Below are 56,097 nucleotides of genomic sequence, written 5' to 3'. Positions count from 1 at the left end.
AGTACTCGGGCGACCACACGTCGAGCATCCGGCGCGAGGCCGTCGGCGTCGTCGCCACCATCACGCCGTGGAACTACCCGCTGCAGATGGCGGTGTGGAAGGTCATCCCGGCGCTGGCGGCCGGTTGTTCGGTGGTGATCAAGCCGGCCGAGATCACGCCGCTGACCACCCTGACGCTGGCCCGGCTGGCCACCGAGGCGGGGCTGCCCGACGGCGTCTTCAACGTCGTGACCGGGGCCGGCTCCGACGTCGGAACCGCACTGGCCGGACACCGCGACGTCGACGTGGTGACGTTCACCGGGTCGACGGCCGTCGGCCGCAAGGTCATGGCCGCCGCGGCCGTGCACGGGCACCGTACCCAGCTTGAGCTGGGCGGCAAGGCGCCGTTCGTGGTGTTCGACGACGCCGATCTCGATGCCGCGATCCAGGGCGCGGTCGCCGGGGCGCTGATCAACACCGGACAGGACTGCACCGCCGCCACCCGCGCCATTGTCGCCCGCGACCTCTACGACGACTTCGTCGCGGGCGTCGCCGAGGTGATGAGCAAGGTCGTGGTCGGCGATCCGCACGATCCCGACACCGACCTGGGGCCGTTGATCACCGCCGCGCATCGCGACAAGGTCGCGGGCATGGTGGCGCGCGCGCCCGAGCAGGGCGGGCGCATCGTCACCGGCGGTGCGGCGCCGGATCTGCCCGGGTCGTTCTATCGGCCGACGCTGATCGCCGACGTGTCCGAATCCTCGGAGGTCTACCGCGACGAGATCTTCGGTCCGGTGCTGACGGTGCGGCCGTTCACCGATGACGACGACGCGATTCGCCAGGCCAACGACACCGTGTACGGTCTCGCGGCCTCGGCATGGACCCGCGACGTGTACCGCGCGCAGCGGGCGTCGCGGGAGATCAACGCGGGTTGTGTGTGGATCAACGACCACATCCCGATCATCAGCGAGATGCCGCACGGCGGCGTCGGCGCGTCCGGCTTCGGAAAAGACATGAGTGACTACTCGTTCGAGGAGTACCTCACCATCAAGCACGTCATGAGCGATATCACCGGCGTGGCCGAAAAGGACTGGCACCGTACGGTATTCACGCGTCGGTCCTGACCGCTCTTGCAGCCCGGAGTTGAGCCGTATATAACTGCCGGGAGGGTTTTGTGGCATTAAACACAGCTACCAAGGACAGGGTATGAGTTTGTACGCAGTAATCGATCCGGCGACCGGCGACGTGGTGCGCGAGTACCCGACGGCCACTGACGAGCAGATCGAGCAGGCGCTGGCCGCGGCCGCCAAGGCCCACCGGGAATGGTCGAAGAACTCGACGGTGGCCGAGCGCGCCGCACTGATCAAGCAGGTCGCCAAACTGCACGTCGAGCGCCGGGACGAGCTCGCCGCGATCATTCAGCGCGAGATGGGCAAACCGCTGGAGCAGGCGCTCGGCGAGGTCGATTTCAGTGCCGCGATCTATGAGTACTACGCCGACAACGCCGAGAAGTTCCTCGCCGATGAGCCGATCGAGTTGCTCGACGGTGAGGGCAGTGCGCTGATCCGGCGCAGCTCGGTCGGCGTGCTGCTGGGCATCATGCCGTGGAACTACCCGTACTACCAGGTGGCACGGTTCGCCGGGCCCAACCTGACGCTCGGCAACACCATCGTGCTCAAGCACGCCCCGCAGTGCCCTGAATCGGCCGCCGCGATCCAGCAGATCTTCGACGACGCCGGGTTCCCCGAGGGCGCCTACGTGAACGTGTACGCCACCAATGAGCAGATCGCCGAGGCGATCGCCGACCCACGCGTGCAAGGCGTTTCGCTCACCGGATCGGAGCGTGCGGGTGCGGCGGTGGCCGAGATCGCCGGACGCAACCTCAAGAAGGTGGTGCTGGAGCTGGGCGGGTCGGACCCGTTCATCGTGCTCTCGACCGACGACCTCGACGCCACCGTCGAGGCAGCCGTCGCAGGCCGGTTCGAGAACACGGGCCAGGCCTGCAACGCCGCCAAGCGGTTCATCGTCGCGTCCGACATCTACGACGAGTTCCTGACCAAGTTCACCGACAAGGTGCTCGCACAGGCCGAGGGACTGGCGCCGCTGTCGTCGGTGGCCGCCGCCGAGCGGCTGGCCGAACAGGTCGACCGCGCCGTGGCGGACGGCGCGAAGCTCGTGAAGGCAGGTGAGCGCAAGGGCGCCTACTTCCCGCCGGGCGTGCTGACCGAGGTCTCCACCGACTCGCCGTCCTACCGCGAGGAACTGTTCGGCCCCGTCGCCACGGTCTACAAGGTGGACTCCGAAGAGCAGGCCGTCGAACTGGCCAACGACACCCCGTTCGGTCTCGGCTCCTACGTGTTCACGACCGACGAGGAGCAGGCCGCGCGGGTCGCCGACCGCATCGACGCCGGCATGGTGTTCGTCAACGTCGTCGGCGCCGACGGTGTCGAGCTGCCGTTCGGTGGGGTCAAGCGCTCCGGCTTCGGCCGCGAACTCGGCCGCTTCGGCATCGACGAATTCGTCAACAAGAAGCTCATCCGCCGGGGGTAGACGGACCTACCTAGACTTGCGCCATGACCGCGAGCGCTCGGGTCGGTGAGTTCGAAGACCTACGGCCACATCTGCTGGCCGTGGCCTATCGGCTCACCGGCACATTCGCCGACGCCGAGGACATCGTGCAAGACGCCTGGATCCGGTGGCAGGCCAACCGCGGGGAGATCAACGACCTTCGCGCTTGGCTGACCACCGTGGTGAGCAGGCTCGGTTTGGACCGGCTCCGGTCAGCCGCGCACCGGCGGGAAACCTACGTCGGGGAGTGGCTGCCCGAGCCGGTCGTCACCGGATTCGACGGCAACGACCCCTTGGCGGCAGTGGTTGCCGGCGAGGACGCGCGTTTTGCCGCCATGGTGGTGCTGGAACGCCTGACCCCCGACCAGCGCGTGGCGTTCGTCCTGCACGACGGATTCGGTGTGCCGTTCTCCGAGATCGCCGACGTGCTCGGTGTCAGCGCGGCATCCGCGCGCCAGCTGGCGTCGCGGGCCCGCCGCGCGGCGTCCGACACCCCGCCGCCGGTGACCGACGACACGCACAACGAGGTCGCCGGAGCGCTCATGGCGGCGTTGGCGGCCGGCGACATGGAAGGCGTTGTGCGCCTTCTGCATCCGGACGTCACGTTCACCGGCGACTCCAACCGCCGGGCGCCGACGGCACCGCGCGTCATCAACGGGCCGGAAAAGGTCGCCCGGTTCCTGTTCTCGCTCGCCCGCCGCTACGGGCCCAACTGGCTGGCCGGCACCCAGATGGTTCGGGTCAACGGCGAGCTGGGCGCCTACACACCGGGCGCGCCACCCGTCGACGGTTATCCGGAACTGATGCCGCGCATCACCGCGATGACCGTACGGGACGGAAAAGTCTGTGCCGTATGGGATATTGCGAACCCGGACAAGTTCACCGGCTCGCCGCTGCGCGGTGGTGCGGCATGATGCCGACCGATCCGGGCAATCTCGGGCAGACGTTCGGCAGGTTCATGTTCCGCGGCATGGACAAGATGCGTCACCGCGACGCGTTCGGCATTAGCGAGCCGACCGCGACCGATTTCACCGGGTTCGACCGCTACCGCCAGATCGTGTTGGTGACGTTCAAGAAGTCCGGCGAAGCCGTCCCGAGCCCCATCAACCACGGTGTCGCCGACGGCAAACTCTACGTTCGCACCGACGCGTCCACCGCCAAGGTCAAGCGTATCCGCAACAACCCGAATGTGCTTGTGGTGGGCAGCAATCTGCGTGGCAAGCCCAGCGGCCCGGTGGTCGCCGGCGTGGCGCGCATCCTGCCCGAGGAAGAACACGCGCACGCCGACGCCGTCATCGCCGCCAACTGGAGCCTGCCGATGAAACTGTTCGAGCGAAGCCTCGACCGGGGAAGTCAAACCTTCGGTGTGGCAATGGCTTTCATCGAGATCACGCCTGCTCGGGCTGGTCGGCCCACGGAACCCGGCACGCATCCCCAGAGTTGAAACCCTGCTCGGTGATGCCCAGCGCCGAGTACATCCGCGCGCGCATGTTCTCGGTACCGATCTGATACGTCAGCTCGATGACGCCGTCGTCGCCGAACCGGCGGCGCAGATCGGCGACCTGCTCGTCGGTGATGGTGTGCGGGTCTTTCGTCATGGCGTCGGCGTAGGCGATCGCGGCACGCTCGTCGTCTGTGAACAACGGTGACGTCGCGTAGTCGTCGATCGACTTCAGCCGGTCCACGTCCAGGTTGTCGAGTCGCATGAGCATGGACCCGAAGTCCACACACCACGAGCAGCCGACGGTACGGGCCGTCCAGAACACCGCCAGTTCACGCACGTTGGCCGGCAGCTTCTTCGAGCCACTTTCCAGCAGGCCCTCATGGGCGGCGTTGGCGATCAGCAGCCGCGGGTGGTGGGCTGCCACGGTGAACGGTTCCGGCACCTCACCGAACTTGCGCTTGGCGAAGCTGTACATCATGCGGGTCATCAGGCCGGCTTGTTTGGGGGGCAGGGGAGCGATTCTCGGTGTCATACCTGTCTGACGAGACAGCCTCGCGATGTGTGACAGCCGAGTGTGAAGAAAATGGCCAGATTCCGGCCAAACCTCGCGATCTTCTTCACGTTGGCGGGCGATGGAACGGCACTGACCCGCGTTGCGTCCTACCTTTATGCCGTTTCTGGGTTCGGAGGCGTTGGCCGCGGGCAAGCTCAACCGATACCACCTGACCACCCGCTACGAGATGCTGCACCGGGATGTCTACGTCCCGCGCGGCGCGAAGCTGACCCCGGTCGACAAGGCCGTCGCGGCATGGCTGTGGTCGGGGCGACGCGCAACCGTGGCCGGGTTGTCGGCGGCTGCGCTCCTCGGATCGAAATGGATCGACGCCAAGCAACCCGCCGAGCTGAACCACTCCAGCCGGCACGAAACCGCAGGCATCGTCCTGCACAGCGACCGCCTGACTGACGACGAGGTTCGGGTGGTCCGAGGAATCCGGGTCACGACGCCTGCCAGGACTGCTTTCGACCTCGGCCGCAGGCCAGGATTGACGGAAGCCGTCGTGCGGGTAGACGCGCTGCTGCAGGCCTGTGATCTGAAACTTGTTGATATACAAGCGCTTGTCGATACCCACCGCGGCGCGCGCGGGCTCGTGCAGTTAAGACAGGTGCTCGACCTCGCTGACTACGGCGCCGAATCGCCGCAGGAGACCAGGCTCCGGTTGCTGTTCACCGAGGAGGGTATGCGACCCGACGAGACCCAGATCGAAGTGTTCGGGCATTGGGGTGAACTGGTGGGGCGTATCGACATGGGGTGGCCTGACTGGAATGTCGGCGTGCAGTACGACGGTATTCAACACTGGACCGACCCGAGACAGCGGACAAAGGACATCGACCAAGACGCGGAGTATCGCGAGCTCGGCTGGACTATCGTTCGCGTCGGCAATGACCTGTTGCGCTATCGCCAACGCGCCATCATCACCCGTACCCGCGCCGCTCTGGAAAAAGCAGGGCGTCCAACGTGAAGAAGATCGCGAGATTCTCGAGGATTCTCGCGATCTTCTTCACGTTCGAGCACAAATACTTAGCGCGCAAACATCAACGCGCGCTTGACCTCCTGGATCGCCTGGGTCACCTGGATGCCACGTGGGCAGGCCTCGGTGCAGTTGAACGTGGTGCGGCAGCGCCACACGCCGTCGACCTCGTTGAGGATGTCGAGCCGTTCGGCGGCTGCCTCGTCACGTGAGTCGAAGATGAACCGGTGTGCGTTGACGATCGCGGCGGGCCCGAAGTAGGACCCCTCGCTCCAGTACACCGGGCAGCTCGTGGTGCAGCACGCGCACAGGATGCACTTGGTGGTGTCGTCGTAGCGGGCCCGGTCGGTCGGGCTCTGGATGCGCTCCTTGGTGGGCGCGTTGCCGCTGGTCACGAGGAACGGCTTGACTGCGCGGTAGGCGTCGAAGAACGGCTCCATGTCCACCACGAGGTCCTTCTCCACGGGCAGGCCGCGGATGGGCTCGATGGTGATGGTCAGCTGCTTGCCCGCCTTCTTGGGCAGCATGTCGCGCATGAGGACCTTGCAGGCGAGCCGGTTGACGCCGTTGATCCGCATGGCGTCCGACCCGCACACCCCGTGGGCGCAGGACCGGCGGAACGTCAGCGTGCCGTCGAGGTACCACTTCACGTAGTGCAGCAGGTTGAGCAGCCGGTCGCTGGGCAGGCACGGCACGCGGAAGCTCTGCCAGCCTGCGGCGTCCGGATTGTCCGGGTTGAAGCGGGCGATCTTCAGCGTGACCATGACCGCGCCCTCGGGGACGGGCGGCAGCTCGGGGTCGCCGGTCTCTGGCTTGTCGATGACGGGTGCGCTCATCAGTACTTACGCTCCATCGGCTCGTAGCGCGTCTGGACCACGGGCTTGTAGTCCAGCCGGATGTCGGACAGCAGGTCGGTGCCCTGCTTGTACGCCATGGTGTGGCGCATGTAGTTGGTGTCGTCGCGGTTGGGGTAGTCCTCGCGCGCATGGCCGCCGCGCGACTCCTTGCGGTTGAGCGCACCGACGACGGTGACCTCGGCCAGCTCAAGCAGGAAGCCCAGCTCGATGGCCTCGAGCAGGTCGCTGTTGTAGCGCTTGCCCTTGTCGTGCACCGTGATTCGCGAGTACCGCTCCTTCAGCGCGTGAATGTCGGTGAGCGCCTGCTTGAGCGTCTCCTCGGTGCGGAACACCGCGGCGTTGTTGTCCATCGACTGCTGCAGCGACGTGCGGATGTCGGCGACGCGCTCGTTGCCGTGCTCGGAGAGGATGTCGCCGACCCAGCCGACCACCATCTCCGCCGGGTTCTCCGGCATGTCGACGAAGTTGTGGTTCTGGGCGTACTCGGCGGCGGCGATACCGGCGCGGCGGCCGAACACGTTGATGTCGAGCAGCGAGTTGGTGCCGAGGCGGTTGGCGCCGTGCACCGAAACACACGCGCATTCACCGGCGGCGTACAGGCCGGGGATGACGTTGGTGTTGTCGCGCAGCACCTGACCGTGGACGGTGGTGGGGATACCGCCCATGACGTAGTGGCAGGTCGGGTAGACCGGCACGAGCTCCTTGACGGGGTCGACGCCGAGGTAGGTGCGGGCGAACTCGGTGATGTCGGGCAGCTTGGCCTCGAGCACGTCCTCACCGAGGTGGCGCACGTCGATGTAGACGTAGTCCTTGTTCGGCCCGGCGCCGCGGCCCTCGAGGACCTCGAGCACCATCGAGCGGGCGACGATGTCGCGCGGCGCGAGGTCGACGATCGTGGGCGCGTAGCGCTCCATGAACCGCTCACCTTCGCCGTTGAGCAACCGGCCGCCCTCGCCGCGCACGGCCTCGGAGATCAGGATGCCGAGACCGGCAAGGCCGGTCGGGTGGAACTGGTGAAACTCCATGTCTTCCAAGGGAAGTCCCTTGCGGAAGATGATCCCCAGGCCGTCACCGGTCAGGGTGTGGGCATTGGAGGTGGTCTTGTACATCCGGCCCGACCCGCCGGTGGCGAAGACGATCGCCTTGGCGTGGAAGACGTGGATGTCACCGGTGGCCAGTTCGTAGGCGATGACGCCGGTGGCGACCGGCCCGGCAGGCGTGTCGGTCAGCGCGATGTCGAGTGCGTAGAACTCGTTGAAGAACTGCACGTCGTGCTTGACGCAGTTTTGGTACAGCGTCTGCAGGATCATGTGGCCGGTGCGGTCGGCGGCATAGCAGGCGCGGCGGACCGGGGCCTTGCCGTGGTCGCGGGTGTGCCCGCCGAAGCGGCGCTGGTCGATGCGGCCCTCGGGGGTGCGGTTGAACGGCATCCCCATCTTTTCGAGGTCATAGACCGCGTCGATGGCCTCGCGGCACATGATCTCGACGGCGTCCTGGTCGGCGAGGTAGTCGCCGCCCTTGACGGTGTCGAAGGTGTGCCACTCCCAGTTGTCCTCTTCGACGTTGGCCAGTGCGGCGCACATACCGCCCTGGGCCGCACCGGTGTGGGAGCGGGTGGGGTAGAGCTTGGTCAGCACTGCGGTGCGGGCCCGCGGCCCGGCTTCGACCGCGGCGCGCATGCCCGCGCCGCCTGCGCCGACGATGACGACGTCGTAGCGATGTTCCTGAATCATTTGCCTAACCCCCGATGTTCGCGTCGAAGGTGACCAGGACGTAGGTGCCGAGCACCAACGTGAATCCCGTCGCCAGCAACAGAAGCGAGTTCAGCCAGAACTTGGTGGTGTTCTTGCGGGCGTAGTCGCCGATGATGGTGCGCATGCCGTTGGCGCCGTGCAGGTTTGCCAACCACAGCAGCGCCATGTCCCAGATCTGCCAGAACGGCGAGGCCCAGCGCTGCGCGACGTAGTTGAAGTCGATGCGGTACACGCCGTCCTGCCACATCAGCATGACGAAGAGGTGGCCGAGCGCCAGAAACACCAGTGCCACACCGGAGAACCGCATGAACAGCCAGGCGTACTTCTCGAAGTACGGGATGCCGCGCGGCCTGCGGGGGGCGCGGGGGTGATCGAGCGCGGCCGGGCGGTCGTGCTCACGTTCCATGACGGGCGCGGGACGCCCCAGCCGGGATTCGCCGGCTCCTGGCGCGCTCACAGGAACCGCTCCACCATGTGCATGCCGATAACTCCCAGTGATGCGATGAGGACGACGAGGAAGACGCCGGCGACGACGGCCAGCATGTGCCGCTGGTAGCGCGGGCCCCGCTGCCAGAAGTCGATGAGGATGACCCGGATGCCGTTCAGCGCATGGAACAGCACCGCGCCGACCAGGCCCATTTCCATCAGCCCGACGATCGGCGTCTTGTACGTCTCGATGACCGCGTTGTAAGCCTCTGGGCTCACGCGCACGAGTGCGGTATCAAGGACGTGGACGAACAAGAAAAAGAAAATGGTGGCACCGGTAATACGGTGCAGCACCCAGGACCACATTCCCGGATCACCGCGATAAAGGGTGCGCCGGCGCAATTTCCTGGGTTGCGGAGCCGGTACCTCCGTCTGCGTACTCACTTGTCCCTCCAACGCCATCGGTGGACGTCTGGGACCGGTCTGTCGACTAGCCCCAAACCTCGGGGCGACTCTAAACCCATTTGTAGTACCGAACGAACTACGGTGGAGCGGTTCGGGGCGCTCAGCAGGGCAAAGTTAGGCTTACCTATCCTACTGCGCGGGTCGGGAATTGGTATTTTCGGAATGCATTCAGAACCGAAGTGGCGGTGCCGGTATGACCATCGAAATTGACTGGAATGTCTTGCGGCGCAAGGCGATTGAGGTGTCATCGAGCGCATATGCGCCCTACTCGGGATTTCCGGTCGGTGCCGCGGCACTGGTCGACAATTCCCGGATCGTGACCGGATGCAATGTGGAGAATGTCTCATATGGCCTAGGTCTCTGTGCCGAGTGCGCTGTGGTCTGCGCCCTCCATTCCGGAGGCGGTGGCCGGCTCCTCGCGCTGACATGTGTGGGCCCCGACGGCGGTCTGCTGATGCCGTGCGGGCGGTGCAGGCAGGTGTTGCTCGAACACGGCGGGCCGGAGTTGCTCATCGACCATCCGCAGGGTCCGCGCCCACTGCGCGGGCTGCTGCCCGATGCCTTCGGTCCGGACGATCTGGCGCGACGGTAACGCCAAGCGGTTCAACGGCTCCGGGCCTCGCGACGGCTCCGGAACGCCGGCAGCGGGACGGCGATCGCGCCCGCCGCCGCGACGCCCGCGGCGACCAAGAATGCTGCTGAGAAACCGTTACTTGTCGGTAGCCCGGTGAGCGACGCGGTGTTACTGGCGAGTAGGGCTGCGGCGAGCTGTCCGCCGACCGCGCCGCCGACGGTTCGCGCCACGGTGTTGACTCCGTTGGCGCTGCCGCTCTGTGCCTGCGGGCAGGCGGCGTTGACCATCCGCGGCAGCGAGGCCATGGCCAACCCCCAACCCGCGCTGGCGATCGCGTAGTTCAGCACGGCCTGCCACACGGTGCCGTGCGCGAGCGCGAGAAGCGTCGTACCGATCGCGGCGACTGCCAGGCCGGTAACCAGCGGCCCGCGCACGCCGATGCGCCGCTCGAGCCACGGCGTCGTCCAGCTCGCCGGCACGGTCAGCAGGGTGCCGGGGAGCAGGATCAGTGCCGCGCCGGTGACCGACAACCCGAAACCGGGACCGCCCGTCGCCGGCAGCTCGGCGAGCTTCGGCACCAACACATAGACCGCGAACTGATTGACGCCGAGCAGCAGCGCGCCCAGATGTGCTGCGGCAAGCGGACGCTCGGTGATCAACGACGGGTCCACGAGCGGATGGGCGACGCGCGACTCGACAACGCCGAACGCCACCAGGAAGACGAGTGCGGCGCCGAACAATCCCATGACCGACGGTGACCGCCAGCCCCACGCGGGGCCCTGGGTGATGGCCAGCAGTGCCGCGATGAGCCCGACCGTCATCAACGCCATGCCGGGGAGGTCGAGGCGTCCGGGATGACGCTCGCCGCCCTCGGGAATCCAACGCGCGGTCATCGCGAGTGCGGTGATCACGAGGCCGGCACCGGTCACGAACAGCCAGCGCCACGACCCGTGATCGACGACGAGGCCGCCGACGAGTAGGCCGAGCCCGGCCGTGCCGGTGACCAGTCCGGACGCCAAGGCGATGCCGGCGTGCACGCGCTCGGGCGGGAGGGCGTCGCGCATGACGGCAAACGACAGCGGTAACAGAGTCAGGCCGACTCCTTGGACGGCGCGGCAGGCGATCAGCACGCCGATGCTCGGCGCGACGATCGCACCAAGGGTTCCGGCGAGATAGACCGCGAGCGTCCACAGCAGGATCCGGCGCTTGCCGTAGCGGTCGCCGAGCCGGCCCGCCAAGGGCGTGATGATGGCGCTGGCGAGCAGCATCGCCGAGAGCACGGCCCATGAGGCGGCGCCCGTGGTGGTGTTCAGATCGCGCTGCAGGACGCCGATTGTGGGCACCAGCATGGTCTGCATCAGCCCGTATGACACGACCACCGCCGAAACCGCGGTCAGCACGTGTGCCGGTCGGTGACGCGCCTGCGGGGATGGGGCATGCTGGCTGGCGATGACGTCCATCGATCTCCTGATCGCGCTGCGAAGACGGGTGCGAACACTGTTCGCGGCAAGCGCGGACAGCTTAACGCGAACACTGTTCGCATGGGGATCCACGTGAGCGGCGGGCGCCCTGTGCTGAGCAGGGACACGATCAGGGCGGTGGCCTGGCGGGTCGCCGACGCGGAAGGCCTGCCGGAGGTGACCTGTCGCCGGATCGCCCGCGAACTGGGCACCGGGCCGGCCTCGCTCTACCGCCACATCGTCGACCGTCGGCAAGTGCTGAACCTGCTCGCCGAGGACCTGGCCGCCGGCTATCCCTTGGTCGAGGTGGCGGGGCGGCCCGAGGCGCGGTTGATCGCGCAATGGCTGGCGATGCGCGACTACCTCGTCGCCCATCCGTGGGGGGCGCCCCTCATCGCCGACGGCGAGCACACGGTGTCGTCGGCGCAGCCGGTGGCCGACCGGTGCATGTCGTTGCTACGCGAACTCGGCCTCGATGACACCGTCGCGCAGCGCGGCTACCGCGCGCTGTGGCGGCTGTTGATCGGCCACCTGCTCAGCCGCCACCCGTTCGGGCACCTGCAGGGCGCGCCGCCCGAGGACGACGACTTCGAATGGGCCATGCGCACACTGCTCACGGGCCTTGTCGCCGAGTCGGGAAAATAGGAGTCCGCCATCGATACCTCAAGTGCAGTAACGCAGTTCGACGCTCCGTCGGTGATCCGCGCCAAACGCGACGGCGGTGTGCTGTCCGATGCGGCGATCGACTGGGTGATCGACGCCTACACCAACGGCCGGGTCGCCGAGGAACAGATGTCGGCGCTCCTGATGGCGATCTTCCTGCGGGGCATGACGCCGGCCGAGATCGTGCGGTGGACAGCGGCCATGATCACGTCGGGTGAGCGCTTCGACTTCACCGACCTTCGGCGCGACGGACGGCCACTTGCCTTGGTGGACAAGCATTCCACCGGAGGCGTCGGCGACAAGATCACCATTCCGCTGCTGCCGGTGGTCATGGCGTGCGGCGGGGCCGTCCCGCAAGCCTCCGGGCGCGGGCTCGGCCATACCGGCGGCACACTCGACAAGCTGGAATCGATTCCCGGGTTCTCCGCCGAGTTGTCGAAAGACCGGATCAGGCAACAACTTCGCGATGTCGGCGCGGCGGTCTTCGCAGCCGGTGAGCTCGCGCCCGCCGACCGGAAGATCTACGCGCTGCGCGACATCACGTCGACGGTCGATTCGCTGCCACTGATCGCCAGCTCGATCATGAGCAAGAAGCTCGCCGAAGGTGCGCGCGCCCTGGTACTCGACGTCAAGGTGGGCCGCGGGGCGTTCCTCAAGACCGAACCCGAATCCCGCGAGCTGGCCCGCACGATGGTCGAGCTCGGAAACGCCAACGGCGTCCCGACGCGCGCTCTGCTCACCGACATGAACCGGCCGCTCGGGCGCGCTGTCGGCAATGCGGTGGAGGTGGCCGAATCGCTGGAGGTGCTGTCCGGCGGTGGGCCGGACGACGTCGTCGCCCTCACCCTGGCGCTGGCCACCGAGATGCTCGACGCTGCCGGGATCGACGGCGTGGACCCCGCCGACACACTGCGCGACGGGTCGGCCATGGACCGGTTCCGCGCACTGGTCGCCGCGCAGGGCGGTGACCTGAGCCAACCCCTTCCCGTCGGATCGGCAGGCGAAACCGTGACCGCGCCGCGCGACGGCGTCATGGGCGACATCGACGCCATGGGTGTCGCGATGGCCGCGTGGCGGCTCGGTGCCGGCCGGGCTCAGCCCGGTGAGCCGGTGCAATTCGGTGCCGGGGTGCGCATTCATCGCCGTCCGGGGGAGCCGGTGTCCGCGGGTGAGACGCTGTTCAGCCTCTACACCGACACCCCCGACCGGTTTCCCGCCGCACTCGCCGAACTCGACGGCGCATGGGCCGTCGGCGAATCCGCACCGGCGGACCCGCCGCTGCTCATCGACCGGGTCGGTTAGGGCGTTGCGAGTGGTGCCGCCGCCGGCGGTGCGGGTGGCGCCGGCGGTGCGGGTGCCGGTGGCGCCTGTGGTGCGGGTAGCTGGTCCCATTGAGCGGGTGGCGCCGCCGGTGGGGCGGGTTCCAACCCGAGGCGGCTCGCGGCGAAATCGACCCCTTGGGTGATCAGACCGTCATAGCCGTAGGAGGTGTGCGCGGCGAAGTTCAGCCCGTCCGAGCAGACGAAGTCCTCGGGGGCGCACACCTTGAGGGTCTTCGGCTCGTACTCCGGGCCGATGATGACGGGCGGTTCACCGAGGAAGTTCATCGCCCGGAGGTTCGGCGTCCCGTAGAGCACGACGGCCGCGACGTGCTCGGCGATATCGGGCTCCAGCGGTTTGGGCACGGTCGCGGGATCGACCCCGTCGGGTACGGCAGCCGAGGTGACGAAGCCCATGACGGCCGCGCCCTGCGAGTACCCGCCCAACACCATCTTGGTGTCGGGGCACGTGGCGGCCATTCTCGTGACGTGGGCACCCGCATCGCGGATACCGTCGACACCGGTGGTCCATTGGTCGGTCGCGGGGTAGTTGACCGGATAGACCCCGAGTGTCTTGTCGCCGACCCGTTGGCGCAGGGAGTCGACGAACGCCTGCCCCGTCGGCCCGACCCCGGGCGGCTCACCGGTGCCCCGGGCGAACACGACCTCCACGTCGGGACACGGCTCGGCCGATGCCGGCGGGGTGCCGATCGCGAAAAACATCGGCATCATGGCGATTGCGGCCGCAGTCAGAACATCTACACGCACGTTTCGTATCCTTTGCTGACTCGAAATACCTTGTCGTGCAGTGGCCGGCGTCGTCATCGACTCCCTGCCACGTGGTGTGTGGTTGCTCGCCAGTCGGGTAGCTTTTGCACCGACGCCAAAGCCGCTGTGAGAGATTCGCTTACCGGCAGCACACCGTCGCGATCGCAGCTTCTCAGCAGTCGCGACACCGCGCGGCCGGCGACCAGTGACCACCTCACATCGAAATGTGCGCAGCGGGCGTTGACGGTGTGCAGCGCGTTCATGCTTGCGACGTCAATGAATTCGACTGCGGTCAAGTCCAACACGAGCCATTCGCAACACATCGCATGGTGGACGTGATCGAGGAGCTGATCGGCATTGTCGGCGGCGAGTTTGCCGGCAACACTCAGCAGTCTCCCGGTACGGCCCTGGTGCGTGGTGAATCGGGCGACAGCCTGCTGGGCCGATCGGACGACCGGTGATCTTGATTGTGTGATCATGACATCGACGACCCCCGAGTCGATGATTCGGTGCCGCTGGGGCAACGCGAAGGTGCCACAGCATGCCAGTGGTTTATCGCGGCAGGCTCGGGCTCAACCTTGTCGCAAAAACTACTCCCACCCGTCAGGGTCGGCAACCGTTTTCGGCGACGAGCCGGTTGAACGGCGGCATAACTGTTCGGGGATCCACCGCCCGCGATGGGTGACGTCGCGGATGATGGTGACATGAGTACGCCGCTGACCCTCGACAAGATCCGCCACGCCCCCAAGGCCCTCCTGCATGACCACCTCGACGGCGGCCTGAGGCCGGCCACCGTGCTCGATCTGGCCGGGAAGTTCGGCTACGACGATCTGCCCGCCACCGATGTCGACGAGCTGGCGACGTTCTTCCGCACGGCAGCGCACAGCGGGTCGCTGGTGCGTTACCTGGAGCCGTTCGCCCACACCGTCGGCGTCATGCAGACTCCCGAGGCGTTGCACCGGGTCGCTCACGAATGCGTCGAGGATCTGGCCGCCGACAATGTCGTGTACGCCGAGATCCGGTTCGCGCCCGAACTGCACATCGACCGGGGCCTGTCGCTCGACGATGTCGTCGATTCGGTACTCGCGGGATTCGCCGACGGGGAGAAGGCGGCCGCCGCGGAAGGGCGTTCGATCAAGGTGCGGTGCCTGGTGACGGCGATGCGGCATGCCGCGCGGTCACGCGAGATCGCGGAGCTGGCAATCCGATTCCGCGACAAAGGCGTGGTGGGCTTCGACATCGCCGGAGCCGAGGCCGGCTACCCTCCCACCCGTCACCTCGATGCGTTCGAGTACATGCGAAGCAACAACGCGCGCTTCACCATTCACGCCGGTGAGGCGTTCGGTCTGCCGTCCATCCACGAGGCCATCGCGTTCTGCGGCGCCGACCGGCTGGGGCACGGGGTGCGGATCGTCGACGACATCACCGAACTCGACGACGGCTCGCAGAAACTCGGCCGCCTGGCATCCATCCTGCGCGACAAGCGCATTCCGCTGGAGATGTGCCCGAGCAGCAACGTGCAGACCGGTGCGGCGCCGAGTATCGCCGAGCACCCGTTCGACCGGCTGGCCCGGCTGCGGTTCCGCGTCACCGTCAACACCGACAACCGGTTGATGAGCGACACCACCATGAGTCAGGAGATGGCGAGCCTCGTGGAGGAGTTCGGGTACGGGTGGAGCGACTTGGAGCGATTCACCATCAACGCGATGAAATCGGCGTTCATCCCGTTCGACGAACGGCTCGCGATCATCGACGAGGTCATCAAGCCGCGGTACGCGGTGCTGGTCGGCTGAGGCGGGCGCCCGGTCTCACGCCGCGCGGTAGACGGTCTGGCCGCCGACGATGGTCTCGACGGGCCGGACCGCCCCGATGTCGCCCGCGGTGAGAATGTTCTGGTCGAGCACCACCAGGTCGGCCAGCATGCCCTGGGCGATGCGGCCGGTCCGGTCCTGGCCATTGGCGTGGGCAGAACCCGCGGTGTAGGCGTGTATCGCCGACGGCAGCGTGATGCCTTCCTGCGGTTGCAGTGGTGTGTCGAAGACGCCGTCGCCGATCGCATGTGGATCGGCGGGCGTGCCGGTGCGGTGCACGGCCGTGTGGATCGCCCACAACGGGTTCGGATCGGTGACCGGCCAGTCGCTGCCCATCGCCAGGATCGCTCCGTGCCGCTGGATCGACGCGAACGGGAAATGCCACGGTTCGCGTTCCGGTCCGAGCAGCGGGAGCTTGCGTTCGACGATCTCTTTGTCCCGTCGCGCCCACAGTGCCTGAATGTTGGCGATCACTCCGAGTCTTCCGAATCGGGGGATGTCTTCGGGGTCGACCACATCGAGGTGGGCGATCTGATGCCTGCCGTCGAACTCCGGGTGCTGAGATATCGCATGTTCGAGTGCGTCGAGACATTCGCGCACCGCACGGTCGCCGACTGCGTGCATGTGGATGCCGAACCTCTCGGCCGCCAGCAGGGCGGTGACCTTGCGCAGGTCGTGCGGATCGATGAACGACTGCCCACTCGGGACGTCGTGACCGGACACGGCGCGATAGGGCGCGAGCATCGCGGCCGTGCAGTTCTCGCAGATGCCGTCCTGCATGACCTTGACCATGCCTGCGGTGAAACGCGAATGACCGGCGCGCTCGCGGCGGGCACACAGGTGGCCGAACTGCTCGGTCCCCTGCGCCGCCTCCCACCACAATGCGCCGACCACCCGAGCGGTCAGCTCGCCCGCCTCGTCGGCGTCGACGTAGGTCGGAAAGTTGTCCTTGAGTCCGAAGAAGTCCGCGCCAACCGCGGCGTCCTGCCAGCCGGTGACACCCACGGAATGCATGCGGCGTTGCGCCTCGAGCAGTGCGCGGCGCATGAAATCCGGTGTCACCTCCGGAAGTAGGGCGTTGACGGCATCGCCGCCGCGATCCAACAGCACCCCGGTGGGTTCGCCCTCGTCGTCGCGGACGATCCGTCCGCCGGCAGGATCGGCAGTGGCCGCATCGATGCCGGCCAACTCCAAGGCGCGGGTGTTGACCCAGGCGCCGTGGTAGTCGTGACTGGTCAAGATGACGGGCCGATCGGCGACGACGGAATCGATGTCGTGGCGCGTGGGGAAGCCGTGCGGAAACGCGTCGCCGTACCAGCCGGCACCGGTGATGACCGCCTCGTCGGGGTGGCCGGCGGCGTAGTCGGCGATGGCGGTGAGATACGCCTCGCGGCTATGGGCCAGGCCGGAGAGATCGCATCGGAGCGCGGCCATCCCCGCGGCGACCGGATGTGCGTGCGCGTCGACGAACCCGGGCAGCAGACTCGCTCCGCCGAGATCACTGACCTCGGTGTGCTTGCCGATCATGCTTCGGTCCACGCCGTTGCCGACGCCCACGATGACGTCGCCCTGCACGGCGACGGTGTCGGCAGGGGAGTCGCCTGGGGCTACGAACACCGCCGCGTTCGTGAAGATGCGGTCGGCGTGCCCGCCGACGGGTGGAGTGCGATCCGTCATCGTGAAGTCCTTCAGGCTCGGCCGACGCTTACGGTCTGCCGGTCGGCGAGCACCAGTGCACTGGCATGTTCGGCGACCGCCATGATCGTTCCGACCGGGTTGACCGAAGGGATGGTGGGGAACACCGAGGCGTCGACGACCCGCAGACCGTCGACCCCGCGGACGCGCAACTGTGAGTCACATACCGCCATCGGATCGCCGTCGGCGCCCATCCGACAGGTGCCGGAGACGTGGTACACGGTTTGATGCGTGGCCCGCAGCGCCTCGGAGAGGTCTTCGTCGGACTGGGCGTCCGGGCCGGGGAAGACCTCGCGGACCAGCCAGCCCGCCATCGGCTCGGTCGCGGCGATGCGCCGGGCGAGCCGGATACCGGCGATCAGGACCGCCTCGTCGTGGCCGTCGGGGTCGGTGAAGTAGCGGTAGTCGATCGACGGCCGGTCGGCGGGATCGGCCGAGGTGATCCACACCCGTCCGCGGCTGCTCGGCTTCGCCACGTTCGGTGCTATCGACACGATGCGCTCAGGCATCGTCACCCCGTACGTCACGGCGTGATCGGCCACGGCTTCGACCGGGAAGTGCATCAGCACGTCGGGCCGGGCGGGGCCGTCGTCCGACAAACGCACCGCGGCACCGGCATCCCATCCGGTCGCGCAGGTGCCGGGGACGTCGGCGCCGGCCTCCCAGACGATCAGGCCCTCGGCGTGGTCCATCAGGTTCTCACCGACGCCGGGGGATGCCACCACGGTTCGCACGCCTGCGGCTTCGAGTACGTCACTGGGGCCGATTCCCGAGAGCTGCAGCAGCTTTGGGGTATCGATGGCACCGCAGCACACGATGACCTCGCGCTCGGCGCGGAATTCGCGACGGTCGCCGTGGTCGTCGCGGGTGATCACCCCGACGACCCTGCCGTCCTCGATCACGAGCCGCTCGGCGAGCCTGCCGTGTTCGACGACGAGGTTGTCGCGGTCGGCGATCGCGTCATGCAGATAGTGCACCGAGGTGGAGGACCGCAAGTGGTTGTCCGGCGTGTAGCCGATCTCGAAGAAGCCGGCGCCGATTCCGGTGGCGGCGAACTCGGGATCGGAGTTCCAGGCCCGGCGGGCGGGGAGGTCCAACGCCCGCCGGGCGGAGTCGACGACATCGCCGACATACGCGTTGCGGTCCTTGTCGGCGACCGGTCCCACCGGAACGCGGAGCCGGTCGAAGGCGCCGTACACTGTCGCGGCATCCCACCCGGTGACACCAAGGGCTGCCCATTCGTCCAGATCGGCCTTGAGTGGCCGCCAGGTGATCATCGTGTTGGCCGTCGAGCAGCCGCCGAGTATGCGCATCCTGGCTTGCCGGATACCGGAGTTGCCCCGGTCCTGCGGCACACTGCGGTAGTCGAGGTCGTATTCGCTCTCGAGCATCTCCGCCCAGCGGCGGATGTCGCGGGCACGGGGCTCGTCCCGGTCGGAGGGGCCTGCTTCCAGCACCGTGACCGTGATGTCGGGATCTTCCGAGAGCCGGGCCGCGACAATGCATCCGGCGGTTCCGCCGCCGACGATCAGATATTCGCTCATGCCCGCACCACCGCGGGCTGCGCCACCGGTGCCGACACCTTCGAGCGCATGAGCGCGTAATACAACGGGCAGATGACCGCGAGCCCGACGATCCACGAGATGTCCACCCCGCCGAGGGCCGCCGCCGCGAAACCGGTGAACAACGTGGTGGACAGGAACGGGATCTGCACCGCGATGCCGATGAAGTAGCAGGCAATCGCGACCCAGTTGAACGTACCGTAGCGGCCGCCATCCCGTTCGAACAACGCTTCGATGTCGTACTCGCCGTGGCGCAGCAGGTAGTAGTCGACGAGATTGACTGCGGTCCAAGGGATCAGCACACACAGCAGCAACGCCAGGAAGTTCGCGTAGTTGGCCAGGAAGTCGTCGGCGCTCACCAGTGCCGGGATGATCGCGATGACGAACAGGACCACCGCCGTCACCGCGCGGCTCATCGCGGCGGGCTGCCAGCGTGGGAACAGGTTCTGGCCCACCGTGATCGTCGACAGCGAACCGCAGTAGAGGTTCATGGCGTTGGTGGCCGCGATACCGGTCGCGAAGATCGCGAACACGCCCGTGCTGACTCCGTGGGTCAGCGTGGAGAGCCCGACGAGTGTGTCATCGGTCGGCAATGCGGCGCCCACCAATACCCCGAGCAACATCGGCAGGACGGAGCCCAGTACACATCCGGCGTACGTGCCCCAGAACGCGGCGCGCTGGCCGGTGTCCTTGGGCATATACCGGGTGTAGTCGGAAACATAAGGTGCATAGGCGATCTGCCACAGTGCGGCGACCGACAAGGTGGCCATGAATCCGGCCCAGCCGAAGCCGTCGGTTTGCCAGGTGTCGGCGGGTACCCCGTTGACCCAGATCATCCAGACGAATGCGATGACCAGTGCTCCGCCCGCGACGACCGACAGGACCGCGGTCACGCGGTGGATGAGCCGGTACCCGACGATGGTGGCGACCACGCTGATCAACCCGATGACCGTGATGGACCAGTTGGTCGGCAGCCCGGTCACCTTCGACAGCGCCTGGCCGCCGAGAACCGCATTGGACGCGAAAAAGCCCAGGTACATGAACACCACGAGGATGACCACGAGAAGGCTTCCGTACGAGCCGAACTGGGCTCTGGTCTGCAGCATCTGGGGTACACCCAGCTGGGGCCCCTGTGCGGCGTGCAACGCCATGACCGCACCGCCGATGACGTTGCCCAGCACGATCGCCGAGGCGCCGGCCCACAGCGGCAAACCGAACACCGTCGTCGCCAGCGCACCGGTGATGATGGTGAGCAGCATGATGTTCGAGCCGAACCAGACGGTGAACAGGTCACGGGCGCGGCCATGCCGCTCGTCGAGCGGAACATGCTCGATGGTCCTGCGTTCCACGGATGGCGGCACCGGCGTTTGCTCGTTCATGTGATGAGTGGCTTTCTCGTGCGGGCAGTGCGGCATCATGCCGGTGATCGCGACTCCGACCAATTCAGTATTCGCACTGATGCCGTGAACACAAAATGCATATTTCCGACGTTATTCATCACTTTTCGAGATGACGAAAACGTTACCGGACCATTGTCGCCGTGTTTCGAATTCGATTGGCGGCTAACAGTTCACAGTGCTATCCAGGTCGTCTTGAGGCCGGTGTACTTGTCGAGTGCGTGCAGCGACAGATCGCGGCCGAATCCCGATTGCTTGAATCCGCCGAAGGGTGTCTGTGCGCTCAGCGCGTCGACGGTGTTGACCGAGACGGTGCCTGCCCGCAGCGCGGCGGACACCCGGTGGGCGCGCGAGAGGTCACGGGTCCACACCGACGCGGCCAGACCGTAGACGGTGTCATTGGCCATCGCGATCGCCTCCGTCTCGTCGGCGAATGTCTGCACGGCCAGCACCGGCCCGAAGACCTCCTCGGTGACCAGCTCGGCGGTCGCAGGCAGGTTCGCGACGATCGTGGGGGACACGAAACAGCCACGGCCGTCGACGGTCTCGCGGGCCCCGCCGGTGAGGATCTCGCCGTCGGCGCGGGCGCGGTCGATGAACCCGATCACCCGCCGGGTGTGGTGCTCGTCGACGAGCGCGCCCAACGTGGACGCGGGATCGAGTGGATTGCCGGGCCGCACCTCGGCCGTGCGTTTCACGAGCTCGGCCAGGAACTCGTCGGCGATCGAGTCGTGCAGCAGCAGCCGGGAATTCGACGAGCACACCGCACCCTGGTTGTAGAACGCCCCGAAGATCGCCTTGTCCACCGCGGCGTCCAGATCGGCATCGGCGAACACCAGGTTGGGGCTCTTGCCGCCGCACTCAAGCCACACCTGCTTGGCATTGGAGTCCGCCGCGTAACGCAGGAAACGCTTGCCGGTCTCGGTCGACCCGGTGAATGCGATGACGTCGACATCCGGGTGGCGGCCCAGAGCCTCACCGGCCGTCGGGCCGAGCCCAGGAACGACGTTGAACACGCCCTCGGGCAAGCCGGCTTCCACTGCCAACTCAGCCAGCCGGATAGAGGAAAGCGGCGCCTGCTCAGCGGGTTTCAGAACGACGGAGTTCCCGGCCGCCAGGGCGGGTGCCACCTTCCACACCGCGAGGTCGAGCGGGAAGTTCCACGGCGTGACGGCTCCGACGACGCCGAGCGGTTCGCGGGTCACCAGTGCCAGATTTCCGGGTTCGGTGGGCGCGATCTCACCCGACTGCTTGTCGAGGGCCTCACCATAGAACGCGAAAAGCTCAGCGGCCGATGGCACATCGACGGTGTGGGCTTCGGCGACCAACTTGCCCATGTCGATCGAGTCCAGCAGCGCGAGTTCCTCGCCGTTCGCCAGGATCAACTCGGACAACTGCCGCAGTACACGTTTGCGGTGTGATGCCGAGGTGCGCGACCAGGCGCCCGATTCGAAGGCCGCGCGCGCCGAGGCCACGGCCGCGTCGACGTCCGCGGAGTCGCCCGAGGCGACCGAGGCGATCAGTTCACCCGTGGCGGGGTTCACCGAGTCGAACGTCGCGCCGGACAGCGCGGCCCGATACTTTCCGTCGATGAAAACCTCGGTGCGCGGCGTGATCTCACCGGCACGCCGGGTCCAGTCGTCGAGCGTCGTCATGTGCCTGCCTCTCAGGGGACGTAGATCGCGAACTGCTTGACCAGCGGCTCGGTGACGCGGTACTCGCCGCGCCAGCCCTTGGTCAGGGTGAACGAGTCGCCGGGGCCGAAGGTGTGGGCGACGCCGTCGTCACCGGTCAGGGTGATCGATCCTTCCAGCACCCGGGTGTACTCGTCGCCCGGGTAGCTCTCGATGAACTCGGCGTAGGGCTCGGCGCGCCATGACCCGACCGTGAACTTCTCGTCGGAGCTGGCGAGGTGCACGGCCTCGGTCTCTGCCGGGTCACCCTCGCGCAGGGTTTCGGCGGTGACATAGCTGCTGGGGGTCATGGCCGCGACGGCGTCGGGGCCGGCGGGGATCAGTTCAGGCATGGATTCTCCTCAGACGGTGGCCGGCTGGGCCGGCGTGATGGGTAAATAGGCACGGGTGCCCCGATTTTCAGGTGCGAGCTCTGCGGTTTCGCGTAGATACGGCACGGGGCCCAAGGACTGTGGTTCGTCGAGCTCTTCGGCGTAGCGGTGGCCCGACCACACCGCTGCGGCGATGGTCGCCGGGGCCCACACGTCGCCGATGGCCCGCACGCTCAGCAAGCCGGCGTCCGCCCATTCGCCCTCGCGGCTCAACAGCTCCTGATAGAGGCCGTCATGGGGCAGGCGCGCGGTCACCATGACCACCGAGTCGGCGCTCACCGCGCCCTCGTCACCGGTGTAGACACACGCGGTCCGCACGCCGTCGGCCGTGACGGCCGTGACCGCGGTGTTGGTGCGCACATCGATGCCGGCCCGGATCACGCGCTTGCGGATCCGAGCGACCTCGAGCGTGTTGGTGGTCCACTGCGACACGTGCGCGGCGGGGGTGATCAGGGTGACGTCGAGGCCCTCCTTGGCGAGCAACTCGGCGATCACGCCGCCCATGTAGTAGTGGTCGTCGTCGAACACCACGACGCGCTGACCGCGCGGGCGGCTGCCGGCCATGATGTCGTCGGGGCTCAGAATGTCTGCGCCGTCGGCGATTTCGAGCGGCTTGGTGTGCCAGCGGCCGACACCGTCGGTGCGCCAACCGGCGCCGGTGGCGATCACGACGTGGTTGAAGTCGTTTTCGATGATGTCGTCGGCGGTCATCTCGCTCTGCATGAAGACCTCGACGTTGCTGAGCTTGGCCAACTGTTGCTCGCGGTAGTCCACGACGCGGATCCACGCCGACAGGCTCGGCAGCTTCGACTCGCGCGCGACGCGGCCGCCCAGGGTACGGGTGGCCTCGGCGAGGCTCACGGTGTAGCCGCGGTTGCCCAGCGAGCGGGCAGCCTCCAGCCCGGCCGGGCCGGCTCGACCACCAGTACCGAGGAATCGCTGGCCTTGGGGCGGATCTTCTCGGGGTGCCAGCCGCGGCGGAATTCCTCACCCATGGTGGGGTTTTGAGTGCAGCGGATCGGCGACATGGTGAAGTCCCCGGACACGCAGATGTTGCACCCGATGCATTCGCGGATGTCCTCGAGGTTGCCGCTCTCGATCTTGCTGGGCAGGAACGGATCCGCGATGGACGGCCGGGCCGCGCCGATGAGATCGAGCACACCGGTCTTGACCTGGTGCACCATCATGTCCGGTGAGGTGAACCGGCCGACGCCCACAACGGGTTTGGTGGTCAGCGCCTTGAGCCCGCGTACGTAGGGTTCCTGCTCGGCCTCGGGGCCGAAGCGTGACGTGACCGAATCGTCCTCCCAGCTGCCCAAGACGAAGTCCCACAGATCCGGGTGCTCGCCGAGCATGCCGATCACGTCTTCGATTTCGGCCCGCGTGATGCCCTCGTCGCCGAGCAGCTCGTCGACCGAGATGCGGCACGCCACCGCGGCCTTGCCGTCGCACATCTCGCGGGTGTCCTCGAGGATCTCGCGCAGCAGGCGGGCTCGGTTCTCGATGCTGCCGCCGTACTCGTCGGTGCGGTTGTTGTAGCGCCGCGACAGGAAGTGGTGCAGACCGCCGATGGCGTGGCCGGCGTAGACGTAGATGATGTCGTACTCGGCCTGCAGTGACCGGCGCACGGCCTCGCGATGCCAGAACCGCATGTCGGCGATGTCGGACTTGGTCATCTCCCGCGCTTGCACCGGGTCGTAGTTCCACGACACGACCGGCAGGTTCTGCGGTCCCAGCGGGGCTTCGCGACTGATCAGGTTCGGCGAGTTCAAGCCGTTGTGGGCCAGTTCGATTCCGGCCAAGGCGCCGCCCTCGTGGATCTTGTCCGCGATGCGGGCGACGGCGGGCAGATCCTGGTCGTCCCACAACCGCAGTTCGATGAACGGGCCGATGTCGGAGGTGGGGTGGATCTCGACCTGCTCGGTGCACACCACGGCCCAGCCGCCCTCCGCCTTGATCCGGCGCATGTAGGCCTCACCCGACGGGTCGCGGTACCCCATGCCGTTGCAGTGGGGCACCTGGTAGAAGCGGTTGCGCGCGGTGACCGGGCCGATCTGTACGGGTTCGAAAAGGATGTCGTACCGGGGGTCTCGCATCGAGTCATTCCTAAAGTTCGTGACGTGGCTCACGCCTGGGCTACCAGCTATCGTGGTGCGCTCCAAAACCCCGGTCAACTAGTGGTTTCAGCGGTTTTGCATCTGTTTTGGTGATGCATTTTGTCCGGAACGGAACACGGTGTGGACGGGTTTCCTGATGCCGGACCTGGACCGGGGAACAGGCGTCCCGGCCCGCGTTGTTGTGCCCAGCCTCTGCGTGTCCCTGCCCAGACGCTGTGGCGAGCGTGCAACGTTTTGCGGCATTTGCGCCCGGACGGCACAGAACCCTGCACGTTCGTCACAGTGCGCCGGGGAGGGATATGGCCGCCCGGTGGACGTACGCCTCATCGGAAATTCTGATGCGAATTCACAGAAAACAATGTTTTACAGCTGTGGGGGTGTGGGCTCACTGTGGGGGCCATCACATTCACGCTCCAGAACAGAGGGTCCACCGTGGAACCACAAGTGGAAACACAGACTGCGCAGGCTGATCGCGAGGTCAAACACCTCAAGAAAACCCTGGGTCGCCTCGACATCGTGTTCCTGATCGTCGCGGCCGTCGTCTCGATCGAAGCGCTCGGGCAGGTATCCGGGTTCGGCGCCGAGACCTTCACCTGGGCGTTGGTGCTCGCGGTGTTCTTCCTGGTGCCTTACGGGCTGATCTTCGCCGAGACGGGCGCCGCCTTCACCGGTGAGGGCGGCGTATATGTCTGGTGCCGCAAGGCTTTCGGCAGGCCCGTCGCGGCGATCGCGTCTCTGCTGACCTGGGTCACGCAACCGGTGTGGGTCGGCGGGTCGATGGCCTTCATCGCCTCGGAGGCGTGGAGCACCTACGTCATGCACTTCGAGCACGGCTCGTTCGCCGACTACGGATTCAAACTCGTGTTCATCTGGCTCACCGTGCTGGCCGCGATCATCAGCCTCCGGCACGGGAAGTGGATCCCCAACATCGGCGCGATCCTGAAGATTCTCTTCCTGGTCGTCTTCCTCGTGACCACGGTGATCTACGCCGTCCGCAATGGGGTCGCGGGGCTGTCCGCCAGCGATTTCGCCCCTACGATCGGTGGGCTACTCGGTGTGACGCCGCTGCTGCTGTTCTCCTACCTCGGATTCGAGTCCGGCAACAGCGCCGCAGGCGAGATGAAGAACCCGGCGCGCGACGTGCCGTTCGCGATCGCCCGCTCCGCGGGCATCGCGGCGGCGGCCTACCTCCTGCCGATCTTCGCGATCCTCATCGTGCTGCCGGCAGACCAGATCACCGGTATCGGCGGCCTCATGGAAGCTGTGTCGACGGTGTTCAGCGTGTACGGTTCAGCCGCGCCGGCGATGCTCACCATCACCGGGGTGGTCTTCGCGCTCGTGCTCATGACGCAGGGTTCGGCCTGGATGATCATCAGTGACCGCATGCAGGCCATGGCCGCGGCCGACGGCGCGTTCTTCGGCGGTTTCTTCGGCCGGTTCCACCCGCAGCTGGGCACCCCGGTGCGCGTCAACCTGCTGTCGGGTGTGGTGGCGACCGTCTTCTGCCTGGTCGCCATGCAGGTCACCGGATCGTCCGCGGCGATTTTCGGTGTGGTACTCAGCATCTCGATCTCCACGTTCCTGCTGAGCTACGTCATCACGATCCCGGCGGCGGTTCGCTTGCGCACACGCTTCCCCGACGTGCCCCGGCCGTTCCGGGTGCCGACCGGCGACGCGGGCTTCCGTGCCCTCGGCGTGTTGTGCTTCGCGTGGGTGGCCCTGGGGTCCTGGGTGGCGGTGTTCCCCGGCACGCTGGATCGGCTGTTCGGCCTCGACTACGACTTCGTCGAGACCTGGGGTGTCAGCCAGCTGACGTTCGAGGTGTTCACCCTGGGCACCTTGGCCGTGCTGGGCATTCTCGGCGCGGTGGGATACCTCCGGGCGCGGCCGGTGCGGGCCGAGCGACCGGTCGGCGCGCCGCTGGACGGCTCGGTCGCTGGTAAGGAAGCCGCGCAGCTGTAATGCTGATAGGCCGCGACCCAGAAGGGGACTGAGTAAGGGGTGACACCATGCGCAGACGTCCCGACGTCACGCTCACTCAGCTGCGGTACTTCGTAAAAGCTGCCACCTACCTGTCCATGACCAAGGCCGCCGACGAGCTCCACATCGCACAGTCGGCGGTCTCGGCCGCCATCAGCCAGCTCGAGCAGCAGATCGGTACACAGCTGTTCATCCGGCACCGGGCGCGCGGTCTCGCGCTGACTGCGGCCGGCGAGGAGATGTTGCGCGACACCCGGGCGCTGCTGGCCCATCTCGATGAGGTGCTCGACAGCGCCAGCGGCAGCGTCGATCAGGTGCACGGAACCGTGCGGCTGGCGTGCTTCATCACATTGACCCCGTTCGTATTGCCACGGCTGCTGTCTGACCTCGGGGCCCGTCACCCCGACCTCGAGGTCGACGTCATCGAGACCTCCGCCGACGCGGTCCGCACGGTGCTGCGCAACGGAACCGCTGAACTCGCACTCACGTACGACCTGGGGCTCGGAAGTGGTGTCGACGCCGAACCGCTCGGCGTCGCGGCGCCATACGTGGCATTGCCGCCCGAGCATCGGCTGGCGAGCCGGAAATCCATCCGGCTGACCGAGCTTGCCGACGAACCCATGGTGTTGCTGGATCTGCCCGACAGCCGCGACTATTTCGAGTCGATGCTCGCGAAAGCCGGTGTGACGCCCCGGATCCGGTACCGGTCGGCCAGTTATGAGGCGGTGCGCGGGCTGGTCGCGCGCGGCCACGGGTTCTCGATCCTCAACCAGATACCGGCGCACCGGGGCACCTACGACGGCGGCGAGGTGAGCGTCGTCCCCATCCGTGACGACCTTCCTGGCTTACCTGTTGTGTTGGCGCGGTTGCAGTCGGTGCGCAGTACTGCCCGGGCGCGAGCGGTCGCCGAGGCGGCCCGCGCGATTTTCGCCGACCGCCGCTGAAAAGCTCACCGCCGCAGGGGATCGTTGGGCCGGCACAGGTTCTCGGGGCTGAACACCCGGTCGAGCACCGCATCGTCGACGAGGGCCGAACGTCGTACGAGCTCCGGAATCGACGCACCGGTCGCGATGGCTTCGGCGACCAAAGCGGTCGCGGCCTCGTAGCCGAGCACCGGGTTCAGCGCGGTGGCGATACTTGCCGACTGCAGCACGGCTTGCCGCATGCGGTCGGCGTTCGCCGTGATGCCCGCGATGCAGCGGTCGCCGAGGACGGCCACGGCCGCCGTCAGGTGGGTGAGCGACGACAGGAGCGCGCGGGCGATGATCGGTTCGAATGCGTTGAGCTGCAATTGCCCCGACTCGGCGGCCATGGTGACGGTGAGATCGTTGCCGATCACCTCGAACGCGACCTGATTGACGACTTCGGGAATCACCGGGTTCACCTTCCCGGGCATGATGCTCGAAGCCGGCCTGCACGGGTGGCAGATTGATCTCACCGAAGCCGGCGCGTGGTCCCGAGGACAGCAGTCGCAGGTCGTTGCAGATCTTCGACAGCTTCACCGCGCTGCGTTTGGCCACGCCGGACAACTGCACGAACGCACCCACATCGGACGTGGCCTCGACGAGGTTGCCCGCGGTGGTGAGCGGCAGGCCCGTGAGGGCACGCAGCCGTTCGCACACCAGTGCCGCGTAGCGCGGATGCGTGTTGAGGCCCGTGCCGATTGCGGTGCCACCCAGGTTTATCTCGGCGATGAGGGCTGACGCCTCGCGGAGCCGGTCGGCGTCTTCGATGATGGTCACCGCGAACGCACCGAACTCCTGGCCGAGGGTCATCGGCACCGCATCCTGCAGCTGGGTTCGGCCGAGCTTGAGCATGTCGGCGAACTCGAGAGACTTGGTGCTGCAGTGATCGGCGAGGCCGCGCAAAGCCTGCTCGAGCGTGCGGGTCGCGGTTCCCAGCGCAATCTTCACGGCGGTCGGGTAGACGTCGTTGGTGCTCTGCCCGAGGTTGACGTGTTCGAGGGGATGCACCATGCGGTAGGCGCCGCGGTCGTGCCCCAGAAGCTCACACGCCCGGTTGGCGATCACCTCGTTGGCGTTCATGTTGGTCGACGTGCCTGCCCCGCCCTGGATCTGGTCGACCACGAACTGGTCGTGCAGCGCACCGCCGCGGATCTCGGTGCAGGCCCGAATGATCGCGTCGGCGGTTGTGTCGTCGAGCTGGCCGAGTTGCCGATTGGCCTCGGCGGCAGCCTGTTTCACCGCGGCCAGCGCGATCACCAGGTCGGGGTGCCGGGATATCGGCACGCCGCTGATGGGGAAGTTCTCCAGCGCCCTCGCCGTGTGGACGCCGTAGTAGGCGTCGGCGGGTACCTCATGATCACCGAGCAGATCGTGCTCGGTGCGCGTCGGGCGTACGGACGTCATTGCTTGCTCAGCAATCGCTGCCGGATGTGGATAAGGGATGCGCCGTCGGCCACTGTGCCCGCCAGCGCGAGCGCGCCGTGTGCGATGGCGGTCTCGGCCGCGGAAGTGACAGTGGAAGCGGCGAATTCGGGTTGGTGGTTGACCGCGGGCAGCGAGTCGATACCGATGTAGGGATGGATGGCGGGCAGCGTCTGGGAGACGTTGCCCATGTCGGTGGAGGCCCGCGCCATCATGGTGTCGGGTCCGGTCGCGAAGTGCCGGCCCACGGCTGTCGCGCGCCGCTCATAGCACGCGAGGAGCTCGTCGTCGGTCCGGAATTCCGCGTACGGCTTGGACTCCGGTGTCACGGTGAGCTGCGCACCGGAGGCCAGCGCGCCCGCTTCGAAGCAGCGCATCACTCTCGGTTCGATCTCGGCCAGTTGGGCCAGCGTCTCGGCGCGCACATACCAGCGGCCCTCGGTGCGTTCGGCGATCGCATTCGGAGCCTCACCACCGCGCGTGACCATCCCGTGAACCCGCACCGACGACGGGAGTTGCTGGCGCAGCAGCCCGATCGCCACCTGGGCGATGGTGAACGCGTCGGCCGCGTTGACGCCGCGTTCGGGGTAGGCGGCGGCATGGGCCGACTTGCCGTGATACTCGATGTGGCTGTGCGACACGGCAAACGGCCGGGCCCGCGCGACGTCGACGGGTCCAGGATGCACCATTGCTGCCGCGTGCTGCCCGCTGAACCCGTCGCGTTCGAGCAGTTCGATCTTGCCTCCGCCGCCCTCTTCGGCAGGCGTCCCGATCACGCTCAGCGTCAGGCCCAGGTCGTCGACGACGGGTGCCAGGGCAAGCGCGGCGCCGACCGTGATGGCAGAGATCAGGTTGTGGCCGCAGGCATGACCGAGGCCGGGCAGCGCATCGTACTCGGCGCACAGCGCGACGTGCAGGTCACCGCTGCCGATGCGCGCGGCGAACGCGGTTTCGAGGTCACAATAACGTTCGGTGACGTCGAATCCGCCGTCCGACAGCGCCCCGGCCACCCGTCGCGCGGAACGTACCTCTTCCCAGGCGATCTCGGGGTGGTCGTAGAGGTCACGGGACAGCCCGATGAGCCCCGGATGGGCCCTCGCGACCCCCGCTGCGATGGCGGCATCGCTACTGGTCACCTGGAACTCCGTATGACGGGGCCTGTGTCGGGTCGATGCCACGGACGCGGTAGTCGTTCTTCTGCGGCTGCCATAGCCGCCACAGTGCGGCGAGATCGCCGATCGGGTCGTCGGAGTAGTCGACCCGCAGATCCGTCACGGGCCACGGAACATCCTCCACCACAAGCATTCCCGCCGAGTGCACGGGACCTGCTTCACCGCCCGCGGCCAGCGCGGCCAGCAGGCCGTCGAGCAACCGCTCCTCGAATACCGCGGCAGCGCTGTTCGCGTAGCCGCCAAGGAGTTCGGCGATCACGTTCTCGTCGGCCAGGAGATTGCCGGCGGCAACGGCTTGTTCGCCCTCGATGTGGGTGTGGATGCCGAGGCTGTTCGAGCCCGAGTGCACGGCGGTGCTGCCGTTGGCGTCGACGACGGTCAGCTGCCGGTAGTCGGGGTATCGTTCTTGGGCCAGTGCGGCTTTGAGCGCGGCCTCGGCATCGGACCCGGTGGCCAGCGAGTCCAGCACGAGCGGGCCGAGGGCGGGGTTGGTGACGTTCTGCGATGCGACCACCCCGATGCCCGCCCGGCAGTGGGCACAGCGCGATGCGACCGCGGGGCTCGATGAGCAGATCACGATGCCGAAGGCGCCGGTGGCGGGGTCCCGGGCGACAAGGGAGAACGTCATTTGGCTGCCTCGCTGATGACTGCGGTGGCGTCGATTTCCACGAGCCATTCCGGGCGGGCGAGCGCCTCCACGACCAGGCCGGTGGACACCGGATAGACGCCCTTGAGCCAGCGGCCCATGATCCGGTACACGGTTTCGCGGTAGCGGATGTCGGTGAGATACACGGTGACCTTGACGATGTCGCGCAGCGAGCTGCCGGCCTCGTCGAGCAGCATGGCGATGTTGCTCATGGCTTTCTCGGTCTGCGCGGCGACGTCGCCGATGCCCACCGACTCGCGGGTTTCGAGATCCTGCCCGATCTGGCCGCGCAGGTAGACGACACCGCCCGCGACGACGGCCTGGCACAGGTCGTTGTCGAGGTTCTGCTCGGGGTAGGTGTCCTTGGTGTTGAAGGGTCGGATACGCGTGTGGGTGGGTGCTGCGATATCGGGCATTGCCTGCGCTCCTACTTCTGGTCGGTGGCTTTGTAGGCGAGATAGCTTCGCTGGATCGCGATCTGGTCGGCGAGGTACTTGGCGTCGTGCCACACGCCCCAGATGAAGCTCGAACCGCGTCGCGACTGCCAGGGCAGGCCGAGGAAATACACGCCCGGTTCCGAGGAGACCCCGCGTTGGTGTTTGGGTCTGCCGCACTCGTCGAACGCGTCGACCTGCAGCCAGCCGTAGTCGAATGCGAAGCCGACAGCCCAGATGATCGATGTGATACCCGCCGCGGCGACGTCGAGTTCGAGGATCGGGTGGGTCACGCAGTCCGGGTCCGGGCCGAGTATGCGGGCCTGTGGCTCCTCGGGCAGGTCGAGGCCGTTGCGGGCGACGTAGGCATCGGCCTCGTCGAGCATGGAAAGGTAGTTCGCGTCGCCGCTTTCGATGTTCTTGCGCAGGTCTGGCGCAATACGCATGACGCCGTCGGCGAACGGACCTGCCATGCCGAGCAACGTGATGCCGCTGGCGGCCAGGGAGCGGAAGTCGACCGTGTGCCCGCCGTGCGCGCCGCTCACGGCGATGGTGACGTGCTCGGCGCCGCGCGGTGGAGTCGCCATGTCCCACTTGCCCAGAACACCGAGCCACCAGCAGAAGTCGCGCCCGCGGTAGCTGCGGGGCGGGCGGTCGTGCGGTCCGACCGCGAGGTAGACCTGGCGGCCCGACTGCTGCAATTCGTCGGCGATCTGCACGCCCGACGACCCGGCCCCGACCACCAGGACGGAGCCGTCCGGCAGCTGCTGTGGGTTGTGGTAAGCACTCGAGTGGATCTGGTGGATGCCCGCGCTGTCGGGGACGACCGGCGGGATGACCGGCTTCTGGAATGCGCCGGTCGCGGCCACGACGTAGCGTGCCTCGATGGGACCGTCGGACGTTTCTACGTGGAATCCCGCGCGGCCGTTGTTCTTCCGTACCGATCTGACCTCGACGCCGGTGCGGATCGGCGCGTCGATCTTCTCGGCGTACGAGACGAGGTAGTCGGCGACCTGCTCCTTGCCGGCGAAGGCGTCGGGATCGATGTTGAACTCCTGGCCCGGGAACCGGTCATGCCATGCGGGCCCGTTGGCCACCAAGGAATCCCACCGCCAGGAGCGCCAGCGCTCGGCGATCCGATCCCGCTCGACGACGAGGTGGGGCACACCGTGCAGCCCGAGATGCTCGCTCATCGCGATACCGGCCTGTCCCGCGCCAACCACGAGCACTTCGGTCTCTTGGCTCGACATCTCATCCTCCACTGTCAGCAAGTGTCGTTCGTCATTCCATGATTCAATTTGCCGCTGCATCTGTACAGCTCATATATCCGATGTAGTTCATCGCCAGAATCGATCTATGACGACATGAACGAGCCGAGCGGCGGCTTCACCTTCGAGTGCGAGGTCAAGCGGCGTCGATGCCGGTCATTCTTCGGGTTGTGCGGTGAGACAACCGGTTTTGCTGTGGCCGTCGGTGTCCAGGCCGGCCACGGTGGGATCGGTGCCCCGGCGCACCAGCAGCAGATAGATCGGGCCGGTGACGATCAGGCCGGCCAGCCAGGACAGATCGGCTCCGCCCAGGTGGTCGGCCACCGGTCCGGTGTACAAAGACGTTGCCATGAACGGGATCTGAACCGCGATGCCGACCACGTAGGCGATGATCGCGGCCTTGTTGTACCGGCCGTAGATGCCGCCGTCGAACCGGAATATCGACTCGAGGTCGTAGACGCCTTTGTGCACGATGTAGAAGTCGATGAGGTTGATGGCAGTCCACGGCACGAGTACCACGAGCAGTGCCACAACCAGATTGACGAAGTGCGAGACGAAGTCGGCGGACAGCGCGATGGCGACGATCGACGCGCCGACCAGGATCACCACGGACAGGATCACCCTGGCTCGTGCCGTGGGAATCCACCGCGCCCGGAAGGTTTGCACACTGGTGATGATCGACAGCACTGCGCCATAGAGATTCAGCGCGTTGTGGCTGATCACACTGAGCACGAAGAGTACGAGCATCGTGGTGCCGAGCGCGCCGGTGGTTGCCTTGACGCCGTCCATGGTGTCCATGCCGACCGGGGCGGCCAACGCGACGACGGCGCCGAAGGCGAAGGCCAGGAACGATCCGAGCACGCAGCCGAGATAGGTGGTCCAGAACGTCGATGCGACACCGACATCCTTCGGCAGGTAGCGCGAGTAGTCCGACACGTACGGCGCGAAGGCGATCTGCCAGAGTGCGCCCAGGGACACGGTGGCCAGCCAGCCCGCGAAGTTGAACCCGCCACGGCTCAGGAAGTCGGCCGGCAGGTCGGAGGTCAGGATCGCGAAAAACCCTGCTGCGATGGCCAATCCGAGCACCCAGGTTCCGATTCTGTTGAGGAAGTGGATCAACCGGTAGCCGATGATGCAGATCACCGCCGAGCCGACCGCCCCGAGGATGATGCCGACGTTCACCGGTACGGCTCCGGCGATGCCGTGGATGGACTGGCCGGCCAGGACGATGTTCGAGGCGAAGAAGCCGAGGTACATGACCGCCGCGATCACGACGATGATCAGGGCGCCCAGCGTGCCGAACTGGCCGCGGCTCTGAATCATCTGGGGGATGCCCATCTGCGGGCCCTGTGCCGAATGCAACGCCATCAGCGCACCGCCGATGACATGGCCGACGGCGAACGCGATCAGGCTCCACCACAAATCGAGGCCGAACAGGCTGGGCCCGAGCGCGCCGGTGACGATGGGCAGGGGTGCGATGTTGGTGCCGAACCAGAGTGTGAACAGGTCGCGCACTTTGCCGTGCCGGTCGGACGCCGGGACGAAGCCGATCGTGTGCTGCTCCAGCATCGGGGCAGTCTGGCCAGGAATGTCCGCCATGTGTTCCTCCGTGATGTGGGCCGGGTGAATCCGTCAGCCCGCGGTGGTGATGAGGACCACAATGAACCAGGGTCCATCGATCTGTAAAACACAAGTAATCGATGTAGTTTTTCTGAAAATCAGATGCTGGCGCGCCGCGATGGGCGGTGTCGCGGGCTCAGCTGCTCAGCAGCTTCTTCTGTACCTTGCCCATCGCGTTGCGCGGCAGCTCATTGAGAAAGACGATCTCGCGGGGCCGTTTGTGGTTCGACAGGCTGCCGGCAACGAATTCGATCAGCCGGTCGGCAAGCGCGGCCCGGTTCGCCGAGTCGGTGACGACATAGGCCACCACGCGCTGGCCGAGATCGACATCGGGTTGCCCGACGACAGCCACCTCGCGCACTGCCGGATGGGTCAGCAGCGCGGTCTCCACCTCGCCGGCACCGATGCGGTAACCGCCCGACTTGATCAGGTCGACCGATTCGCGGCCGACGATCCGATGGAATCCGTTCACGTCGCGGGTCGCGACGTCACCGGTGACGAACCAACCGTCGGGCATCCATGCGGCGGCGGTCGCCTCCGGCCGGTTCAGATAGTCGGTGAACAGCATCGTGCCGCGCACCTGCAACCGTCCGATGCTCTCGCCGTCGTGGGGTACGGCCTGCCCGTCCTCGGTGCACAGCCGGGCTTCGACGCCGGCCACCGGTTGGCCGACCGAGCCGGGCCGTCGTTCGCCGTCCGAGCGGGTGGACAGCGTGATCATGGTTTCGCTCATGCCGTAGCGCTCGATGGGTGAGCTGCCGGTGAGTTCGGTGATGCGCTGAAAGACGGGTGTCGGCAACGGCGCACTACCCGACACCAGCAGGCGCGCCCGGCGCAGCGCCCGCGCCGAATCCGCGTCGGATGCGATACGTGACCAGACCGTGGGCACGCCGAAGTACATGGTGCCCGCCGCGGCGGCGTAGCGCTCCGGGCGCGGTTTGACGGTGTGCACGACGCGCGAGCCGACCCGCAGGGAGCCGATGATGCCGAGCACCAGCCCGTGCAGGTGAAACAGTGGGAGGCCGTGCACGACGGTGTCGTCGGCGGTCCACTGCCATGCCTCGGCGACAGCGTCGATACCTGCCGCAAGGGCACGGTGACTGAGGTTGACTCCCTTTGGCGCGCCAGTGGTTCCGGACGTGTAGAGGATCATCGCGATGGCGTCGTCGGCCGGCGGACGAATTGCCCCGCCGGCGGGGTGCCCCCGCGTCGGGACGACCGGCAGGCCGGAGTCGGGATGTGCCGGCCCGGCCCAGCACGCGACATCGGCATCGGTGAGGACGTGGCGCAGCTCGGCGCTGCCGGAGTCGGGCGGGACGGGCACCACCGGGACTCCGGCCAGAAGGCATGCGGTGACGGCGATGACGGTGTCCAGCGTGGGCTGCGCGTGTACGGCCACCGGGCGCTCACTCGGCAGCGCGGCGGCGAGTGCAGCTGCCGCCGACACCAGTTCGTCCCGCGACATGCTCTGCTCACCGATGGTGATCGCCGCGGCCGTGTCCGCGGCGGACTCAAGTGACGTCAGCAGCATGGAAGGCCTTTCATCCGGTTACTACTCCGCCGCGCTTGAAGGTCTGCAGCAGCAGGGTCGAATGCACCGATTCGACGCGACCTTCCCACGGGCCGGTGGTCAGGAAATCGCGCAGCTCGGCGGTGTCGTGAGCCGTCACGTCGACGACGACGGGGTATTCGCCCATCACCATGGCGGCATACCGCACGAGAGGTGAACGGGCGAGCGTGGTTCCGATGTGTTCCGCGTGCTGGGGGGCGCACCGGATCCACAGCAGGGCCTCCACGGGCAGGCCGAGAAGTGCCGGGCCGACGACGGCGCGAATGCGAACGAAGCCGCGCTGGATCAGTTGGTCGATGCGCCGGCGGGCGGTCGCCTGCGAGAAGCCGGCGAGGGATGCGATCGTCTCGAACGGCGTGCGCCCGTCGGCGACCAGGGCATCGATGATGGCCCGGTCCACGTCGTCGACCTGCAGCCCGGTGCGGGTCTGTTCGGGTGGCACGTCGGGCAATTCGAGCGCGGCCACTTCGTCTGGAGTCAGCACACCGGCGCGCCACTCCGCGACCGTCCGGAAGTACTGGAGCACCGGGGTCAGCCGATGGGTGATGACGCCGTCGAGGTCCATGACGAGAAGGCTTGGGAGGGCATCGAACTCGGATGTCACCTCGGCGATGACCTCCGCGGATTCGGCCAGCGCGTACACGAACACGGTGTCCGGTCGGGCCGCCAGGGCGCGGGCCACCGACTGCACGGCGTCAGGTCGGCACTGCACCCGCAGCAGATGAGTCGGGGCCAGCGCGGTGAGCCCGACCACTTGTACCGTGCGGTCCTCGAGCAGCGCGGCCCCCCGCCGGGCGACGGTGCGGACGGGCTCGTCGAGCACCTCCGCGATCCGCCGCCACGACGCCCTGCCGTTGACTTGCAGAGCTTCGGTAATCCGAAGGGCGAGGGGGTCGAGCATTTCCAACGGTCGGGTCACCCCACCACAGGTACTTCAGATTTGACCGTGGTGCCAGCCGGTTTGGGGAGTCGGCGGCGGATCGCCTCGGCGACGATCAGGACGACGAGGTTGGGTCCCAGTGCGATGAACCCGGAATCCCAGCTGCCGATCGGGATTTCGAAGAACGTGATCCAGCTGACCACCAGAACACCGACGACGATGCCGGCCAGCACAGGAACGGCACCCACGGTGACGCGTCCGCGCAACGCGACCAGGATCGCGGGGGCGAGCTGGGTCAGGCCGCCGTAGGTGAGCAGCAGCAGGCTGGCGATGCTCGCCCCACCGAGCCCGAAGACGAGCGCGAGCGTGATGGCAGCCGCGACGACGACGGTGTTCATGCGCATCCGGGTCTTCTCGTTTCCGACCTTGATGAGGTTGCGCGACACCAAGGTTGAGATTCCCATCGCGATCGCGGCCGCAGGCACCATGGCGGCCGAGGCGCCGCTGATCGCGACGACGGCGACCAGCCAGTCCGGCAGCGTGTGTGTCGCGGTATCCAACAGCACGTGGTTGCCCGTGGTATCGGCAGGCAGGATCAGGATGGCGCCGAGGCCGACGATGATCGGAGCGAACAACAGCAGCTGATACAGCGCCAGCCACGTGTAGTTGCTGCGCAGGATCTCGCCGCTGCGGGCCGCGAACACCGGGGGCCACAGATGCGGAAAAACGTTGAGCCCGGCCCCGATCGAGGTGACGACGACCGCCGTGAGGAAGAACGTCGTGTCGTATCCGGGTGCCGACAGTGTCAGCAGCACAGGCTGGTCGCGGTGCACCTGGGCGAAGACGTCGGGTATGCCGGTGATCCCGAACGCAACGCCGCCGACCACGATGAGCAGCGCGACGACCATCAACGCGTCCTTGAGCACCGCGACCCGCGACACCCCGCGGATGCCGGCCCACACCACGAACACGATGACCAGCGCGCTGGCGATGACCATGGACAGTCCGCGGCTCGACTCGCTGCCCGTCGCCAGTTCGACGATGAGGCCCAGACCGGTGATCTGCAGTTCGAGATAGGGCAGCAGGAATATCGCGCCGACCACCGCGACCACCTTGCCCAGCACGGGACTGTTGAAGCGGTCGATGAAGAAGTCGGCCATCGTGAGGTAGCCGCGGCCTTTGCCGAGCTGCCACAGTCGCGGTGCGACGAAGTAGAGGCCGATCGCCGAAATGGACAGGTAGGCAAGGGCAAACGTGGCGCTGACACCGCCACCGAACGCGATACCGGACAGGCCGAGGAAGCTGAAGGTGGTGAGCGACTCACCGGCCTGCAGGAACCATGACCGCCACCGGCGGAAGCTGCGGCCGCTGACGGTCCATTCGTCGAGTTTCGTGGCGCGCCGGCCTGCGACCCCCAGCACGCCGATGGCCACCAGGCCGATGACGATGAAGACGGTGAGCGCGTTCACCGTTCGTCCCCGCCCGCGGCTTCGGCGTCGAGTGCGGCGCCGCCGTCACGTCGATAGGTGGCCTCGACGATCCGCAGGGCGACCACCGTGCCGACCACACAGATCGCGGTCCAGACGAGTACCGACGGGACGCCGAACCAGAGGTGCGGTCCGTTGACGAACGGCAGGAACGGCGTGATCAGAAATCCGAGGATCGGCACCGCGGCGATGGCGAGTCGTCGCGGGCTTGTCAGAACGGGGTGGGTCATGAGCGACACTCCAGGGTGGGTACGGGTCGCCGCCGGCCATGGCCGGTGGCTTCTTCAAAGGCCGCGGCCACCGCGAGCAGCATCTGCTCGGTGCGAGCGCGGGTGGCGATCTGCAGCCCGACCGGCAAGCCGTCGGAGGTGAACCCCGCGGGCACCGAAATCGCCGGGACGCCAAGGGTGGTGATCAGATAGCAGGACGCCATCCAGTCGAGGTACGTGTGCTGGGGCACCCCGGCGACCTCGGTCGGCCACAACTGGTCGGCGTCGAACGGCGCGACCTGGCTGACCGGTGCCAGCAACACGTCGTAGGTGTCGAAGAACGCGCAGGCCGCGCGTTGCAGCCGGGTCAGCTCGGCGAGCGCCCGGCCGATGTCGCGGGCAGTCCTGGCCCTGCCTTCGCGGATGTTCCATGCCAGATCGGCCTTGAATGCTTCTGGGGTGGCGTCGAGTTGGTCGCCCCACATCGCGTCGAACTCGACCGCGCGCAGTGTGCGGAAGCTGGCGTCGGCGCCGTCGAGGTCGGGACATGCCGGCTCGACGTGCGCACCGAGGTCCGCGAACACCGCGGCCGCGGATTCCAAGGGCGCCAGCACTTCTGCGTCGACCGGGATGCGGTCACCCAGGGTGGGTGCCCACGCGACCCGAAGTCCTTTCAACTCGGCCGGGTTCAGCGTGGCGAACGTGGCCGGGTCGTCGCTCAACGATGTCGGGTCATCCCGGTGAGGCCCGGCGATCACGGACAACAGCAGTGCGACATCGGCGACCGTGCGAGCCATCGGGCCTGCCGTCGCGAGGTTGGGGTATGCCCATGCCGCGCCCGGGTCGGGCACGCGGCCCGGTGTGGGGCGCAGGCCCACCACGTTGCAGAACGATGCGGGATTGCGCAACGAACCGCCCATGTCACTGCCGTCGGCGATCGGCTGCATCCCGCTGGCCAAGGCCGCGGCGGCGCCCCCGCTGCTGCCGCCTGCCGACCGGTCTATGGCGTACGGGTTTCGGGTGGTCCCGAAAATCGGGTTGAACGAATGTGATCCGGCCGCGAACTCCGGAACGTTGGTCTTGCCCAACCGAACTGCCCCGGCATCCTGGATGCGTCGGACGATCTCGTCGTCGGTTTGCGGAATCCAGTTGCTGTGCAACGGGGAACCGAAGGTCGTGCGCATGCCCGCCGTCGCGTGGGTGTCTTTGAACGCGATCGGCAATCCGTGTAACCGGCCCAACGGCTCGCCCGCCGCGCATCGGCGATCGGCTTCGGCGGCTGCGCGTTCGGCGCCGTCGACGTCAAGGCTCACGACCGCGTTCACCGCGGCGTTGCGCCGGTCGATCTGTCCGAGGTGAGCCGCGAGTACTTCACGTGCCGACACATCGCGGCGCCGCAGCGCCGCGGCCAGGTCGGTTGCGGTGCCAAAAGTCAATGAGTCGTCCACGGGTATCCGGTTTCTCTCCGCACCCCGCGCGGCGGGCATCGGTCGATGACCGCGCAGGGCATCACACGCGGGGCGCTCGGCGAGAGATCCCCGTCACAATGTCGATATGAGCCACAAAGCTAGCAAGAGAGATTGATTTGGACAATAGGCGAATGGAAATGATTGTTTGTGCCATATCGAGCTGCGATATGGAACTTCTGCGGCATGGCGGGCCGACCGGGGGATGTGCGCACGGAAGCGCCGCCGATGGGCGGCTCGCGCTCATCGGCAAAGGCGATCAAACGGCGTGACGGGACCCCGGGAGTGGTTCACCATGGGACCGCACGCGGGCGTCAGTGAAACCCCTTGCGGGGTAGATGAATTCGTACGACCGCCGGAACCGACACCGGCGGCGTGCGCGGGGCTACTCCGCCCGCAGTCGCGACTCCACGAAGCGCTCCAGGGACTCCCACTGCTCGACCGCATCGGCGTAGGGACCGGCCGGTTTGTCGGCCTTGTCCGGGTCGAGCACGTAGGCCACGAACGCACCGAGCGGTTCGTCGGTGCTCAGCGTCTCGTCGACGGTCTTGTCCTCGGAGTAGTCGCTGACATCGCGCAGCAGTTCGACGGCCAGCTCCAGCTGATCGCGATCGATCGCGTCGGGACCGTCGGCGATGTCGTCGGCGAGACCGCTCAGCACATAGACGTTCTCGTCAGAGACGTCGACGCGCAGTGACCCGTCGGTCGCCGCGGTACGGATGTCGTCGTAGGTGGCGAGATCCGACAGGTCGTGGTCGTGCTCGTCGGCCAGATAGCGGGCGAGCGCACGCTCCGAGCTGAACACGCTGATGCGGCCGTTGCGCCCGAGGAACACCGGTTCGTCATCGAGATAGCAGCGCAGCGTGTACACCGTGCCCGAACCGGTCATGATCCGCACCGGGTCGATGCCGACCTTGAGCCAGAAATCCTCATCGCCACCGAGCACGGCCCGGTCGTCGGCGCTCCGCTCGGTCTCCTCGGCCTCGTCCGTGTCGTCGGCGTCGCTGTCGTCGGCGACCGCCTCGACGCTGATGTCGTCCTCGTCTTCCTCGGGGGCAGGCTCCTCGAGCTCGGCTTCGGCCTTCTTGACCGCGTCGGCGTCGATGCCCTCGGGCACGGTGACGATCTCGTCGATGGCGTCGAGAACGCCGTCCCAGCCACGGCCGATCACTGCTTCGATCTCGGCCCAGCGCTTACGCCCGCTGCGGCCGGTGAACGATTCGATCCCGCCGCCCAGCGTGCCGAGCACCGGGTTGCCGTTGAAGAACTTGCTGATGGTCGCCAGCTCACACACCGAGCCGATCGACGACACGATCGCCAGGGTCTGGTGCAGGGCTTCCACCGACTCCTCGGTGGGCTTGTCGGCGACGACCTCGGGAACGCCGACGAGATCGTGTATGCGGTCCTCGGACGGGTCGAACTTATGTGCCGACGCCGCGGTCAATTTCTCCCACGCCGGGTGATCCGTCAGGTCGTTGTCGCTGTTGGTGCGGACGAACGCGGCGAGGTCAGCGACCGATTCGAAGGCGTAGAGGTCGTCGTCCTTGCCGAGGAAGGCCTCCCACTCGTCGCCGGCATCGCGCCAGCGCGGAGCCCACAGTGTGTAAAGGTCGCCCTTGGTCAGCCCGAGCCGGACCGGCACGATGTCAGCAGCCATGCGGCACAGCCTAACGGCGTGCCCCCGGCGTGCATTCAGGTTGCCTCCCGTTCGTGGCCGAGGTCGGCGACGAGACCATCCAGGAGCTGCCGCCGACGCGTTGCTGCGTCGTCCGCGTCGCGTAGACCGGCCAGGCCGTCGGCCGCACGTTCGAGTGCCATCAGCCGGCCACGCGCCCGCGCCATCGCGTCCTCGAACGGGCCGCTCATGCGGTCGGCCGCCAGAAACCCTGGAACCCCTGACCCGCGTTCGTGGTCCGGATCGGGGAGAGCTGAACCGGATCGCCTGCCTCGATCATCGTGTTGGCGCTCACGACCATGGCGACGTGTCCGTCCCACACCGCCAGGTCGCCGGGCCGCAGCGCATCCGCCGACACGGCCGCGCCGATGTCTTGTTCCTGGGCCAGCCGCGGGATGTTCAGACCCGCTTCGCGATACGCCCATTGGGTCAGCCCGCTGCAGTCCAGCCCGACGCCCGGGGTGGTGCCGCCCCAGTGGTACGGCACGCCCAGCTGCGTGAGGGCGTGCCGGACGGCGGACGCGGCCACCGAATTCGGGGCCAGCGCGCTGCTGCCGTCGGGTAGCCGGACGGCGACGCCGTCGCCGAACAGGCCTGGGTCGCGTAACGCGCTGGCGACCTCGCCCGGCGCAGGCAGGGACGAGGCGGGACTTCCGGCGCTGCCACCGGACCAGCCGCTCGACAACATGCCCGGCGACATGCCCGGCGACGTACCGAGCGAGGTGCCCGATGAGCCTCCGGAGAACCCGGCAGGGACGGTCGGAGCCGGAGCGCCGGCCGGCATGACTGCGACGGCCTGCCGGTCCATCTCGGCCCGGAGTTCGTCGATGACGGCGATGGCCTCCCGTAGTGAGCGCTGGGCTTCGGCCAGCAGTTCCTCGGGGACACCGGGTTCCTCGAGGTGCGGTTCCAACTCCGCGGCGCGGTCCTCGAAACGGTCGACGATGGCCTGCAGCCGGTCACTGGCGGACGACACGGCCCCGCCGGCCTGCTGCGCGCTCACACTGAGCGCCTCGGCCCGCTCGGCCAAGGCCGCGATCGTGTCGGTTGTCGTGGTGGCGATGTCGGCGGCCGCGTCGGCCGCCGCGCCCGACCAGCCGGTCCCGGCTTGGGTCCAGGACCGGCCGGCCGCGGCACCGATGTCGGCCAGTGCGGTGCATGCGGCATCGAGGGTCGTGACCGGCGTGGCGCCGGCCGGCCAGCCGGGGCCCACGAGCGCGCGAACCTCGTGCAGCGGTGCGGCGAGTGCGCTGACCAGTGCGCTCGTCACGGTCAGACCTGCGGCAGCAGCCCGACGGCCCGATCGCCCGCCGCATCGAAGGACGCCGCGTTGTGTGCGGCCGTGCGGCTCGCGGCCTGGACACGTTCACCCAGTGCCGCAACGGCATTGGACTGGTCCGACAGCGCGGCGGTGAACGCCGTCAGGAACCGGTCACCGACCGCGCCGAGCGCGTCCGGTGGCGACGGTATCGCCCGCAGGGTCGCGGCGACAGCTGCGAGGTCGGCCGCGTGGGTGACGTATGCGCGGCCAAGGGTGCGGATGGTGGCGGTGTCGGCGAGCATGACGTTATGACGCTCGCCGGCACCGTTCGGTTCCATCGCGTCAGGCGGCTACCCGCAGGTGCTTGCGTTGCTCCAGTTCGTCGTCGTCGACGAAGACGAGCATCGGCTTGCCGGGCGCGCACAGCATCGTGACGGTGAAGCGGACCGGGATGTCACTGCGGTTGTTGCCGTCCTGGTAGTGGATGGCGTCGCCGCCGGGTTCCCAGAACGCTTCGCCGGCCTTCACCACGCGCGGCGGCTGGCCTTCGAGCTCGAAGAGCATCTCGCCCTCCAGCACGTACCCGAACGCCGGCCCCGCATGACGGTGCGGTGGGGTGCCGGGATCTCCCGGCGGGAACTCGACGACGATCGTCATCGCGTGCGCGCCATCCGGGACTTGTGGCGGCTGGGCTTCCTGCACGACGGTGACGGCCGATTGCCAGGCGTCGCTCCACCAGTACTTCTTGGTGTCTGACATGGTGTTTCCTTTCAGATTGCCGCCCCGCCGCCGTCGGCGTGCAGGGTCGAGCCGGTGATGAAGCTGGAGCGTGGCGAGCAGAAGAACAACACCGCGTGCGCGATCTCCTCGGGCCGGGCGGTGCGGCCGAGCGGCAGCGCGCGACCCAGTTCCTCGTTCGTATCGCCCCACTCCGCCTCGACGCCTTCGGTTTTGGTGGGCCCGGGCGCGACGCTGTTGACCCGCACGCCCTGCGAGCCGAACTCGGCCGCCCAGGTGCGAGTGAGGGATTCGACCGCGGCCTTGGAAGCGCTGTAGGTCGACGCACCGGGAACGCCTTTCGACGCGACCATCGACGTGACGTTGACGATGCTGCCGTTCCCGCGCTTGAGCATCGCCGGCACGAGCGCGGCGACCAGGAAGTAGGTGCCGCGCACGTTGGTGTCGAACGTCCGCTCGAACGACTCGACGTCCTGATCGACTGTGAGCGCGCCGGGGAAGCTGGCGGCGTTGTTGACCACGATGTCGACGCCATTGCATTCTCGGGCAAGCGATTTCACCGACTCGATGTCGGACAGGTCCGCCTGCACGAAGTTGACGTTGTCGCCGAGCTTGGCGGCGGCCGACTCGCCTCGCTGCGCGTCTCGGCCGGTGATGGTCACCGTCGCGCCCTCGCTCGCCAGCAATTCAGCACAAGCCAGGCCGATGCCGGCGGTACCTCCGGTGACCAGGGCGCGATATCCGCTGAGTTCCATTGATTCCTCTCATTTTCCTGTGTGATCCCACGAAAGAGCTCGATCAGGCAGCGCATGCGGCTACGGCCGGCTGTGCCAGCTCGTGGTCGGACAGTGCCGCGCGCAGCCGTTCGCGTCCGCGCGAAATCCGGGACATCACGGTGCCCAGCGGGATTCCCATGAGCACGGCCGTCTCGGCGTACGTGTAACCCTCGATGTCGGCGTAGTACAGCACCCGCTGGAAACCTTCGGGCAGTGCCTGCAACGCCACTCGGATCTGGTGATCACCCAGTACGTCCAGCGCTTCGTCCTCAGCTGATCGACCGCCGGTGTCGGAGTGGATCGCGCTGCTGGCGATGTCGCTGTCGGTGATCTCGTCGACGCAGAAGGTGTCCGGGCGGCGCTGCTTCATCCGGTAGGTGCTGATCCACCGGTTGTGCAGAATCCGGAACAGCCACGCCCGCAGGTTGGTGCCCTGCCGGAATTTCCGGAAGCCCACATAGGCGTTCATGAGCGCGTCCTGCACGAGGTCCTCCGCGTCGACGTCGCTGTGGGTCAGTCGCCGCGCCGTACGCAGCAAGACCGGCCGAAACGGCATGGCTTCGCGTTCGAAGCGCGCCGCGAGTTCTGCGTCGGACTCGACGTCCACCGCCGAGACGATTTGTACCGATGTCATCGAAATCCCCGCTCCTGTCGTGGTGTGGCCATTTCAGATTCGTCCCTGTGGCCCCGTAGCGGACCCTTGAAAGTCCGTGGTCTCCGTGGTCCGGGGGGTGACCACGGGTGGGCAGCCCAGGGCACGGCCGACGCCTCATGTGTCACTCCCGCCTCGCGGGCGTGCGGACCGCCGGTGAGGCACGGCGCCATGGCGTGGCCGGCCGGTTGTGGGCGAACACGACGATGCAGTGGGGCGCCGCGAACGGGCGGACCGAGGGGTGTGCGCTACTCGACCAGCTTCCCGTGTGACGACACCTCGCGCATGAGTGCCGAAATACCGTGTGGGATATCGGGAATCGGTTCGCGGGCGAGCTTACCCGGACCCGACCAGACCAGGTTGACCTGTAGGGATTCGTCGATGTCCGGGTAATCCGAGCGGTTGTGGCAGCCCCGGGTCTCGCGGCGTTCCAGCGCCGCCTCGAGCGTCGCACGCGCGGCGAGAATTCCGGATCTCAGATCGAATGCATGTGCCAGATCGTGGAACCCGGCGATGTCGGGATGGACGGCCAAGTCGGTCAACTGGCTCTCGACATCTTCGAGTTTGCGCAGACCCGCCCGCAAGCCGGCGTCGTCGCGGACCACGCCGGCGTGCTCGGTCATGATGTTGCGCACGGAACGCTGGAGATAGCGCACGGTCTGCGACCCGCGGCCGGACAAGGTGGCGTCGATCTCGTCGCGAGCCCTGGATACGGCTGTGGGACTGCGCTGTTGCGCCGCAAGTCGCGTCGAGTACGCGGCTGCTGCCCGGCCGACGATCCGGCCGTAGACGAGAAGTTCGATGAGCGAGTTGCCACCGAGCCGGTTGGCGCCGTGCAGACCGCTCGCCGCCTCACCGATCGCGTACAGCCCCTCCACGTCGGTGCTGTGGTCCTCGGCGCGCACCCACACTCCGCCCATCGAGTAGTGGGCGGTCGGCGCGATCTCCATCGGGGTGGTGGTGATGTCGAGCAACTGCAGTTCCATGAGCGTCTGGTAGACGCGGGGCAGGCGATGCATGATCTGGGTCCGCGGCAGATGGGAGACATCGAGCCAGACGCCGCCGCGCGGGGTGCCGCGGCCCTCGCGGATCTCGGTGTAGGCAGCCAGGGCAACCCGGTCGCGGGTCGACAGTTCCATGCGTTCGGGGTCGTAGCGCTCCATGAATCGTTCGCCGAGGTTGTTGCGCAGGATGCCGCCCTCGCCGCGGGCGGCTTCCGAAACCAGCGTTCCGGCAGCGTCTTCGGGCTCCAGCAGGCCCGACGGGTGGAACTGGACGAGTTCGGGGTCGCGGATGCGTCCGCCGGCCTCCAACGCCAACCGGAAGGAATCGCCGGTGTTCTCGTCACGTCGCGACGACGTGTGGCGCCAGATGCGAGTGTGGCCGCCTGCGGCGAGAATCACGGCGTCGGCATGGATGGTGTACCGCGTGCCGTCGCACAAGTCGAAGCCGTACGCGCCGAAGACGACGTTGTCGCGGACGAGGAGTCGCGTGATGTAGACCGAGTCGAGGATCGGCACGGCGAGCTGTTGGGCCCGGTCCACGAGGGTGCGCTGCAGTTCGAGACCCGTGTAGTCACCGGCGAATGCGGTGCGGCGGAACGTGTGCGCGCCGAAGAAGCGCTGCGAGATCCGGCCGTCCTGTTCGCGCGCGAAAGCCATGCCCCAGCGCTCGAGATCCGCGATCGACTCCGCGGCATATTCGGTCACGATCTGCACCGTCACGGGGTCGGCGAGCAGATAGCTCTCGGTGATGGTGTCCGCGGCGTGCTGCTGCCAGCTGTCCTCGGGGTCGACCGTGGCCAGCGCCGCGTTGATGCCGCCTGCCGCCAGTGTGGTGTGCGCATCGGCCTTGGGCCGCTTGCCGACGGCCAGCACATCGATTCCTCGCTCGGCCAGTTCGATCGACGCTCGCAGCCCGGACCCGCCGGTACCGATGACGAGCACGGAGGTGGCTATCTGCTGCACGGAATCGTTCACAGTCGGTCAAACGCCGCGCGGCCCGCCTTTGTATCCGGATGAATCCGCGACCGCTGCCGGGCGACCGATTAAGGTCGGCGCATGGATGTACGCGTCGTCGATCACCCCTTGGCCGCCGCGCGGTTGACCACCCTGCGGGACGAACGCACCGACAACGCGGCGTTCCGGGCGGCGCTGCGGGATCTGACACTCATGCTGGTGTACGAGGCCACTCGCGACGCCGCGTGCGAGCAGATCCCGGTGCGCACCCCGCTCGTGGAGACCACCGGTTCCCGGCTGGCCAATCCACCGCTGCTGGTGCCGGTGCTGCGGGCCGGCCTGGGGATGGTCGATCAGGCGCACGCGCTCATACCCGAGGCGCAGGTCGGTTTCGTCGGCGTCGCCCGGAACGAGGAAACTCACCAGCCCACACCGTATTTGGCCTCGCTGCCCGACGATCTGAGCAGCCGGTCGGTGTTCGTGCTCGACCCGATGCTGGCCACCGGCGGGTCGATGGCGCACACGATCGGCCTGCTGCGGGAGCGCAACGCCGTCGACATCACCGCGGTGTGCGTGGTGTGCGCGCCCGAAGGCATTGCCGCGCTAGAGGCCGTCGCGCCCGACATGCGACTGATCACCGCGACCGTCGACGAGGGGCTCAACGAGATCGCCTACATCGTTCCCGGTCTCGGTGACGCGGGGGATCGCCAGTTCGGGCCCCGCTGACGCGCGGTCAGGTACGGCCGCGACAGGATGAGCGCGATGGCTGTCGCGACCACCAGCACGTAAACCGGCAGCAGGTGGATGAAGTTCGTGTAGCCGATCGCGTAGTGCACGGCGAGCGCCGGGACCGTGCCCGCGATGAACCCGGCCAGCAAGGTCCACCACACCCAGCGCTCACCGCGGCGAAACCCCCACATCGCGATCAGTGCCACGGCCAGGCCGGAACCGATCAGTGCGCCACCGAAACCGGCACGGTCGTGGGCGATGAACGGCACGAGCTGAGGATCGGCGCTGCGCAACGCGTCCCCATGGGTGTGCATGTACTGCAGATCGGTGGGCACGAACACGTCGCTGAGCCCCACCAGTGAGATGACCAGCCCGGCGACGGCCAGCCCGCCGCCAACGCCGATGATGATCAGTTGTGCCCACAGCGCGCGGCGGCGCTCCGATTCGGGTCCGTCCGGCAGGGCCCGCCACCGCGGCGGGTACGGCTTGTTCCACACCGCGGCCAACAGCATGGGGAACAGCACGACCACCACCACGGTGTGCAGGGGATCGACGAAACCGGTTCCCACGAAATAGAACAGCGTGAGAAAGGCGACCAGGCCGGAGATCAGCATGACGTTGCGGGCCCACACCCGGCCGCGTCGCAGGCCGCCCCAGGACAACCCGACATACAGTGCGCCGAGGCCGATCATGTTGCCCGCCATGCTGATCCGGTCATGGCGGATGAAATGGACGAGGTTGGCGTTGATACGGCGCAGATCGTCGACACCGAGACCGAGGTAGTCGCGATCGTAGCCGAGCAGCACCGGACCGGCCGCGATGGCTCCCGCGCCGACGCCTGCGACGATCAATCCGATCCCGGCGAGCGTGCCCCACACCCAGGACGGCCAGCGCACCGGATTGGGCCCGATACTGCGCAAACCAGGTGGCTCTTCGGTCGGTGTCGACGCTTCGATGACACGGTTGAACCAGCCCGGCCCGCTGTCGAGCAATACCGACGGTCGCGCCAGCACGACGGCGTCCGAATCGGCCAGGGCGGCCACGGCGGTGTCGATGTCAGGGTCGGTCAGATAACGGCGGTGCGGTGGCGTACCGACGATGACCTCGTCGACGTGCGGTGCGACGAGGTCGGCGACGTCGGAGGATTCCGCGTGGGCGACGACGTGACAGCGGCGCCCGGCCGCGGCGTCGCGCACGGTCCGGACATCGGCGGCCGTCACGGGCGAGATCTCGACGATGCTCGCGCCCTGTACCGGCAGCACGCGGATCGCGTCGCGCGCGACAGATGGCGGGACGACCGCGCCGAACCGGCCCGTCCACTCCTCGGGTACCGCTGGATGATCGAACACCCGCGGGATCCAGCGATGCCCGCCTGCGGCGACCAGCGTGGCCAGAAAACGCAACGCCCACCGCCGGGTGCGTTGTTCGCCGAGTACCGCAGCCGCGACCGGGCGCAACGGCTGGTATGTCCAGTCGGGCATCGACGGTCTCGGCTACCAGCGGTTGGCGGCGTCGGCGAGTTCGGCGCTCAGCTTGTTCGCCCGTCCCCGGGCGGCGGCCAGATCCTCGGTGGGTGCGCACCGAACTTCGGTGTAGGACTTGAGTTTCGGTTCGGTGCCCGACGGGCGGACCACCACACGGATGCTGGTTCCGGAGTCCTCCCCAGTGAAGATCAGTGCGTCGGTGCGGTGTTGGCCGCGCCGGTCGAGGAGGTCTTCGGCGGTGACGGCGAATCCGGCGAGTTCGGTCGGCAGATCGGAACGCAGACGCATCATCGCCGCTTCGGCATCGTCATCGGGATCGTCCAGGTGACGCGACACCGCGCGTGTGACGTGCACGCCGTGGACCCGGGCCAGGTCGTCGAGCGCGTCGAGCACCGTGCGGCCCTGATCGCGCAGCGCGGCGACCAGATCGCACGCCAGGATCGCGGCGGTGATGCCGTCCTTGTCGCGAACAGCGGCCGGATCGACGCAGTGCCCGATGGCTTCCTCGTAGGCATAGACCAGGGTGCTTCCCGGTGCGCCCGCGCGCGCCAACCATTTGAAGCCCGTGAGGGTTTCGGTGTGGTGGGCGCCGTGTGCGGCGGCGATGGCGGCGAGCATGCGCGACGATACGACGGTGCTGGCCACAACGGTGGCCTCGCTGACCGGCCCGGGCTCCACCTGCGACAGGATGTAATCGCCCAGCAGCCAACCCGTTTCGTCGCCGGACAGCATGCGCCAGCCGTCGGGTGTGGGTACTCCGACCGCGCACCGGTCGGCGTCGGGATCCAGCGCGATCGCGATGTCGGCCGAAACATCGGCTGCCAGGCTCAGGAGTTCGTCGACGGCGCCCGGCTCCTCCGGATTCGGGAAGGTCACGGTCGGGAAGTCCGGATCGGGATTGAACTGTGATTCGACCATGTAGACGTCGTCGAGGCCCGCCAATGCCATTGCGTCCAAGATGAACTCGCCACCGACGCCGTGCAGCGGTGTGACGGCCACCCGCACCGAGCCGGGGGCGCGGCGCACCCGCGCAGCCCGCTCGAGATAGGACTTGATCTGGGCCAGGCCACCCGTTCGGACCGGGACCCGGCGGATCTCGTCGGCATGCGGCGCGCGGCTTACGGCGTCTTCGATCTCGCGGTCGGTGGGGGAGATGATCTGCATGCCGCCGTCGAAGAACACCTTGTACCCGTTGTCGGACGGGGGGTTGTGCGACGCGGTGATCTGGATGCCTGCCGCGGCGGGCATGTGTCGCACCGCGAACGCGACGACCGGCGTCGGGACGGCCGCCAGCATCAGCAGCACCTCGAACCCTTCGGCGGCAAGGACTTCCGCGGCGGCCAGCGCGAATTCGTCCGACTGGTGGCGTGCGTCGCGGCCCACCACCACCTGCGAGCCGCCCAAACCCCGGTCTTTGAGTACGTGCGCGACGGCCCACGTGGTGCGCAGCACGACGGCAAGGTTCATCCCGTCGGGCCCGCCGCGCATCGGGCCGCGTAGGCCCGCGGTGCCGAATGTCAGGGGGTGGCTGAACCTTCGGTCGAGTTCATCGGGACTGCAGGCCCGCAATTCGGCGGCGGTCTGCGGGTCAGGGTCGTGGGCGATCCAGTCGTGGGCTGCTGTCGCAATCGACGTCATGAGGCAAGTGTGCCCCCACCGGCCTCCGAGTAAGCAAGCTTGCGCAGCACCGGCGCGACGAGCATCAGCAGATCGAACTCCAGATCGGTGAGGTTGTCGCGCATCGTCGCGTGCAGCCAGGCGTCGCGTTCGGCACGATCCGCCTGCAACAGCGCGGTGCCCGCGGCGGTGATGTCGATGAGTTGACGGCGGCGGTCGTTGTCATCGGGGCGCCGGGCGATCAGACCCCGGCCGAGTAGTTCGTTGATGCTGTCGGTCAGCGATTGCACCCGCACGTGCAGGCGCGCCCCGAGTTCGGCCGGGGTGGTGGTGCCGGTCCGGCTGACCTCGCCCAGAAGTTCCATCTGGCTCAGCGTCAAGCCGTGGTCGGGCCGGTGCCGCCGCATCTGACGGGTCACCGCCATCATCGACTCCCGCAGCTCAGTGGCTGACGTCGCGATCATTACCAAGTTATACCTTGGTAACCGTTGGGTTGTCACGGATATCGATCCAGGCTGAAGTGGTTCATTGTCAAGTTTGTGCTTACAATATGGGGGCCTGGAGGTTGAATGCGACGAATCCTGCGGTGGGCTCTGCTTGTGGTGGTGACGAGCGCCGTCACGGTTCCGCTCACCCTCGTCGGCGTCCCTTCGGCAGCCCTGTTCGCCGCGCTGGCGGTCGGTGTCGCCTTGGCGTTGGCGTCGCTCGCGCCTGATCGGGTGCCTCGTCGGGCCGGCGTGTTGGCCCAGGGTGTGCTCGGCGTCTACATCGGCACCATGGTTCATCAGGACGCCGTCGACGCCCTGCGCTCCGACTGGTTGATCGTGCTCGTGATCGCCGTGGCCACGCTGCTACTCAGCGTGGTGGCCGGGGCGTTGCTGGGTCTGCATCGCGATGTCTCACCGCTCACCGGATCGCTCGCGCTGGTCGCAGGCGGCGCGTCCGGACTGGTGGCCATCGCCCGCGAACTCGGTGGCGATGACCGCGTCGTCTCCGTCGTGCAATATCTACGGGTGGCGCTGGTCACCGCGACCATTCCGCTCGTCGTGACACTGGTCTTTCATGCCGACCGCTCGCACCCCGCTCCGATGGCGCCCCAAACCGCATCGGCGTCTTGGTATCTCAGCCTGGCCATGATCGCCGTGCTGGTCGCGGTCGGTGCGGTGGGCGGAAAGTTGATCCGGTTGCCCGGCGCCGGGCTGCTCGGGCCGCTCGCGCTGACCGTCGTGCTGCAGTTGACCGGCCTGTCGTTCGGGCTGACCGTGCCGACCGTACTGGTGCAGGCCGGGTACATGGTGATCGGCTGGCAGGCCGGCGTGGCGTTCACCCGCGAATCACTGCGGGCCATCGGTCGCATCCTGCCGCTGGCACTGGCTCTCATCGTGGTGCTCGGCGTGGCGACCGCGGGGCTCGGTGTGGTGCTCGCGAACGTCACCGGGGTGACTCAACTGGAGGGATACCTGGCCACCAGCCCCGGCGGCGTGTACGCGGTGCTGGCCACCGCGGTGGAGACCGGGTCGAACGTCACGTTCATCATCGCCGCCCAGGTGTTGCGGGTGCTGCTGATGCTGTTCGCGGCGCCGCTGATGGCCAGGGGCGTGGCCCGCCTCAGCCGTCGTCACGCCGTCGACGAGCCGGTCGCGGTCGCCACCCGGCGGTAGATGATCGGTTGGGCGGCAACGTCGTTCGCCTTGAAATTCGCGAGCACGAACGTGCGGAACGTGCGAGCGAACAGCAGGCTCGGCAGAAAATCGCGCAGCGCGGGCCAGCTCGCGTGGTTCACCACGCTGTAGTCGTTCTTCTCGCCGGGCAGTGGGCGCAGCAGGGTCGAGTCGGCCAACGCGGTGTGGCGCTGGAACCAGCCCGCGGTGTACTCCCAGACGTCGTACACGGTTTCGGCGTCGTCGCAGTGGAAGTAATTGAACAGAAACCAGCGGTCACTGCTGTGATCGACATCGGCGATGCGGGCGGCGTTGCCTGCCGCGACCCGATACGTATGCCGCGCGCTCTGCTGGATCACGGCCGCCATGGAGCGGTAGGCGTCGTCGTCGCGCACCGCGTCGGCGGCGTCCGGGGTAGCGGTGCGCACAAGGACCACGACGTCGTAGCGGGCCGGCCGCACACCTGCGTGCCGTAACAACTCCGAACCCTCGCCAGGCGGTCGCAACGTCCCTCTGAACACGACGGTTTCGACGACGTCGTCGCGCTGGGCCAGCTTCTCGGCCGATGCGGCGAGCCGCGCGATCAGCCGGTGTCGTGCTCGCGAAGGAGCGGCGATCGGGCCGGCCCAGCGGCCGACCTCGGCCGCGATGACCAGAAATCCGTTGGGCGTAGGTTCCGTCAGGCGCGCCGTGACGGCGAGGTGATCGTTCACGAGTTCCATCAGTTTCTCCTTCCTCGGCGTCAGCGACGGTCCAGGCCGGACAGTCGCCAGGCCAACGTGCGGCGCACGGCGGGTAGCTTTCCGGCCACTCGCATCACGCGGTTGCGGATCGCGCGGCGGCGCGCGGTCGCCAGTTCGGTGAGCCGGCTCGCCATCGCGACCACACCCTCCGCGGTGCGGTGACGGCTTGCGGCGTACTCGTCGAGCACGCTGTCGGGGCTGCCGGTCAGCACTTGCGCGAGGCTCTGCGCGACCGCGACGGCGTCCTCGATGCCGAGGTTCATGCCCTGCCCGCCCGCGGGCGAATGCACATGTGCGGCGTCTCCGGCCAGCAGGATGCGGTTGTGCCGGAACGAGTCGGCGATGCGGTGGTGGACCCGGAAGCGCGAGCCCCACACGACACTTTCGACGACGGCGCGCCGGGCAACCGGTCCGCGCTCGTCGAGCAGGCCCTGCACGAATGCGACGTCGGGGTGTTGCGGCGCCTCGTCGACGGTCGCGACGATGCGGTACATCCCGTCGGGCAGCGGCGCGACCACCACCAGGCCGGCCGGTGAGAAATAGAGGATGACCTCGTCGGCGGGCACGCCGCCCGAGAGCCGGACGTCGGCCAGCGCGAAGGATTCGGCATAGGTGCCGCCGGTGAACGCGATGCCCGCTTGCTCCCGAACCGTGCTGTGCATGCCGTCGGCGCCCACGAGGTATCGAGCGGTGATCTGCTCGCCATCGGCGAAGATCGCGACGACATGCGTGTCGTGCTGAGCGATCGCGGTGACGGTGGCCGGGCGGATGACCTTTCCGCCCAGCGCTTCCAGGCGATTGAGCAGGAACGCCTCGGTGTCGGCCTGCGAGATCATCAGCGTGTACGGGTAGCGCGTGGGCAGGTCGTTGAACGGCACCCCGATGAGAAGGGCGTCGCGGTCGCGGATCGTGAACGTCGGTGTGTGCACGCCACGCGCGACCAGATCGTCGACCACGCCGTAGGGCTCCAAGAGCTCGAGTGTGTGTGAGTGGACGACGGCCGCCCGGGAGGTGTTCGCCCCTTCGGCTTGGCCGTCGACCACGACCACGTCGTGACCGAGTTGGGTCAGCACGATCGCGGCGGTCAGTCCGACCGGTCCGGCCCCGACGATCAGCACATCTTTCATGTCTGTTCCTCGCTTCCGCTTTGTCAACAACTGTTGGTCAACGCTTGTTGGCATCACGCTATGCGCGTTGTCGCGGTATGTCAACAGGTGTTGGCCTACACTTGTTGGCATGAGACGACCGGCAGCTGAGACGAAGTCCGTGATCCTGACCGCGGCACGCGAACGATTCGCCGCCGACGGCTACGAGCGCGCGACGATCCGCGCGATCGCGGCCGATGCGGGGATCGACCCGTCGATGGTCATGCGCTATTTCGGCAACAAGGAAGGGCTGTTCGCCGCTGCGGCCGGATTCGACCTGGAGCTACCGGACCTGACCGCGGTGCCACGCGATCAGGTCGGGATGGCGCTGGCCGCACATTTCCTGGAGCGCTGGGAGCGCGACGAGGCATTGCTGATCCTCCTGCGCGCCGGCGTCACCAACGACGCCGTCGCCGAGCGCATGCGAACGATCTTCGCGGCACAGCTCGCCCCCGTCATCGCCAAGACCACCGGCCACGCCGCCGACACGCCACAACGCGCCAGCTTGGCGGCCTCGCAGGTGCTCGGCATGGCGCTGTGTCGCTATGTGCTGGCGTTTCCGCCGTTGGTGGACATGGATCGACAGCAGATCGTCGACTGGATCGGCCCGACGCTGCAGCGGTACCTCGTGGGTTAGAGGCGCTCGATCACCGAAGCCAGCAGCGCGCCCATCCGCGTCGCCGACTGCCGCCCGGCTTCCAGCACCTCGGCGTGGCTGAGCGGTTGGCCCGTCATGCCGGCGGCGAGGTTCGTCACCAGCGACACCGCGAACACCTCGGCTCCGGCCGCGCGCGCGGCGATCGTCTCGTGCACGGTCGACATGCCGACGAGGTCGGCACCGAGCGTGCGCAGCATCCGGATCTCGGCCGGGGTCTCGTAGTGCGGGCCGGGCAGGCCGGCGTAGACGCCTTCGGCGAGATCGGGCTCGATCTCGCGGGCCAGGGCGCGCAGCCGTGGCGAGTAGGCGTCGACCAGATCGACGAACTGCGCGCCGACCAAGGGCGAGCGAGCGGTGAGGTTGAGGTGATCGCTGATCAGCACGGGCTGGCCCACCTCATACTCCGGACGCAGGCCACCCGCGGCGTTGGTCAGCACGACCGTGCGCACGCCGGTCGCGGCGGCGGTCCGCACCGGATGCACGACGTGCTGCAGGTCATGGCCCTCATAGGCGTGGATGCGGCCGACCAGGACCAGAACCCGATGTGCTCCGATACGAACCGACAACACCTGGCCGCCGTGCCCGGCGGCGCTGGGCGGCGTGAAACCGGGAAGTTCGGCCATCGGCACCACGGCCACCGGATCGCCGAGTTCGGCCACCGCGGGTGCCCAGCCCGATCCGAGGACGACTGCGACGTCGTGGTGTTCGACGCCGGTCCGTTCGGCGATGGCTTGTGCCGACGCGAGGAGCGAATCTTGTGCAGCGGAGGCGGGGCTGTCGGTCACGATAGGCGAGCTTAACCGCGTCTCCGCGGTGGTGAGATACTGCCAAGATGCCCACCGCCACCGCATCGCTATGCGTCGAGGACGCCGTCAACCGGCGTCGTGGCGACCTCGTCGAACTGTCGCACTCGATCCACGCCGAGCCGGAGTTGGCCTTCGCCGAACACCGCAGCTGCGCCAAGACCCAAACTCTCGTCGCCGAATACGGCTTCGAGATCACCGCGGCGCCCGGCGGGCTCGACACCGCGTTTCGGGCGACGTATGGCAGCGGGCCGCTGGTGGTCGGGGTGTGCGCGGAATATGACGCGCTGCCCGAGATCGGACATGCGTGCGGGCACAACATCATTGCGGCGTCGGCGGTCGGGACCGCGCTGGCGTTGGCCGAGGTTGCCGACGATCTCGGCCTGACCGTCGTGCTCGTCGGCACGCCTGCTGAGGAGCTGGGTGGCGGAAAGGTGTTGCTGCTCAACGCCGGAACCTTCGATGACATCGCCGCCTCGGTCATGCTGCACCCCGGTCCGGTCGACATTGCCGCGGCCCGGTCACTGGCGCTGTCGGAGGTGACCGTCGACTACACGGGCCGTGAATCCCACGCCGCCGTCGCCCCGTACCTGGGCGTGAACGCCGGCGACGCGGTCACCGTCGC

The 56,097-nt window shown here is 67.5% G+C and carries 53 protein-coding genes and 2 pseudogenes (2 of these 55 running past the window's edge); 16 read left to right on the top strand and 39 right to left on the bottom strand.

What is annotated here, in order from left to right; all coding sequences use genetic code 11:
- From ACOI2T_RS27770 to ACOI2T_RS27755, 4 genes are all read left to right on the top strand, one after another.
- A protein-coding gene (locus tag ACOI2T_RS27770; protein ID WP_409504609.1) for a gamma-aminobutyraldehyde dehydrogenase crosses the window boundary here: on the top strand, positions 1–1,103 show its 3' portion. The gene continues 388 nt to the left of window position 1, outside the view; only the last 1,103 of its 1,491 coding nucleotides appear in the window; its start codon lies off the left edge, out of view; its stop codon occupies positions 1,101–1,103.
- An 82-nt stretch (positions 1,104–1,185) separates the two neighbouring features.
- On the top strand, positions 1,186–2,529 hold the full coding sequence (locus ACOI2T_RS27765; protein ID WP_409504608.1) for an NAD-dependent succinate-semialdehyde dehydrogenase: 1,344 nt from the start codon (positions 1,186–1,188) through the stop codon (positions 2,527–2,529).
- 23 nt (positions 2,530–2,552) lie between these two features.
- Positions 2,553–3,461, top strand: coding sequence for a sigma-70 family RNA polymerase sigma factor (locus tag ACOI2T_RS27760; protein WP_409504607.1), 909 nt, complete (start codon positions 2,553–2,555; stop codon positions 3,459–3,461).
- A complete protein-coding gene (locus ACOI2T_RS27755) occupies positions 3,458–3,991 on the top strand; it encodes a PPOX class F420-dependent oxidoreductase (RefSeq protein WP_409504606.1) in 534 nt (177 codons plus the stop codon). Before ACOI2T_RS27760 ends, ACOI2T_RS27755 begins: the two co-directional genes overlap by 4 nt.
- Here the strand turns inward: ACOI2T_RS27755 and ACOI2T_RS27750 are convergent.
- Positions 3,936–4,523, bottom strand: a complete 588-nt coding sequence (locus ACOI2T_RS27750) for a carboxymuconolactone decarboxylase family protein (protein ID WP_067843013.1) — start codon at positions 4,521–4,523, stop codon at positions 3,936–3,938. The genes ACOI2T_RS27755 and ACOI2T_RS27750 overlap by 56 nt on opposite strands.
- Before the next feature lie 136 nt (positions 4,524–4,659).
- Between ACOI2T_RS27750 and ACOI2T_RS27745 the strand changes: the two genes are divergently transcribed.
- Complete coding sequence (locus tag ACOI2T_RS27745) at positions 4,660–5,511, top strand: type IV toxin-antitoxin system AbiEi family antitoxin (RefSeq protein WP_409504605.1); 852 nt, start codon at positions 4,660–4,662, stop codon at positions 5,509–5,511.
- Positions 5,512–5,570: 59 nt separating this feature from the next.
- On the opposite strand, the gene ACOI2T_RS27740 is transcribed toward ACOI2T_RS27745, so the two are convergent.
- The 4 genes from ACOI2T_RS27740 to sdhC are packed head-to-tail and all read right to left on the bottom strand — an operon-like array spanning position 5,571 to position 9,019.
- Positions 5,571–6,356 (bottom strand): succinate dehydrogenase iron-sulfur subunit, encoded by a 786-nt coding sequence (locus ACOI2T_RS27740; RefSeq protein WP_067843019.1) that lies wholly within the window; start codon positions 6,354–6,356, stop codon positions 5,571–5,573.
- Positions 6,356–8,110, bottom strand: coding sequence for a succinate dehydrogenase flavoprotein subunit (gene sdhA, locus ACOI2T_RS27735; RefSeq protein WP_067843022.1), 1,755 nt, complete (start codon positions 8,108–8,110; stop codon positions 6,356–6,358). The genes ACOI2T_RS27740 and sdhA overlap by 1 nt, the downstream gene beginning before the upstream one ends.
- A 4-nt stretch (positions 8,111–8,114) precedes the next feature.
- Positions 8,115–8,537 carry a succinate dehydrogenase hydrophobic membrane anchor subunit gene (locus ACOI2T_RS27730; RefSeq protein ID WP_458127391.1) on the bottom strand — a complete coding sequence of 141 codons (423 nt, stop codon included), beginning with the start codon at positions 8,535–8,537 and terminating at the stop codon, positions 8,115–8,117.
- Positions 8,538–8,584: 47 nt separating this feature from the next.
- Complete coding sequence (gene sdhC, locus ACOI2T_RS27725) at positions 8,585–9,019, bottom strand: succinate dehydrogenase, cytochrome b556 subunit (RefSeq protein ID WP_409504604.1); 435 nt, start codon at positions 9,017–9,019, stop codon at positions 8,585–8,587.
- A gap of 196 nt (positions 9,020–9,215) precedes the next feature.
- Here sdhC and ACOI2T_RS27720 point away from each other — a divergent pair, with 196 nt between their 5' ends.
- Positions 9,216–9,614 (top strand): cytidine deaminase, encoded by a 399-nt coding sequence (locus tag ACOI2T_RS27720; RefSeq protein ID WP_409504603.1) that lies wholly within the window; start codon positions 9,216–9,218, stop codon positions 9,612–9,614.
- Positions 9,615–9,625: 11 nt separating this feature from the next.
- On the opposite strand, the gene ACOI2T_RS27715 is transcribed toward ACOI2T_RS27720, so the two are convergent.
- A complete protein-coding gene (locus tag ACOI2T_RS27715) occupies positions 9,626–11,056 on the bottom strand; it encodes an MFS transporter (RefSeq protein WP_409504602.1) in 1,431 nt (476 codons plus the stop codon).
- A gap of 81 nt (positions 11,057–11,137) precedes the next feature.
- Between ACOI2T_RS27715 and ACOI2T_RS27710 the strand changes: the two genes are divergently transcribed.
- Both ACOI2T_RS27710 and ACOI2T_RS27705 read left to right on the top strand, forming a co-directional pair.
- Positions 11,138–11,701, top strand: coding sequence for a TetR/AcrR family transcriptional regulator (locus ACOI2T_RS27710; RefSeq protein ID WP_409504601.1), 564 nt, complete (start codon positions 11,138–11,140; stop codon positions 11,699–11,701).
- A gap of 51 nt (positions 11,702–11,752) precedes the next feature.
- Entirely contained in the window at positions 11,753–13,021 is a 1,269-nt protein-coding gene (locus ACOI2T_RS27705; protein WP_421874835.1) for a thymidine phosphorylase, read from the top strand.
- Here ACOI2T_RS27705 and ACOI2T_RS27700 read toward each other — a convergent pair.
- Together ACOI2T_RS27700 and ACOI2T_RS27695 are read right to left on the bottom strand one after the other, a co-directional pair.
- On the bottom strand, positions 13,018–13,761 hold the full coding sequence (locus ACOI2T_RS27700; protein WP_409504675.1) for a cutinase family protein: 744 nt from the start codon (positions 13,759–13,761) through the stop codon (positions 13,018–13,020). The genes ACOI2T_RS27705 and ACOI2T_RS27700 overlap by 4 nt on opposite strands.
- Before the next feature lie 98 nt (positions 13,762–13,859).
- A complete protein-coding gene (locus ACOI2T_RS27695) occupies positions 13,860–14,195 on the bottom strand; it encodes an STAS domain-containing protein (RefSeq protein ID WP_409504674.1) in 336 nt (111 codons plus the stop codon).
- Here ACOI2T_RS27695 and ACOI2T_RS27690 point away from each other — a divergent pair.
- Together ACOI2T_RS27690 and ACOI2T_RS27685 are read left to right on the top strand one after the other, a co-directional pair.
- Positions 14,142–14,267: a hypothetical protein gene (locus ACOI2T_RS27690; protein ID WP_409504682.1), complete on the top strand. Its 126-nt coding sequence runs from the start codon at positions 14,142–14,144 to the stop codon at positions 14,265–14,267. The genes ACOI2T_RS27695 and ACOI2T_RS27690 overlap by 54 nt on opposite strands.
- Before the next feature lie 243 nt (positions 14,268–14,510).
- Positions 14,511–15,599, top strand: coding sequence for an adenosine deaminase (locus ACOI2T_RS27685; RefSeq protein ID WP_067843708.1), 1,089 nt, complete (start codon positions 14,511–14,513; stop codon positions 15,597–15,599).
- A gap of 15 nt (positions 15,600–15,614) precedes the next feature.
- Here ACOI2T_RS27685 and ACOI2T_RS27680 read toward each other — a convergent pair whose 3' ends face one another.
- From ACOI2T_RS27680 to ACOI2T_RS27655, 6 genes and pseudogenes are all read right to left on the bottom strand, one after another.
- A complete protein-coding gene (locus ACOI2T_RS27680; RefSeq protein WP_409504600.1) occupies positions 15,615–17,294 on the bottom strand; it encodes an amidohydrolase in 1,680 nt (559 codons plus the stop codon).
- 11 nt (positions 17,295–17,305) lie between these two features.
- Entirely contained in the window at positions 17,306–18,856 is a 1,551-nt protein-coding gene (locus ACOI2T_RS27675; protein WP_409504599.1) for a GMC family oxidoreductase, read from the bottom strand.
- Complete coding sequence (locus ACOI2T_RS27670) at positions 18,853–20,253, bottom strand: purine-cytosine permease family protein (RefSeq protein WP_409504598.1); 1,401 nt, start codon at positions 20,251–20,253, stop codon at positions 18,853–18,855. The genes ACOI2T_RS27675 and ACOI2T_RS27670 overlap by 4 nt, the downstream gene beginning before the upstream one ends.
- A gap of 191 nt (positions 20,254–20,444) precedes the next feature.
- On the bottom strand, positions 20,445–21,926 hold the full coding sequence (locus ACOI2T_RS27665) for an aldehyde dehydrogenase (protein WP_409504597.1): 1,482 nt from the start codon (positions 21,924–21,926) through the stop codon (positions 20,445–20,447).
- An 11-nt stretch (positions 21,927–21,937) separates the two neighbouring features.
- Entirely contained in the window at positions 21,938–22,297 is a 360-nt protein-coding gene (locus ACOI2T_RS27660; protein WP_067843049.1) for a cupin domain-containing protein, read from the bottom strand.
- Between the two features lie 9 nt (positions 22,298–22,306).
- Positions 22,307–24,432 (bottom strand): annotated as a pseudogene (locus tag ACOI2T_RS27655) (oxidoreductase).
- A gap of 465 nt (positions 24,433–24,897) precedes the next feature.
- Between ACOI2T_RS27655 and ACOI2T_RS27650 the strand changes: the two are divergent.
- Positions 24,898–26,415, top strand: a complete 1,518-nt coding sequence (locus tag ACOI2T_RS27650; protein WP_409504595.1) for an APC family permease — start codon at positions 24,898–24,900, stop codon at positions 26,413–26,415.
- 47 nt (positions 26,416–26,462) lie between these two features.
- Entirely contained in the window at positions 26,463–27,377 is a 915-nt protein-coding gene (locus ACOI2T_RS27645) for a LysR family transcriptional regulator (protein ID WP_067843055.1), read from the top strand.
- Positions 27,378–27,382: 5 nt separating this feature from the next.
- Here the strand turns inward: ACOI2T_RS27645 and ACOI2T_RS27640 are convergent.
- From ACOI2T_RS27640 to ACOI2T_RS27550, 19 genes and pseudogenes are all read right to left on the bottom strand, one after another.
- A pseudogene (locus tag ACOI2T_RS27640) lies at positions 27,383–28,802 on the bottom strand (aspartate ammonia-lyase).
- Entirely contained in the window at positions 28,799–29,956 is a 1,158-nt protein-coding gene (locus ACOI2T_RS27635) for a M20 family metallopeptidase (RefSeq protein WP_409504593.1), read from the bottom strand. The pseudogene ACOI2T_RS27640 and the gene ACOI2T_RS27635 overlap by 4 nt, the downstream one beginning before the upstream one ends.
- Positions 29,946–30,620 (bottom strand): DUF1028 domain-containing protein, encoded by a 675-nt coding sequence (locus ACOI2T_RS27630; protein ID WP_409504592.1) that lies wholly within the window; start codon positions 30,618–30,620, stop codon positions 29,946–29,948. Before ACOI2T_RS27630 ends, ACOI2T_RS27635 begins: the two co-directional genes overlap by 11 nt.
- Entirely contained in the window at positions 30,617–31,054 is a 438-nt protein-coding gene (locus ACOI2T_RS27625) for a RidA family protein (RefSeq protein WP_067843067.1), read from the bottom strand. Before ACOI2T_RS27625 ends, ACOI2T_RS27630 begins: the two co-directional genes overlap by 4 nt.
- An 11-nt stretch (positions 31,055–31,065) precedes the next feature.
- Positions 31,066–32,322 (bottom strand): flavin-containing monooxygenase, encoded by a 1,257-nt coding sequence (locus ACOI2T_RS27620; protein ID WP_409504591.1) that lies wholly within the window; start codon positions 32,320–32,322, stop codon positions 31,066–31,068.
- A 174-nt stretch (positions 32,323–32,496) separates the two neighbouring features.
- Positions 32,497–33,939 (bottom strand): purine-cytosine permease family protein, encoded by a 1,443-nt coding sequence (locus ACOI2T_RS27615; protein WP_409504590.1) that lies wholly within the window; start codon positions 33,937–33,939, stop codon positions 32,497–32,499.
- Positions 33,940–34,096: 157 nt separating this feature from the next.
- On the bottom strand, positions 34,097–35,491 hold the full coding sequence (locus ACOI2T_RS27610; RefSeq protein ID WP_409504589.1) for an acyl-CoA synthetase: 1,395 nt from the start codon (positions 35,489–35,491) through the stop codon (positions 34,097–34,099).
- A gap of 10 nt (positions 35,492–35,501) precedes the next feature.
- Positions 35,502–36,449: an Lrp/AsnC family transcriptional regulator gene (locus ACOI2T_RS27605; RefSeq protein ID WP_409504588.1), complete on the bottom strand. Its 948-nt coding sequence runs from the start codon at positions 36,447–36,449 to the stop codon at positions 35,502–35,504.
- On the bottom strand, positions 36,446–37,879 hold the full coding sequence (locus tag ACOI2T_RS27600) for a sodium:solute symporter family protein (protein WP_067843081.1): 1,434 nt from the start codon (positions 37,877–37,879) through the stop codon (positions 36,446–36,448). Before ACOI2T_RS27600 ends, ACOI2T_RS27605 begins: the two co-directional genes overlap by 4 nt.
- Positions 37,876–38,127 carry a hypothetical protein gene (locus ACOI2T_RS27595; protein ID WP_085146872.1) on the bottom strand — a complete coding sequence of 84 codons (252 nt, stop codon included), beginning with the start codon at positions 38,125–38,127 and terminating at the stop codon, positions 37,876–37,878. Before ACOI2T_RS27595 ends, ACOI2T_RS27600 begins: the two co-directional genes overlap by 4 nt.
- A complete protein-coding gene (locus tag ACOI2T_RS27590) occupies positions 38,124–39,554 on the bottom strand; it encodes an amidase (RefSeq protein ID WP_409504587.1) in 1,431 nt (476 codons plus the stop codon). Before ACOI2T_RS27590 ends, ACOI2T_RS27595 begins: the two co-directional genes overlap by 4 nt.
- A 403-nt stretch (positions 39,555–39,957) precedes the next feature.
- Complete coding sequence (gene satS, locus ACOI2T_RS27585) at positions 39,958–41,229, bottom strand: protein export chaperone SatS (RefSeq protein ID WP_409504586.1); 1,272 nt, start codon at positions 41,227–41,229, stop codon at positions 39,958–39,960.
- Between the two features lie 35 nt (positions 41,230–41,264).
- A complete protein-coding gene (locus ACOI2T_RS27580) occupies positions 41,265–41,438 on the bottom strand; it encodes a hypothetical protein (protein WP_409504585.1) in 174 nt (57 codons plus the stop codon).
- Positions 41,435–42,517 carry a C40 family peptidase gene (locus tag ACOI2T_RS27575; protein ID WP_409504584.1) on the bottom strand — a complete coding sequence of 361 codons (1,083 nt, stop codon included), beginning with the start codon at positions 42,515–42,517 and terminating at the stop codon, positions 41,435–41,437. The genes ACOI2T_RS27580 and ACOI2T_RS27575 overlap by 4 nt, the downstream gene beginning before the upstream one ends.
- A 2-nt stretch (positions 42,518–42,519) precedes the next feature.
- Positions 42,520–42,846, bottom strand: a complete 327-nt coding sequence (locus ACOI2T_RS27570; RefSeq protein ID WP_409504583.1) for a hypothetical protein — start codon at positions 42,844–42,846, stop codon at positions 42,520–42,522.
- Between the two features lie 4 nt (positions 42,847–42,850).
- Complete coding sequence (locus tag ACOI2T_RS27565) at positions 42,851–43,267, bottom strand: cupin domain-containing protein (protein ID WP_409504582.1); 417 nt, start codon at positions 43,265–43,267, stop codon at positions 42,851–42,853.
- 11 nt (positions 43,268–43,278) lie between these two features.
- The gene (locus ACOI2T_RS27560; protein WP_409504581.1) at positions 43,279–44,001 is read right to left on the bottom strand and encodes an SDR family NAD(P)-dependent oxidoreductase; all 723 of its coding nucleotides are present in this window, start codon (positions 43,999–44,001) and stop codon (positions 43,279–43,281) included.
- 43 nt (positions 44,002–44,044) lie between these two features.
- Positions 44,045–44,656 carry a sigma-70 family RNA polymerase sigma factor gene (locus tag ACOI2T_RS27555; protein ID WP_067843101.1) on the bottom strand — a complete coding sequence of 204 codons (612 nt, stop codon included), beginning with the start codon at positions 44,654–44,656 and terminating at the stop codon, positions 44,045–44,047.
- Between the two features lie 266 nt (positions 44,657–44,922).
- Positions 44,923–46,641 (bottom strand): L-aspartate oxidase, encoded by a 1,719-nt coding sequence (locus ACOI2T_RS27550; RefSeq protein ID WP_409504580.1) that lies wholly within the window; start codon positions 46,639–46,641, stop codon positions 44,923–44,925.
- Positions 46,642–46,734: 93 nt separating this feature from the next.
- Here ACOI2T_RS27550 and upp point away from each other — a divergent pair, with 93 nt between their 5' ends.
- Entirely contained in the window at positions 46,735–47,358 is a 624-nt protein-coding gene (upp, locus tag ACOI2T_RS27545) for a uracil phosphoribosyltransferase (RefSeq protein ID WP_067843104.1), read from the top strand.
- Here upp and ACOI2T_RS27540 read toward each other — a convergent pair.
- Genes ACOI2T_RS27540 through ACOI2T_RS27530 form a run of 3 tightly spaced genes read right to left on the bottom strand, consistent with a single transcriptional unit; the run spans position 47,304 to position 50,926 of the window.
- Complete coding sequence (locus tag ACOI2T_RS27540) at positions 47,304–48,842, bottom strand: hypothetical protein (RefSeq protein ID WP_409504579.1); 1,539 nt, start codon at positions 48,840–48,842, stop codon at positions 47,304–47,306. The genes upp and ACOI2T_RS27540 overlap by 55 nt on opposite strands.
- Positions 48,843–48,854: 12 nt before the next feature.
- Positions 48,855–50,483, bottom strand: coding sequence for a phospho-sugar mutase (locus ACOI2T_RS27535; RefSeq protein ID WP_409504578.1), 1,629 nt, complete (start codon positions 50,481–50,483; stop codon positions 48,855–48,857).
- Positions 50,480–50,926, bottom strand: coding sequence for a MarR family winged helix-turn-helix transcriptional regulator (locus tag ACOI2T_RS27530; RefSeq protein ID WP_067843113.1), 447 nt, complete (start codon positions 50,924–50,926; stop codon positions 50,480–50,482). Before ACOI2T_RS27530 ends, ACOI2T_RS27535 begins: the two co-directional genes overlap by 4 nt.
- A 105-nt stretch (positions 50,927–51,031) precedes the next feature.
- On the opposite strand from ACOI2T_RS27530, the gene ACOI2T_RS27525 reads away from it, so the two are divergent.
- Positions 51,032–52,123 carry an AbrB family protein gene (locus ACOI2T_RS27525; RefSeq protein WP_409504577.1) on the top strand — a complete coding sequence of 364 codons (1,092 nt, stop codon included), beginning with the start codon at positions 51,032–51,034 and terminating at the stop codon, positions 52,121–52,123.
- Here the strand turns inward: ACOI2T_RS27525 and ACOI2T_RS27520 are convergent.
- Both ACOI2T_RS27520 and ACOI2T_RS27515 read right to left on the bottom strand, forming a co-directional pair.
- The gene (locus ACOI2T_RS27520; protein ID WP_409504576.1) at positions 52,081–52,845 is read right to left on the bottom strand and encodes a hypothetical protein; all 765 of its coding nucleotides are present in this window, start codon (positions 52,843–52,845) and stop codon (positions 52,081–52,083) included. The two genes, ACOI2T_RS27525 and ACOI2T_RS27520, sit on opposite strands and share 43 nt — an antisense overlap.
- Before the next feature lie 20 nt (positions 52,846–52,865).
- Positions 52,866–53,993 (bottom strand): FAD-dependent oxidoreductase, encoded by a 1,128-nt coding sequence (locus tag ACOI2T_RS27515; RefSeq protein WP_409504575.1) that lies wholly within the window; start codon positions 53,991–53,993, stop codon positions 52,866–52,868.
- A gap of 109 nt (positions 53,994–54,102) precedes the next feature.
- Between ACOI2T_RS27515 and ACOI2T_RS27510 the strand changes: the two genes are divergently transcribed.
- Positions 54,103–54,648 (top strand): TetR/AcrR family transcriptional regulator, encoded by a 546-nt coding sequence (locus ACOI2T_RS27510; protein WP_409504574.1) that lies wholly within the window; start codon positions 54,103–54,105, stop codon positions 54,646–54,648.
- Here the strand turns inward: ACOI2T_RS27510 and ACOI2T_RS27505 are convergent.
- Complete coding sequence (locus ACOI2T_RS27505; protein WP_409504573.1) at positions 54,645–55,454, bottom strand: purine-nucleoside phosphorylase; 810 nt, start codon at positions 55,452–55,454, stop codon at positions 54,645–54,647. The genes ACOI2T_RS27510 and ACOI2T_RS27505 overlap by 4 nt on opposite strands.
- A 47-nt stretch (positions 55,455–55,501) precedes the next feature.
- On the opposite strand from ACOI2T_RS27505, the gene ACOI2T_RS27500 reads away from it, so the two are divergent.
- Positions 55,502–56,097, top strand: partial view of a M20 family metallopeptidase gene (locus ACOI2T_RS27500; protein WP_409504572.1) — the 5' portion only. The gene runs 589 nt beyond the window's last position; 596 of the gene's 1,185 nt are visible here — the first part of the coding sequence; it begins with the start codon at positions 55,502–55,504; its stop codon lies off the right edge, out of view.

Source organism: Mycolicibacterium wolinskyi str. Jessa 2025 (genome assembly GCF_049241375.1).
Classification (GTDB): domain Bacteria; phylum Actinomycetota; class Actinomycetes; order Mycobacteriales; family Mycobacteriaceae; genus Mycobacterium; species Mycobacterium wolinskyi.
This window is presented reverse-complemented; position numbering and strand designations above follow the sequence as displayed.

What these genes read in the sequence shown, in the direction of transcription:
- ACOI2T_RS27765 (WP_409504608.1), top strand. Translation starts at nt 1,186, where the DNA reads ATGAGTTTGTACGCAGTAATCGATCCGGCGACCGGCGACGTGGTGCGC.
- ACOI2T_RS27760 (WP_409504607.1), top strand. Translation starts at nt 2,553, where the DNA reads ATGACCGCGAGCGCTCGGGTCGGTGAGTTCGAAGACCTACGGCCACAT.
- ACOI2T_RS27755 (WP_409504606.1), top strand. Translation starts at nt 3,458, where the DNA reads ATGATGCCGACCGATCCGGGCAATCTCGGGCAGACGTTCGGCAGGTTC.
- ACOI2T_RS27750 (WP_067843013.1), bottom strand. Translation starts at nt 4,523, where the DNA reads ATGACACCGAGAATCGCTCCCCTGCCCCCCAAACAAGCCGGCCTGATG.
- ACOI2T_RS27745 (WP_409504605.1), top strand. Translation starts at nt 4,660, where the DNA reads ATGCCGTTTCTGGGTTCGGAGGCGTTGGCCGCGGGCAAGCTCAACCGA.
- ACOI2T_RS27740 (WP_067843019.1), bottom strand. Translation starts at nt 6,356, where the DNA reads ATGAGCGCACCCGTCATCGACAAGCCAGAGACCGGCGACCCCGAGCTG.
- sdhA (WP_067843022.1), bottom strand. Translation starts at nt 8,110, where the DNA reads ATGATTCAGGAACATCGCTACGACGTCGTCATCGTCGGCGCAGGCGGC.
- ACOI2T_RS27730 (WP_458127391.1), bottom strand. Translation starts at nt 8,537, where the DNA reads ATGGAACGTGAGCACGACCGCCCGGCCGCGCTCGATCACCCCCGCGCC.
- sdhC (WP_409504604.1), bottom strand. Translation starts at nt 9,019, where the DNA reads ATGGCGTTGGAGGGACAAGTGAGTACGCAGACGGAGGTACCGGCTCCG.
- ACOI2T_RS27720 (WP_409504603.1), top strand. Translation starts at nt 9,216, where the DNA reads ATGACCATCGAAATTGACTGGAATGTCTTGCGGCGCAAGGCGATTGAG.
- ACOI2T_RS27715 (WP_409504602.1), bottom strand. Translation starts at nt 11,056, where the DNA reads ATGGACGTCATCGCCAGCCAGCATGCCCCATCCCCGCAGGCGCGTCAC.
- ACOI2T_RS27710 (WP_409504601.1), top strand. Translation starts at nt 11,138, where the DNA reads ATGGGGATCCACGTGAGCGGCGGGCGCCCTGTGCTGAGCAGGGACACG.
- ACOI2T_RS27700 (WP_409504675.1), bottom strand. Translation starts at nt 13,761, where the DNA reads ATGTTTTTCGCGATCGGCACCCCGCCGGCATCGGCCGAGCCGTGTCCC.
- ACOI2T_RS27685 (WP_067843708.1), top strand. Translation starts at nt 14,511, where the DNA reads ATGAGTACGCCGCTGACCCTCGACAAGATCCGCCACGCCCCCAAGGCC.
- ACOI2T_RS27680 (WP_409504600.1), bottom strand. Translation starts at nt 17,294, where the DNA reads ATGACGGATCGCACTCCACCCGTCGGCGGGCACGCCGACCGCATCTTC.
- ACOI2T_RS27675 (WP_409504599.1), bottom strand. Translation starts at nt 18,856, where the DNA reads ATGAGCGAATATCTGATCGTCGGCGGCGGAACCGCCGGATGCATTGTC.
- ACOI2T_RS27670 (WP_409504598.1), bottom strand. Translation starts at nt 20,253, where the DNA reads ATGAACGAGCAAACGCCGGTGCCGCCATCCGTGGAACGCAGGACCATC.
- ACOI2T_RS27665 (WP_409504597.1), bottom strand. Translation starts at nt 21,926, where the DNA reads ATGACGACGCTCGACGACTGGACCCGGCGTGCCGGTGAGATCACGCCG.
- ACOI2T_RS27660 (WP_067843049.1), bottom strand. Translation starts at nt 22,297, where the DNA reads ATGCCTGAACTGATCCCCGCCGGCCCCGACGCCGTCGCGGCCATGACC.
- ACOI2T_RS27645 (WP_067843055.1), top strand. Translation starts at nt 26,463, where the DNA reads ATGCGCAGACGTCCCGACGTCACGCTCACTCAGCTGCGGTACTTCGTA.
- ACOI2T_RS27630 (WP_409504592.1), bottom strand. Translation starts at nt 30,620, where the DNA reads ATGACGTTCTCCCTTGTCGCCCGGGACCCCGCCACCGGCGCCTTCGGC.
- ACOI2T_RS27625 (WP_067843067.1), bottom strand. Translation starts at nt 31,054, where the DNA reads ATGCCCGATATCGCAGCACCCACCCACACGCGTATCCGACCCTTCAAC.
- ACOI2T_RS27620 (WP_409504591.1), bottom strand. Translation starts at nt 32,322, where the DNA reads ATGTCGAGCCAAGAGACCGAAGTGCTCGTGGTTGGCGCGGGACAGGCC.
- ACOI2T_RS27615 (WP_409504590.1), bottom strand. Translation starts at nt 33,939, where the DNA reads ATGGCGGACATTCCTGGCCAGACTGCCCCGATGCTGGAGCAGCACACG.
- ACOI2T_RS27610 (WP_409504589.1), bottom strand. Translation starts at nt 35,491, where the DNA reads ATGCTGCTGACGTCACTTGAGTCCGCCGCGGACACGGCCGCGGCGATC.
- ACOI2T_RS27595 (WP_085146872.1), bottom strand. Translation starts at nt 38,127, where the DNA reads ATGACCCACCCCGTTCTGACAAGCCCGCGACGACTCGCCATCGCCGCG.
- satS (WP_409504586.1), bottom strand. Translation starts at nt 41,229, where the DNA reads ATGGCTGCTGACATCGTGCCGGTCCGGCTCGGGCTGACCAAGGGCGAC.
- ACOI2T_RS27580 (WP_409504585.1), bottom strand. Translation starts at nt 41,438, where the DNA reads ATGAGCGGCCCGTTCGAGGACGCGATGGCGCGGGCGCGTGGCCGGCTG.
- ACOI2T_RS27570 (WP_409504583.1), bottom strand. Translation starts at nt 42,846, where the DNA reads ATGGAACCGAACGGTGCCGGCGAGCGTCATAACGTCATGCTCGCCGAC.
- ACOI2T_RS27565 (WP_409504582.1), bottom strand. Translation starts at nt 43,267, where the DNA reads ATGTCAGACACCAAGAAGTACTGGTGGAGCGACGCCTGGCAATCGGCC.
- ACOI2T_RS27560 (WP_409504581.1), bottom strand. Translation starts at nt 44,001, where the DNA reads ATGGAACTCAGCGGATATCGCGCCCTGGTCACCGGAGGTACCGCCGGC.
- ACOI2T_RS27555 (WP_067843101.1), bottom strand. Translation starts at nt 44,656, where the DNA reads ATGACATCGGTACAAATCGTCTCGGCGGTGGACGTCGAGTCCGACGCA.
- upp (WP_067843104.1), top strand. Translation starts at nt 46,735, where the DNA reads ATGGATGTACGCGTCGTCGATCACCCCTTGGCCGCCGCGCGGTTGACC.
- ACOI2T_RS27540 (WP_409504579.1), bottom strand. Translation starts at nt 48,842, where the DNA reads ATGCCCGACTGGACATACCAGCCGTTGCGCCCGGTCGCGGCTGCGGTA.
- ACOI2T_RS27535 (WP_409504578.1), bottom strand. Translation starts at nt 50,483, where the DNA reads ATGACGTCGATTGCGACAGCAGCCCACGACTGGATCGCCCACGACCCT.
- ACOI2T_RS27530 (WP_067843113.1), bottom strand. Translation starts at nt 50,926, where the DNA reads ATGATCGCGACGTCAGCCACTGAGCTGCGGGAGTCGATGATGGCGGTG.
- ACOI2T_RS27525 (WP_409504577.1), top strand. Translation starts at nt 51,032, where the DNA reads ATGCGACGAATCCTGCGGTGGGCTCTGCTTGTGGTGGTGACGAGCGCC.
- ACOI2T_RS27520 (WP_409504576.1), bottom strand. Translation starts at nt 52,845, where the DNA reads ATGGAACTCGTGAACGATCACCTCGCCGTCACGGCGCGCCTGACGGAA.
- ACOI2T_RS27515 (WP_409504575.1), bottom strand. Translation starts at nt 53,993, where the DNA reads ATGAAAGATGTGCTGATCGTCGGGGCCGGACCGGTCGGACTGACCGCC.
- ACOI2T_RS27510 (WP_409504574.1), top strand. Translation starts at nt 54,103, where the DNA reads ATGAGACGACCGGCAGCTGAGACGAAGTCCGTGATCCTGACCGCGGCA.